This is a genomic window from Marinobacterium sp. NO-S09 (genome assembly GCF_059179545.1).
Genome location: NZ_CP168954.1, coordinates 4,087,391 through 4,145,061 on the forward strand (window position 1 = coordinate 4,087,391; position 57,671 = coordinate 4,145,061).

At 56.6% G+C, this 57,671-nt stretch carries 47 protein-coding genes, 4 tRNA genes and 3 rRNA genes (2 of these 54 running past the window's edge); 23 read left to right on the plus strand and 31 right to left on the minus strand.

What is annotated here, in order from left to right:
• Positions 1-2,032 carry the 5' portion of a methyl-accepting chemotaxis protein gene (locus O3C79_RS18785; RefSeq protein ID WP_494384328.1) on the minus strand. The gene continues 146 nt to the left of window position 1, outside the view, so 2,032 of the gene's 2,178 nt are visible here — the first part of the coding sequence; its start codon is at positions 2,030-2,032; the stop codon falls past the left edge of the window.
• A gap of 277 nt (positions 2,033-2,309) precedes the next feature.
• Between O3C79_RS18785 and fabI the strand changes: the two genes are divergently transcribed.
• On the plus strand, positions 2,310-3,074 hold the full coding sequence (fabI, locus tag O3C79_RS18790) for an enoyl-ACP reductase FabI (RefSeq protein WP_494384329.1): 765 nt from the start codon (positions 2,310-2,312) through the stop codon (positions 3,072-3,074).
• A gap of 144 nt (positions 3,075-3,218) precedes the next feature.
• Here the strand turns inward: fabI and rrf are convergent.
• The 7 genes from rrf to tyrS all read right to left on the minus strand — a co-directional run bounded on the left by rrf (position 3,219) and on the right by tyrS (position 10,410).
• Positions 3,219-3,334 (minus strand): 5S ribosomal RNA (rrf, locus tag O3C79_RS18795).
• 130 nt (positions 3,335-3,464) lie between these two features.
• Positions 3,465-6,349, minus strand: a 23S ribosomal RNA gene (locus tag O3C79_RS18800).
• Positions 6,350-6,563: 214 nt separating this feature from the next.
• Positions 6,564-6,639, minus strand: a tRNA-Ala gene (locus O3C79_RS18805).
• 100 nt (positions 6,640-6,739) lie between these two features.
• Positions 6,740-6,816: transfer RNA gene (locus O3C79_RS18810), tRNA-Ile, on the minus strand.
• Between the two features lie 85 nt (positions 6,817-6,901).
• A 16S ribosomal RNA gene (locus tag O3C79_RS18815) occupies positions 6,902-8,441 on the minus strand.
• The 16S, 23S and 5S rRNA genes sit together here with 2 tRNA genes alongside, the layout of an rRNA operon.
• Positions 8,442-8,926: 485 nt before the next feature.
• Entirely contained in the window at positions 8,927-9,082 is a 156-nt protein-coding gene (locus O3C79_RS18820; protein WP_494384330.1) for a hypothetical protein, read from the minus strand.
• Between the two features lie 29 nt (positions 9,083-9,111).
• Entirely contained in the window at positions 9,112-10,410 is a 1,299-nt protein-coding gene (gene tyrS / locus O3C79_RS18825; protein ID WP_494384331.1) for a tyrosine--tRNA ligase, read from the minus strand.
• 191 nt (positions 10,411-10,601) lie between these two features.
• Here tyrS and O3C79_RS18830 point away from each other — a divergent pair, with 191 nt between their 5' ends.
• Complete coding sequence (locus tag O3C79_RS18830; RefSeq protein ID WP_494384332.1) at positions 10,602-12,056, plus strand: peptidoglycan DD-metalloendopeptidase family protein; 1,455 nt, start codon at positions 10,602-10,604, stop codon at positions 12,054-12,056.
• A complete protein-coding gene (locus O3C79_RS18835; RefSeq protein WP_494384333.1) occupies positions 12,053-13,156 on the plus strand; it encodes an anhydro-N-acetylmuramic acid kinase in 1,104 nt (367 codons plus the stop codon). Before O3C79_RS18830 ends, O3C79_RS18835 begins: the two co-directional genes overlap by 4 nt.
• A gap of 59 nt (positions 13,157-13,215) precedes the next feature.
• Here the strand turns inward: O3C79_RS18835 and O3C79_RS18840 are convergent, their stop codons facing one another.
• The 3 genes from O3C79_RS18840 to argC form a co-directional block, all read right to left on the minus strand.
• Positions 13,216-14,454 carry a DUF4214 domain-containing protein gene (locus tag O3C79_RS18840; RefSeq protein ID WP_494384334.1) on the minus strand — a complete coding sequence of 413 codons (1,239 nt, stop codon included), beginning with the start codon at positions 14,452-14,454 and terminating at the stop codon, positions 13,216-13,218.
• Positions 14,455-14,794: 340 nt separating this feature from the next.
• A complete protein-coding gene (erpA, locus tag O3C79_RS18845; RefSeq protein WP_010322486.1) occupies positions 14,795-15,142 on the minus strand; it encodes an iron-sulfur cluster insertion protein ErpA in 348 nt (115 codons plus the stop codon).
• 70 nt (positions 15,143-15,212) lie between these two features.
• Positions 15,213-16,247: an N-acetyl-gamma-glutamyl-phosphate reductase gene (gene argC, locus O3C79_RS18850; RefSeq protein ID WP_494384335.1), complete on the minus strand. Its 1,035-nt coding sequence runs from the start codon at positions 16,245-16,247 to the stop codon at positions 15,213-15,215.
• Positions 16,248-16,333: 86 nt separating this feature from the next.
• Here argC and O3C79_RS18855 point away from each other — a divergent pair, with 86 nt between their 5' ends.
• The 4 genes from O3C79_RS18855 to O3C79_RS18870 are packed head-to-tail and all read left to right on the plus strand — an operon-like array spanning position 16,334 to position 20,618.
• On the plus strand, positions 16,334-18,061 hold the full coding sequence (locus O3C79_RS18855; RefSeq protein WP_494384336.1) for a chloride channel protein: 1,728 nt from the start codon (positions 16,334-16,336) through the stop codon (positions 18,059-18,061).
• Positions 18,058-18,687, plus strand: a complete 630-nt coding sequence (gene thiE / locus O3C79_RS18860; RefSeq protein WP_494384337.1) for a thiamine phosphate synthase — start codon at positions 18,058-18,060, stop codon at positions 18,685-18,687. Before O3C79_RS18855 ends, thiE begins: the two co-directional genes overlap by 4 nt.
• A gap of 32 nt (positions 18,688-18,719) precedes the next feature.
• Entirely contained in the window at positions 18,720-20,006 is a 1,287-nt protein-coding gene (hemL, locus tag O3C79_RS18865; RefSeq protein WP_494384338.1) for a glutamate-1-semialdehyde 2,1-aminomutase, read from the plus strand.
• A gap of 3 nt (positions 20,007-20,009) precedes the next feature.
• Positions 20,010-20,618 (plus strand): hypothetical protein, encoded by a 609-nt coding sequence (locus tag O3C79_RS18870; protein ID WP_010325134.1) that lies wholly within the window; start codon positions 20,010-20,012, stop codon positions 20,616-20,618.
• A gap of 14 nt (positions 20,619-20,632) precedes the next feature.
• On the opposite strand, the gene O3C79_RS18875 is transcribed toward O3C79_RS18870, so the two are convergent.
• Together O3C79_RS18875 and mrcB are read right to left on the minus strand one after the other, a co-directional pair.
• Positions 20,633-21,229: a tetratricopeptide repeat protein gene (locus tag O3C79_RS18875; RefSeq protein WP_010325135.1), complete on the minus strand. Its 597-nt coding sequence runs from the start codon at positions 21,227-21,229 to the stop codon at positions 20,633-20,635.
• Between the two features lie 15 nt (positions 21,230-21,244).
• Positions 21,245-23,578 (minus strand): penicillin-binding protein 1B, encoded by a 2,334-nt coding sequence (mrcB, locus tag O3C79_RS18880; protein ID WP_494384339.1) that lies wholly within the window; start codon positions 23,576-23,578, stop codon positions 21,245-21,247.
• 46 nt (positions 23,579-23,624) lie between these two features.
• Between mrcB and O3C79_RS18885 the strand changes: the two genes are divergently transcribed.
• Positions 23,625-25,163, plus strand: a complete 1,539-nt coding sequence (locus O3C79_RS18885; protein WP_494384340.1) for a bifunctional aminoglycoside phosphotransferase/ATP-binding protein — start codon at positions 23,625-23,627, stop codon at positions 25,161-25,163.
• On the plus strand, positions 25,156-25,485 hold the full coding sequence (locus tag O3C79_RS18890) for a Rieske (2Fe-2S) protein (protein WP_494384341.1): 330 nt from the start codon (positions 25,156-25,158) through the stop codon (positions 25,483-25,485). The genes O3C79_RS18885 and O3C79_RS18890 overlap by 8 nt, the downstream gene beginning before the upstream one ends.
• On the opposite strand, the gene O3C79_RS18895 is transcribed toward O3C79_RS18890, so the two are convergent.
• Positions 25,472-26,638, minus strand: coding sequence for a pyridoxal phosphate-dependent aminotransferase (locus O3C79_RS18895; protein ID WP_494384342.1), 1,167 nt, complete (start codon positions 26,636-26,638; stop codon positions 25,472-25,474). The two genes, O3C79_RS18890 and O3C79_RS18895, sit on opposite strands and share 14 nt — an antisense overlap.
• A 241-nt stretch (positions 26,639-26,879) precedes the next feature.
• Between O3C79_RS18895 and dksA the strand changes: the two genes are divergently transcribed.
• The 10 genes from dksA to O3C79_RS18945 all read left to right on the plus strand — a co-directional run bounded on the left by dksA (position 26,880) and on the right by O3C79_RS18945 (position 38,325).
• Positions 26,880-27,311, plus strand: coding sequence for an RNA polymerase-binding protein DksA (gene dksA / locus O3C79_RS18900; protein ID WP_010325140.1), 432 nt, complete (start codon positions 26,880-26,882; stop codon positions 27,309-27,311).
• 42 nt (positions 27,312-27,353) lie between these two features.
• Positions 27,354-28,235, plus strand: a complete 882-nt coding sequence (gluQRS, locus tag O3C79_RS18905) for a tRNA glutamyl-Q(34) synthetase GluQRS (RefSeq protein ID WP_494384343.1) — start codon at positions 27,354-27,356, stop codon at positions 28,233-28,235.
• A 1-nt stretch (position 28,236) separates the two neighbouring features.
• Complete coding sequence (locus O3C79_RS18910) at positions 28,237-28,413, plus strand: hypothetical protein (protein ID WP_494384344.1); 177 nt, start codon at positions 28,237-28,239, stop codon at positions 28,411-28,413.
• Positions 28,403-31,357: an ATP-binding protein gene (locus O3C79_RS18915; protein WP_494384345.1), complete on the plus strand. Its 2,955-nt coding sequence runs from the start codon at positions 28,403-28,405 to the stop codon at positions 31,355-31,357. The genes O3C79_RS18910 and O3C79_RS18915 overlap by 11 nt, the downstream gene beginning before the upstream one ends.
• On the plus strand, positions 31,354-32,736 hold the full coding sequence (locus tag O3C79_RS18920; protein WP_010325144.1) for a sigma-54-dependent transcriptional regulator: 1,383 nt from the start codon (positions 31,354-31,356) through the stop codon (positions 32,734-32,736). The genes O3C79_RS18915 and O3C79_RS18920 overlap by 4 nt, the downstream gene beginning before the upstream one ends.
• 520 nt (positions 32,737-33,256) lie before the next feature.
• Positions 33,257-34,735 carry a polynucleotide adenylyltransferase PcnB gene (gene pcnB / locus O3C79_RS18925; RefSeq protein WP_494384346.1) on the plus strand — a complete coding sequence of 493 codons (1,479 nt, stop codon included), beginning with the start codon at positions 33,257-33,259 and terminating at the stop codon, positions 34,733-34,735.
• 3 nt (positions 34,736-34,738) lie between these two features.
• Positions 34,739-35,218 carry a 2-amino-4-hydroxy-6-hydroxymethyldihydropteridine diphosphokinase gene (folK, locus tag O3C79_RS18930; RefSeq protein ID WP_494384347.1) on the plus strand — a complete coding sequence of 160 codons (480 nt, stop codon included), beginning with the start codon at positions 34,739-34,741 and terminating at the stop codon, positions 35,216-35,218.
• Positions 35,219-35,267: 49 nt separating this feature from the next.
• Positions 35,268-36,062 carry a 3-methyl-2-oxobutanoate hydroxymethyltransferase gene (gene panB / locus O3C79_RS18935; protein ID WP_494384348.1) on the plus strand — a complete coding sequence of 265 codons (795 nt, stop codon included), beginning with the start codon at positions 35,268-35,270 and terminating at the stop codon, positions 36,060-36,062.
• A 2-nt stretch (positions 36,063-36,064) separates the two neighbouring features.
• Positions 36,065-36,904 (plus strand): pantoate--beta-alanine ligase, encoded by an 840-nt coding sequence (gene panC / locus O3C79_RS18940; protein WP_494384349.1) that lies wholly within the window; start codon positions 36,065-36,067, stop codon positions 36,902-36,904.
• Between the two features lie 239 nt (positions 36,905-37,143).
• Complete coding sequence (locus O3C79_RS18945; RefSeq protein ID WP_494384350.1) at positions 37,144-38,325, plus strand: acetyl-CoA C-acetyltransferase; 1,182 nt, start codon at positions 37,144-37,146, stop codon at positions 38,323-38,325.
• Positions 38,326-38,396: 71 nt separating this feature from the next.
• On the opposite strand, the gene O3C79_RS18950 is transcribed toward O3C79_RS18945, so the two are convergent.
• Positions 38,397-39,239 (minus strand): 6-carboxytetrahydropterin synthase, encoded by an 843-nt coding sequence (locus tag O3C79_RS18950; protein WP_494384351.1) that lies wholly within the window; start codon positions 39,237-39,239, stop codon positions 38,397-38,399.
• Positions 39,240-39,362: 123 nt separating this feature from the next.
• Between O3C79_RS18950 and rsuA the strand changes: the two genes are divergently transcribed.
• From rsuA to O3C79_RS18965, 3 genes are read left to right on the plus strand one after another with little or no spacing between them, the layout of a single operon-like run.
• On the plus strand, positions 39,363-40,052 hold the full coding sequence (gene rsuA, locus O3C79_RS18955) for a 16S rRNA pseudouridine(516) synthase RsuA (RefSeq protein WP_494384352.1): 690 nt from the start codon (positions 39,363-39,365) through the stop codon (positions 40,050-40,052).
• 1 nt (position 40,053) lies between these two features.
• Positions 40,054-41,094, plus strand: coding sequence for a class I SAM-dependent methyltransferase (locus O3C79_RS18960; RefSeq protein WP_494384353.1), 1,041 nt, complete (start codon positions 40,054-40,056; stop codon positions 41,092-41,094).
• A gap of 14 nt (positions 41,095-41,108) precedes the next feature.
• Complete coding sequence (locus tag O3C79_RS18965) at positions 41,109-41,777, plus strand: YciC family protein (protein WP_010325153.1); 669 nt, start codon at positions 41,109-41,111, stop codon at positions 41,775-41,777.
• Between the two features lie 225 nt (positions 41,778-42,002).
• Here O3C79_RS18965 and pnp read toward each other — a convergent pair whose 3' ends face one another.
• The 14 genes from pnp to ftsH form a co-directional block, all read right to left on the minus strand.
• Positions 42,003-44,105, minus strand: a complete 2,103-nt coding sequence (gene pnp / locus O3C79_RS18970; protein ID WP_010325154.1) for a polyribonucleotide nucleotidyltransferase — start codon at positions 44,103-44,105, stop codon at positions 42,003-42,005.
• A gap of 193 nt (positions 44,106-44,298) precedes the next feature.
• Positions 44,299-44,568 carry a 30S ribosomal protein S15 gene (gene rpsO / locus O3C79_RS18975; RefSeq protein ID WP_010325155.1) on the minus strand — a complete coding sequence of 90 codons (270 nt, stop codon included), beginning with the start codon at positions 44,566-44,568 and terminating at the stop codon, positions 44,299-44,301.
• 109 nt (positions 44,569-44,677) lie between these two features.
• Complete coding sequence (truB, locus tag O3C79_RS18980) at positions 44,678-45,628, minus strand: tRNA pseudouridine(55) synthase TruB (RefSeq protein WP_494384354.1); 951 nt, start codon at positions 45,626-45,628, stop codon at positions 44,678-44,680.
• A 5-nt stretch (positions 45,629-45,633) separates the two neighbouring features.
• On the minus strand, positions 45,634-46,050 hold the full coding sequence (rbfA, locus tag O3C79_RS18985) for a 30S ribosome-binding factor RbfA (protein ID WP_010325157.1): 417 nt from the start codon (positions 46,048-46,050) through the stop codon (positions 45,634-45,636).
• Between the two features lie 10 nt (positions 46,051-46,060).
• Positions 46,061-48,571 (minus strand): translation initiation factor IF-2, encoded by a 2,511-nt coding sequence (infB, locus tag O3C79_RS18990; protein ID WP_494384355.1) that lies wholly within the window; start codon positions 48,569-48,571, stop codon positions 46,061-46,063.
• A gap of 27 nt (positions 48,572-48,598) precedes the next feature.
• Positions 48,599-50,089, minus strand: coding sequence for a transcription termination factor NusA (nusA, locus tag O3C79_RS18995; RefSeq protein ID WP_010325159.1), 1,491 nt, complete (start codon positions 50,087-50,089; stop codon positions 48,599-48,601).
• 30 nt (positions 50,090-50,119) lie between these two features.
• Positions 50,120-50,575, minus strand: coding sequence for a ribosome maturation factor RimP (rimP, locus tag O3C79_RS19000; RefSeq protein WP_010325160.1), 456 nt, complete (start codon positions 50,573-50,575; stop codon positions 50,120-50,122).
• Positions 50,576-50,700: 125 nt separating this feature from the next.
• A tRNA-Met gene (locus O3C79_RS19005) sits at positions 50,701-50,777 on the minus strand.
• A gap of 46 nt (positions 50,778-50,823) precedes the next feature.
• Positions 50,824-50,909: transfer RNA gene (locus tag O3C79_RS19010), tRNA-Leu, on the minus strand.
• A gap of 7 nt (positions 50,910-50,916) precedes the next feature.
• Positions 50,917-51,291 carry a preprotein translocase subunit SecG gene (gene secG, locus O3C79_RS19015; protein WP_010325161.1) on the minus strand — a complete coding sequence of 125 codons (375 nt, stop codon included), beginning with the start codon at positions 51,289-51,291 and terminating at the stop codon, positions 50,917-50,919.
• Between the two features lie 12 nt (positions 51,292-51,303).
• A complete protein-coding gene (tpiA, locus tag O3C79_RS19020; RefSeq protein WP_494384356.1) occupies positions 51,304-52,068 on the minus strand; it encodes a triose-phosphate isomerase in 765 nt (254 codons plus the stop codon).
• A 45-nt stretch (positions 52,069-52,113) separates the two neighbouring features.
• Positions 52,114-53,463: a phosphoglucosamine mutase gene (glmM, locus tag O3C79_RS19025; protein ID WP_494384357.1), complete on the minus strand. Its 1,350-nt coding sequence runs from the start codon at positions 53,461-53,463 to the stop codon at positions 52,114-52,116.
• A complete protein-coding gene (folP, locus tag O3C79_RS19030; protein WP_494384358.1) occupies positions 53,460-54,332 on the minus strand; it encodes a dihydropteroate synthase in 873 nt (290 codons plus the stop codon). The genes glmM and folP overlap by 4 nt, the downstream gene beginning before the upstream one ends.
• A gap of 98 nt (positions 54,333-54,430) precedes the next feature.
• Positions 54,431-56,446 carry an ATP-dependent zinc metalloprotease FtsH gene (gene ftsH / locus O3C79_RS19035; RefSeq protein WP_494384359.1) on the minus strand — a complete coding sequence of 672 codons (2,016 nt, stop codon included), beginning with the start codon at positions 56,444-56,446 and terminating at the stop codon, positions 54,431-54,433.
• A 303-nt stretch (positions 56,447-56,749) separates the two neighbouring features.
• Here ftsH and O3C79_RS19040 point away from each other — a divergent pair, with 303 nt between their 5' ends.
• Positions 56,750-57,052: a YhbY family RNA-binding protein gene (locus tag O3C79_RS19040; RefSeq protein WP_010325166.1), complete on the plus strand. Its 303-nt coding sequence runs from the start codon at positions 56,750-56,752 to the stop codon at positions 57,050-57,052.
• A gap of 68 nt (positions 57,053-57,120) precedes the next feature.
• On the opposite strand, the gene greA is transcribed toward O3C79_RS19040, so the two are convergent.
• Both greA and carB read right to left on the minus strand, forming a co-directional pair.
• A complete protein-coding gene (gene greA / locus O3C79_RS19045) occupies positions 57,121-57,597 on the minus strand; it encodes a transcription elongation factor GreA (RefSeq protein WP_010325167.1) in 477 nt (158 codons plus the stop codon).
• A protein-coding gene (carB, locus tag O3C79_RS19050) for a carbamoyl-phosphate synthase large subunit (protein ID WP_494384360.1) crosses the window boundary here: on the minus strand, positions 57,594-57,671 show its 3' portion. Its footprint extends 3,147 nt past the window's final position; 78 of the gene's 3,225 nt are visible here — the last part of the coding sequence; the start codon falls outside the window, past its right edge; its stop codon occupies positions 57,594-57,596. The genes greA and carB overlap by 4 nt, the downstream gene beginning before the upstream one ends.

Genomic DNA, 57,671 nt, shown 5'->3' on the forward strand with positions numbered 1-57,671 from the left:
CATGCGGACGCTCGATGGACGCCATGGCACCGGCACGACCGAAATGCTCCAAACCACGGCCGTAATACCAGCGGCCGAAATCACAGTCGTGTGAAGAGACCGCCTGTTCATGGGGGATCTCCGCATTGCCATCCAGAAACGCGCGCAAGCGCAGCTTCCAGGCCTGATGTGCAGCACGTGCGACTTCCAGCTCAACCACATCATCCTGTTGCACCTTAAACTTGCGAATCAGGCGCATCAGCTGGGACAAATCAGTACCGATGGTTGCGGTAGAGTTCAGAATCTCACCGGCCCCGCTTGAAGTTTCCTCTGATCCGCTGCTGATACGCACAATAGACTGGTTGATAGTCTCACTAACCTGAGTTTGCTCCTCCGCTGCTGAAGCGATTTGAGCAGTCATATCACGGATCTCATCCATCGCACGGGTAATGGCCTGCAGTGCTTCACCTGCCTTCGCCGCTGTCTCAACCGTGCGTTCAGACTGCGCCTGGCTCTGCTCGATCACACTGACTGTTCGCCCTGTACCTTCTTTGAGGGCGTTAATCATTTCATTTACTTCGGCGGTAGAGTTCTGTGTCCGATGTGCCAAAGCACGTACCTCATCGGCCACTACCGCAAAACCACGGCCCTGCTCACCCGCTCGCGCCGCTTCAATGGCCGCATTCAGAGCCAGCAGGTTGGTTTGATCGGCAATCTCTCGAATGACATCCAGAATAGAGTTGATGCGCTCACTGCGACTCTCGACATCACGTATAACCGACATCATGGCTGTCACATCATCGGCCAAGGCATGGATAGACGTAATGGCTTCTTCCACTACCTCACGTCCCAGCAAAGCCTGTTCATCGGCTCTCTGCGTGACTTCTGCTGAACCTGTCGCACTGCGCGCCACTTCCTGCGCAGTAGCTGTCATCTCATTCATAGCCGTAGCGATTTCGGTGGTCTCCTGACGCTGACGGTTGGTCAGCTCCAGTGTCTGATCACTGATATCAAACAGATGTGAGCCCGACGAGGATACCGATGCCACGGAGCGCATCAGTTCCTGAATCAGCTTTTCAACCTGCTCAATGAAGTAATTGAACTCCCTGGCAATCGCAGTGAGTTCATTATTCCCTTTCACAGGCAAACGTTGTGTCAGGTCACCTTCACCACAAGAGATATCCTGCATGGCACGTTCCACGTTTTTCAGAGGGCGTGCCACACTTTGGCTGATCAACCAGGCCACAAGAGCCCCCACCACAAGGAAACCGACAATGATCATTACCAGTTCCAACAAGGCATGCTCGTAGCGCTCAATGTAATCTGTGCGGTCCATCGCCAAGGTCACAACGCCTATAGGCTTTCCCGAAAAGTCCGTCAACGCACGACTGTACAAGGCGACCGGTCGCCCCTTTAAATCAGCTGTACCGACCTGTACCTCGCCATCCATTGCAGATTTGAGCAACGAGGTATCGATTCCGATGTCGCCAGACCAGGTAGACGCCAGAGATTCGAAACGGCTACTGCGCCATAACATTAAGGCCACATCAACACCGGTATCTGCTTTCAACTGTTCCACAAATGGCTGACCAAGCGAGAAGCCAAACTCTACAGTGCCCCAGTGCTCTCCCTGCAGGTTGATGGGAACCACACCACGAATGCCCAACCCGGCAACGCCCTGCTCAACACCACTAACGGCCGAGCGTGAAGCATTGGCATTTGTCACAGTCTGGCGGAAGCCGGAAAGGTCATCACCAAATTTTTCCGGTTTATGTACCCTCAACCAGGACGTTGCCGGCGGCGTGTGGAATTGAAGCTGACGCAGGCCGAAGTTATCCCTTAGCGATGCAAAACCCTGTCTGAGCTCAGACTCCACCGCCTTGCGATCACCCGCCTTCAATAGTGCCTGCACATGTGGCTGCGAGGCCATCATGGTTGCCATTGAAGTCGCCAGGCGTTGTTCTGCCTGAATGCGCCCGATCAACTCCTCAAAGCGCACCTGCAGTTCACGGCGCTCAGCTGACTCAATCAAGACTTCCAGATCGCGGTTCACTCCTGGCAGTACAAATGCTGCAACTGACGCCAGTAATATACAAAAGCCCCCAATAACCCGCATTCTAATGCTCAAGCGGTCCAGCATCATTCTCACCCTTGATTCGTTCCCACACTCCAGCCCTAGAATAGCGCCACAAATGAAAATTAATAACAGCTAATTTAATAAATATTGATTTAACCAGGATATTCTGGATGAAGACCTCAACTGGACATTCATTTGCCTGTCATCGCCTCTATCTAATGTAAGACACAACACTCTCACGGGGTTTATGACGATGATTGATCTGAGCGGAAAGAAAGGTATTGTCTTCGGCGTTGCCAATGATAAAAGTATCGCCTACGGCTGTGCTGATGTGCTCCGCCAATTGGGTGCAGAGATTTGCCTTACCTACCTTAATGAGAAGGCAAAGCCCTATGTGGCACCTTTGGCAGACCAGTTGGATGCAAGACTGTTTCTGCCTTGCAATGTGTCGGAACCAGGCGAAATGGAAGCGGTATTTGAAACAGTGCAGGAACAATGGAGGGAAATTGACTTTCTCATTCACTCCATCGCCTGGTCACCTCTGGATGAGCTGCACGGCCAACTGCTGGACTCCACCGCAGAGGGCTTCTGCAAGGCTGTGGATATCTCCTGCCATTCATTCATCCGTATGGCCAAGCTGGCAAAGCCACTGATGCCAAATGGCGGAACACTGCTGACCATGAGCTATCATGGCGCCGAACGCGTGGTTGAGAACTACAACATGATGGGGCCGATCAAGGCAGCGCTGGATAGCTCTGTCCGCTACCTGGCATCAGAATTGGGGCCGCATCAGGTACGTGTGCATTCACTGTCACCGGGCCCTATGCCGACCCGTGCTGCCAGTGGCATCCAGGCATTCGACAAACTGATGGACGATGCTATCGAACGCTCCCCACTGCACCGGTTGGGCACTCCTGAAGATGTGGGAAACATGGCTGCGTTTCTGGTCAGCGATCAGGCCGCATCACTAACCGGTAACCTGATCCATATTGATGCAGGCCATCATTTGATGGCCTGAAAACTGGTCCCGCGTCGACGTAACAGGTTTGATGCGGGGACTTTTAATACCCGTGAGGGACGGGTATTTGGCAAGACGGGTTTCCCGGCCACATAACGCAAAAACCCCGATCTCGACGAGACCGGGGTTTTCACTTAATTAAATGCTTGGCGATGACCTACTCTCACATGGGGAAGCCCCACACTACCATCGGCGATGACGCGTTTCACTGCTGAGTTCGGTATGGGATCAGGTGGTTCCACGGCTCTATGGTCGCCAAGCAAAACTGGAACAAACTGGATCTGAAATTCTTTCGACTGTCTGTTTTGTCGCTACAAGCGCTCAACCGGTGCTCTTGCGAGCCGATAATCTTTAACGTCTAACCATTCATCCAAACGCCTTGGGCGTTATATGGTCAAGCCTCACGAGCCATTAGTACAGGTTAGCTCAATGCCTTACAGCACTTACACACCCTGCCTATCAACGTCCTGGTCTCGGACGGCTCTACAGGGACCTCAAGGGTCCAGTGAGATCTCATCTTGAAGGGGGCTTCCCGCTTAGATGCTTTCAGCGGTTATCCCGTCCGAACGTAGCTACCCGGCAATGCCACTGGCGTGACAACCGGAACACCAGAGGTTCGTTCACTCCGGTCCTCTCGTACTAGGAGCAACTCTTCTCAAATCTCAAACGCCCACGGCAGATAGGGACCGAACTGTCTCACGACGTTCTAAACCCAGCTCGCGTACCACTTTAAATGGCGAACAGCCATACCCTTGGGACCGGCTTCAGCCCCAGGATGTGATGAGCCGACATCGAGGTGCCAAACACCGCCGTCGATGTGAACTCTTGGGCGGTATCAGCCTGTTATCCCCGGAGTACCTTTTATCCGTTGAGCGATGGCCCTTCCATACAGAACCACCGGATCACTAGAACCTACTTTCGTACCTGCTCGACGTGTCTGTCTCGCAGTCAAGCACCCTTCTACTCTTGCGCTCATTGGCTGATTTCCGACCAGCCTGAGGGTACCTTCGTGCTCCTCCGTTACACTTTGGGAGGAGACCGCCCCAGTCAAACTACCCACCACACAATGTCCTCGATCCCGATCAGGGACCTGAGTTAGAACCTCAACAGTACCAGGCTGGTATTTCAAGGACGGCTCCACACTGGCTAGCGCCAATGCTTCAAAGCCTCCCAGCTATCCTACACAAATAATGTCAAAGTCCACTGTGAAGCTATAGTAAAGGTTCACGGGGTCTTTCCGTCTAGCCGCGGGGACGCTGCATCTTCACAGCGAGTTCAATTTCACTGAGTCTCGGGTGGAGACAGTGTGGCCATCGTTACGCCATTCGTGCAGGTCGGAACTTACCCGACAAGGAATTTCGCTACCTTAGGACCGTTATAGTTACGGCCGCCGTTTACCGGGGCTTCGATCAAGAGCTTCGCCGAAGCTAACCCCATCAATTAACCTTCCGGCACCGGGCAGGCGTCACACCCTATACGTCCACTTTCGTGTTTGCAGAGTGCTGTGTTTTTAATAAACAGTCGCAGCCACCTGGTATCTTCGACCGACATCAGCTTAGGACGTAAAGTCCATCACCAACATCGGCGTGCCTTCTCCCGAAGTTACGGCACCATTTTGCCTAGTTCCTTCACCCGAGTTCTCTCAAGCGCCTTGGTATTCTCAACCTGACCACCTGTGTCGGTTTGGGGTACGGTCACACATAACCTGAAGCTTAGAGGATTTTCCTGGAAGCATGGCATCAACCACTTCACTCCATAAAGGAGCTCGTCATCAGGTCTCAGTCTTAAGAAGCCGGATTTGCCTAACTTCTCAACCTACACCCTTAAACACGGACAACCAACGCCGTGCTGGCCTAGCCTTCTCCGTCCCCCCGTCGCAGTTATGCGCGGTACAGGAATATTAACCTGTCTCCCATCGACTACGCTTTTCAGCCTCGCCTTAGGGGCCGACTCACCCTACCCTGATTAGCATTGGATAGGAACCCTTGGTCTTCCGGCGAGGGGGTTTTTCACCCCCTTTATCGTTACTCATGTCAGCATTCGCACTTCTGATACCTCCACGGTGCCTCCCGGCTTCCGCTTCAACGGCTTACAGAACGCTCCTCTACCATGCCCTAAGGCATCCGCAGCTTCGGTGTCTAGTTTGAGCCCCGTTATATCTTCCGCGCAGGCCGACTCGACTAGTGAGCTATTACGCTTTCTTTAAAGGATGGCTGCTTCTAAGCCAACCTCCTAGCTGTCTGAGCCTTCCCACATCGTTTCCCACTTAACTAGAACTTTGGGACCTTAGCTGGCGGTCTGGGTTGTTTCCCTTTCCACGACGGACGTTAGCACCCGCCGTGTGTCTCCCATGATTGCACTCTTGGGTATTCGGAGTTTGCATCGGGTTGGTAAGTCGGGATGACCCCCTAGCCGAAACAGTGCTCTACCCCCCAAGGTGAGACATGAGGCGCTACCTAAATAGCTTTCGAGGAGAACCAGCTATCTCCGGGCTTGATTAGCCTTTCACTCCGATCCACAGGTCATCCGCTGGCTTTTCAACGACAGTCGGTTCGGTCCTCCAATTGATGTTACTCAATCTTCAACCTGCCCATGGATAGATCGCCCGGTTTCGGGTCTACTCCCAGCGACTAAACGCCCTATTAAGACTCGGTTTCCCTACGCCTCCCCTAAACGGTTAAGCTTGCCACTGAAAGTAAGTCGCTGACCCATTATACAAAAGGTACGCAGTCACCGTCCGAAAACGGCTCCCACTGCTTGTACGTACACGGTTTCAGGGTCTATTTCACTCCCCTCACAGGGGTTCTTTTCGCCTTTCCCTCACGGTACTGGTTCACTATCGGTCAGTCAGGAGTATTTAGCCTTGGAGGATGGTCCCCCCATATTCAGACAGAATATCACGTGTTCCGTCCTACTCGATTTCACTGCGTATAGGTTTTCGTGTACGGGGCTATCACCCACTATGGCCACACTTTCCAGAGTGTTCCACTAACCACAACACAGCTTAAGGGCTGGTCCCCGTTCGCTCGCCGCTACTAAGGGAATCTCAATTGATTTCTTTTCCTCCGGGTACTTAGATGTTTCAGTTCCCCGGGTTCGCCTCTCAAAGCCTATGTATTCAGCTAAGAGATACCCGCAAGCGGGTGGGTTTCCCCATTCGGAAATGTTCGGATCAAAGCTCGTTTACCAGCTCCCCGAACCTTATCGCAGGTTACAACGTCCTTCATCGCCTCTGACTGCCAAGGCATCCACCGTGCACGCTTATTCACTTGACCATATAACCCGAAGGCGTCTGGCAAATGAATGGTTCGTAACGATTATCGCCGGTTGGCGCTTGTATCAAACAATACAAGACAATCTTTCAGATCCAATTTGTTAAAGAGCGTTTAAAGCGTTGAAGCTTTAAAAGATGGACTCAAAAACTTCACATCAAGTGTGAAGTGAGTGCATGTTTTAAAACTTTCTTGACCATTCCAGGCATTTGAGGAATGGTGGAGCTATGCGGGATCGAACCGCAGACCTCCTGCGTGCAAAGCAGGCGCTCTCCCAGCTGAGCTATAGCCCCATAAGGGTTGTCGCGTTGTCATTTTGTGTCAATCAAGGCCAATCCCGAGGCCGCATAGCCTGCTAAGCAACGAAGGATTTAACGCTGAGTGGCGCAAAATTGGTAGGCCTGAGTGGATTTGAACCACCGACCTCACCCTTATCAGGGGTGCGCTCTAACCAACTGAGCTACAAGCCTACATATTCGGCATCTGCCGATTACGCTCTCTTTAACTTTCGATCAGGTAATATGTGTGAACGCTTGCCAGAACTTCGCAATCGTTTAAGGAGGTGATCCAGCCCCAGGTTCCCCTAGGGCTACCTTGTTACGACTTCACCCCAGTCATGAATCACACCGTGGTAACCGTCCTCCCGAAGGTTAGACTAGCTACTTCTGGTGCAACCCACTCCCATGGTGTGACGGGCGGTGTGTACAAGGCCCGGGAACGTATTCACCGCGACATTCTGATTCGCGATTACTAGCGATTCCGACTTCACGCAGTCGAGTTGCAGACTGCGATCCGGACTACGACCGGTTTTCTGAGATTTGCTTACCCTCGCGAGTTCGCGGCCCTCTGTACCGGCCATTGTAGCACGTGTGTAGCCCTACTCGTAAGGGCCATGATGACTTGACGTCATCCCCACCTTCCTCCGGTTTGTCACCGGCAGTCTCCTTAGAGTTCCCACCCGAAGTGCTGGCAAATAAGGATAGGGGTTGCGCTCGTTACGGGACTTAACCCAACATTTCACAACACGAGCTGACGACAGCCATGCAGCACCTGTCACTGCGTTCCCGAAGGCACCAAGCTATCTCTAGCAAGTTCGCAGGATGTCAAGAGTAGGTAAGGTTCTTCGCGTTGCTTCGAATTAAACCACATGCTCCACCGCTTGTGCGGGCCCCCGTCAATTCATTTGAGTTTTAACCTTGCGGCCGTACTCCCCAGGCGGTCAACTTATCGCGTTAGCTGCGCCACTAAAGGATCAAGTCCCCCAACGGCTAGTTGACATCGTTTACGGCGTGGACTACCAGGGTATCTAATCCTGTTTGCTACCCACGCTTTCGCACCTCAGTGTCAGTATCGGTCCAGGCAGTCGCCTTCGCCACTGGTGTTCCTTCCGATCTCTACGCATTTCACCGCTACACCGGAAATTCCACTACCCTCTACCGTACTCTAGTCTGGCAGTATCAGGTGCAGTTCCCAGGTTGAGCCCGGGGCTTTCACATCTGACTGACCAAACCACCTACGTGCGCTTTACGCCCAGTAATTCCGATTAACGCTTGCACCCTCCGTATTACCGCGGCTGCTGGCACGGAGTTAGCCGGTGCTTCTTCTGATGTTAACGTCACAGTATGCGGGTATTAACCACACACCTTTCCTCACATCTGAAAGTGCTTTACAACCCGAAGGCCTTCTTCACACACGCGGCATGGCTGGATCAGGGTTGCCCCCATTGTCCAATATTCCCCACTGCTGCCTCCCGTAGGAGTCTGGGCCGTGTCTCAGTCCCAGTGTGGCTGATCATCCTCTCAGACCAGCTACGGATCATCGCCTTGGTGAGCTTTTACCTCACCAACAAGCTAATCCGACGCGGGCTCATCTGATAGCGTAAGGTCCGAAGATCCCCTACTTTCCCCCGAAGGGCGTATGCGGTATTAGCAGTCGTTTCCAACTGTTGTCCCCCACTACCAGGCAGATTCCCACGCGTTACTCACCCGTCCGCCGCTCGTCAGCAACTAGCAAGCTAGTTCTGTTACCGCTCGACTTGCATGTGTTAGGCCTGCCGCCAGCGTTCAATCTGAGCCATGATCAAACTCTTCAGTTCAAATCTTTGTGAGTCATATTAAGAGGGAGGAATGATCCCTCAGACTCGGCTCAAGGTATTACACAACGCTAAATGAATATTCAGTTAGGTTGCTTGCCTTGATTAAGCTTTGTGTGCTCAATCCTGACAAGCGCCCACACATATTACCTGATCAATTTGTTAAAGAGCGGGCTTGATCAACCTGCCGTGTGGCAGAACATGTTGTCTCAAGCGAGGCGCGTATCTTACCGCATCCTCATTCGGTGTCAACCGTTTTTTTCGTTTTTTGTTTCAGTGCCGAAGCACTCAAACAACGAAGCGGTTAAAACCAAGGAGGCAAATTCTACATCAGAAATCTAAGTGATTTCAAGAGCTTATCTCCTTCTCTCCCGAGCCGTTCAGTGTTGCGTGAACCCCGTCGTCTCAAGCGAGGAGGCGAATTCTACAGACATGAGATGGGGCGTCAACTGTTTTGTGTAAAATAATTTCAAAAAGGTGAAACAGCGTCACTTTCGACCAATACCCTGCCAGTAGAGGTAGAGGTAGAGGTAGAGGTAGAGGTAGAGGTAGAGGTAGAGGTAGAGGTAGAGGTAGAGGTAGAGGTAGAGGTAGAGGTATTCAGCATAGCCACGTAAAAGGCAGAAACGACAACGGGCACCCAAGGGTGCCCGTTGTTACATAACAGGGACTGTTAGTCAGCCAGGTAGAAGAGATGGTGCTTCTTCTTGCCCAGTTTCACCAGGAAGTATTTGTCGAAGCGAGCATTGGCAGAGCTGAACAGTGCAGCGGCGCTCATATTCTGATCCATGCCACATGCCTGATCATTAATGATCACAGCGTTGCGCTGCAGAGCATCCTTAACCTGCTTACCGGAGTTTGCCATCCCCGCATCCACCAGCAGAGTCGTCAGAGGCTGCTCGCTCAGCTCGGCCGGAACTGCGGAGGCCGGCAGGCCATCCAGCTGCAGCTGGGCATAATCATCAGCACTCAAGCTGGACACGTCACCGGAGAACAGCGCCTCGGTAATACGACGAGCCGCCTGTAACGCATCTTCACCATGCACCAATCGCGTCATTTCTTCAGCCAGAACCTGCTGACCCTGAGGACGGCCTTCACGCTCCTTGTCTTCCGCTTCAATGGCATCGATCTTATCCACCGACAGGAAGGTAAAGAATTTCATGAAACGGTATACGTCCGCATCAGGCGTCTGCAGCCAGAACTGGTAGAAAGCATAGGGCGAGGTTTTCTTCTCATCCAACCAGACGGCGCCACCTTCGGTTTTACCGAACTTGGTACCATCAGATTTGGTGATCAAGGGTAGTGTCAACGCGTGGGTCGCAGCGCCATTTACACGGCGAGTCAGATCGATACCACCAACGATGTTGCCCCACTGGTCGGAGCCACCGATCTGCATGGTGCAGCCGTACTTACTGTTAAGCTGCTGGAAATCGTATGACTGCAAAATCTGATAAGTGAACTCGGTAAACGAAAGGCCTGAACCTTCACGCTCTATACGCTGTTTCACCGATTCCTTGGCAATCATCTTGTTAACGGTGAAGTGCTTGCCAATATCACGCAGGAAGCTGAGCACATCGACATTAGCCGTCCAGTCGTAGTTATTGGCCAGGATGGCACCGTCTTCATCATTAAATTCGATGAAACGGCTGATCTGTCCTTTCAGGCAGTCACTCCATTGCTTCACAACGTCTTCGGAGTTCAGCTGGCGTTCCTGATCCTTAAAACTGGGATCACCAATCAGACCGGTTGCACCACCGACCAGAGCGATAGGACGATGGCCGGCATCCTGGAAGCGCTTAAGCATCAGCAGTGGCACCAGGTGACCCAGATGGAGGCTATCGGCAGTCGGATCGAAGCCGCAATAAAGCGTCACCGGTCCCTGAGCCATATGCTCAACCAGCTCCTCTTCACTGGTCATCTGTGCGATGAGACCACGGGCCTTGAGATCTTCGATCAAACTGTTTGCGTTCATAACCGCCGAAATCCCTCTATTGGATTGAAAATTAGCAGAGACGGCATTCTACAGCTGTTTCGGACAGGATGGCCAGAAATGCGCTTTATACTGTTAGTTTGCCGGTAGATGACCTGTATTCAGCCCCGAGCCGTGTTATTTGGTTATACTGATGCTTTAACGTTCTAACTTAATATATTCAGGGGATTTTCGTGGCTCCAATACCCCATTACCTGCGCGCCCTGCCCAAACTGCACCTTTATCTACTGGCAGGCGTTCTGGCCGTTATCACCCTGGCAGCTATGTTTCTGCCGGAAGAGCAATCAACCCCCAGTCCCAACCTTCCCCCGCTTGCAGTAAACGAAGTCGACGATTCCACTAATGACACACCTGCTCGGGATGATATTGAACGGGTCAGCCTGCCGTTGTCATTATCTGATCCAGACAAGGCCACACGACCTGAAGACAATTCGGGAGCCGCCAACACTGACGTGCCCGTCGAACCGACTCAAACAGATAACGTCAGCTCCCCTGCCACTATTCCCGAAGCGGTTGAAAACTGGACAGAATACACTGTCCGTTCCGGCGATAACCTCACCACACTTTTCAAACGCGCAGGTCTGGGGCCTCGTGATGTATACCAGGTATCACAGGCAGCCAGCAGCCAGGATGCCCTCAAATACCTGAAGCCGGGGCAAACCCTGGCTTTTCTCATTGAAGGCGGGGAACTGCGTAAACTGAAACATGTGCGCAGCCGCCTGCAAAGCACTTTGATAGAACGCACACCCGACGGATATGTCATCAGTGAACAGGAACGTACCCCTGAAGCTCAAAGCGCCTATGCGGAAGCCGACATCCGTCGCTCACTGTTCCTTGATGCGGCTGATGCCGGACTACCTCAGCGCACCATCATGCAATTGGCGCAGATTTTTGGCTGGGACATCGATTTTGCGCTGGATATCCGGGAAGGCGACCACTTCCGGGTACTCTACGAACAGGATTATCTCGATGGCGAACCCCTGAACAGCACGCGCATTCTGGCCGCTCAATTCATGAACCGCGGCAACACTTACACGGCAATCCGCTTTACCGACAGCCAGGGAAACAGCAATTACTTCAGCCCTGACGGACACAGCATGCGCAAGGCGTTCCTGCGTTCACCGGTCGATTTCCGTCGTATCAGCTCCCGCTTCAAGCCCGAACGCTACCATCCGGTGCTGGGTCGTAAACGCCCCCACCGTGGCGTTGACTATGCCGCTGCTACAGGCACGCCCATCAAGGCTGCCGGTGACGGCAAAGTAATCTGGCGTGGCACCAAGGGTGGCTACGGTCGCACCGTTATCCTGCAACACGGTGGCAACATCACCACACTCTACGCACATATGAGCCGATACCAGAAAGGTGTCAGCAACGGCACGCGCGTAAAACAGGGCCAGACTATCGGCTATGTCGGCGCTTCCGGCCTGGCCACCGGCCCTCACCTGCATTATGAGTTCCGCAGCAACGGCGTTCACCGTAACCCGCTCACCGTCGACCTCCCGGCCGCCGACCCTGTACCGGCCAATGAACGCGATGCCTTTCTGGCTGAAGCCAACCGGCTGGTCGCCGAACTGGAACGCCACTCCGACACTCGCCTGGCCATGAACGATGAGAGCGGCCAGCCATGAGCCAGTACTATATTGGCTTAATGTCAGGCACAAGCCTGGACAGCGTGGACACCGTTCTGGTGCGTTTCGAGCCGGAATTCGAGTTACTGGCCTGGCATGAGCACTCCTTGCCGGAACCCCAGCGCCAATCGATTCTGCAACTGACGCAACCCGGTGATAACGAGATTGAGCATCTGGGGTTGCTGGACCGCCAGCTTGGAGAACTGTTTGCAGACGCCGTGAACACACTGCTGGAGCGCTCAGGCACCGACGCGGCTGACATCATTGCCATCGGCAGCCATGGGCAAACCATCCGCCACCGTCCCGAAAAGGGGTTCAGTCTGCAGATTGGCGACCCTGCCAGTATTGCCGAGCACACAGGCATCACAACCCTGGCCGATTTCCGCCGCCGCGACCTGGCTGCCGGAGGACAGGGCGCCCCGCTGGTTCCACCTTTCCATGAGCACCTGTTTCGCAGTCACAAGCAGGATCGCGTGCTGGTTAATCTCGGCGGCATGGCCAATATCACCCTGCTTCCGGCCGACCCACAGCAGGATGTCAGTGGCTATGATACCGGTCCGGGCAATGTGCTTATGGATACCTGGATTCAGCGCCACCAGGGCAAGGCGTTTGATCGCCATGGCAACTGGGCCAGAAGCGGCCAGGTGATGGAAGAGCTTTTGGACGTCATGCTGAGCGACGCCTACTTTCACCAGCCACCGCCCAAAAGCACAGGACGGGAAACGTTCAATTCCGAATGGCTGGAGCGAGCAATCAGCTGCCTTGCAGAAGCGCCCAAGGCCGAGGATGTACAGGCAACACTGTTGGAGCTGACGGCCCGTTCATTGGCAGACGCCATACAAACCCACAGCCTGCACCAGCCCGAGCTCTACCTTTGCGGCGGCGGCAGCCATAACCAGGGATTGCAGCAACGTCTGCAACAGCTGTTACCTGACAGCCAAATCAGTACTACTGAAGCACTGGGGCTGCACCCTGATTGGATGGAAGCGACCGCTTTTGCCTGGTTTGCCATGCGGACGTTGAACCGAAAAACGGCCAGCAAGGCCAGCGTCACCGGCGCACGTGGCGATCGCATACTGGGAGCCATTCATCTGCCTTGAGCAGATGAACAACTTCCCAGGCAATAGGTAAACAGAGGCATTCTCTCCCGCAACGCAGGTCAAGCAATCATATCGGTTGTGATTGATGTTTGCCCCACCAGCTCAAGGTAATCATCGAGCGCCTGCTGCGTATTGTTCTTGAACTCGCCGGAATCACTGAAGCGTGCCAACACGTCTCCACGATCCCAGCGACCATCTTCAAGATTTCCGACCCAATATCGCAACCCCTCCTCATCAGGTTCGCGCTCCAGTACATGATTGTACAGTTTGCTGACGTACCCCTGATCATCAGCGTCGGCATACAGCGTTTTGAACTCACCACTATCGATGAACCGGTCGATGATCTGCTCAAAATTCAATTCGTGATCCAGTCGATCGGCCCAATATTTGAAACCAGCCTCATCAGGATCCCGATCAAAAACAGCCCGATATAGTCGGTACACGGCACCATCTTCGCTATAGGCTTCAGCCGCATCTTCGACTTCCACTCGGCTGCCATCGGACCGCTTGGCATAGACCGCCTCAGCTTCGTCAGATGCACTCAGGCTGGAGTGGTAAAACTCGATTTCATGACGCTCGCCTTCAAACATGACGACACTGCCATCTTTCTGATAGAAGCCATCATCTTCAAGCTCATAAATCACCCCGTCACGTACCAGGTAAAGATCATCGTCAATACGGTATTCCGCATTCTGACTGAGGTCGAAGGAGTATTCATTTTCGTCTTCCCGCTCAAACAGCTGGCCATCAATATATACATCCGAGGAGGGGATACCCGACTGACTGCCATTCAGCTGCGTTTCGCTGGAGGTTTCGACATAGCTGCCATTGCCCAGATGGGTATATACCTTCGTTTCGGTGTAGCCATGCTCAACTTCAACTTCGATGACGTTATCACCCTGCAGGGTGTAAGTAGTATTGGCATCAATCTGTTCGCGCTCCCAGAAGCCATCGTCCCATTCAAACACAGCGACCACCTGGTTGTTCTGGATCTCGAACCGCATCAAGTCATCGCCGTACCCGGAGCCGTTGCTATCTTCCTCGCTGCCTGAAGAGCTGTCATCAATCACCTGTGACTGGCTGGAGGTTTCAATGTAAGTACCGTCTTCCCGTGCGGTATAGACGGTCGTTTCCGTAACCCCATGCTCCACTTCCGTCTCGATGACGTTGTCACCCTCAACGCTGTAAGTTGTGTTGGCATCCGGACTCTCAAGCTCCCAGACACCATCGTCATATTCGTAAACCGCAATTACTTCGTTGTTCTGAATATCAAATTTCATCACGTCTGAACCGGACATACTTCCCCCTCACTTACGCCTTGTTTGCGACTTCAATTACGGATGTGAACTCATGGAAGCAGCCTCACCGAACCATCACCTGTGAAGTTGAGAAACACCCATAGAGCTATCAGGCACACAATGCACGAACAAGTTAAATTGAAACTTAAAACAACATGTCCCGTAGCATGAAGCAGAAGTAAGCTTCAGGACCGGATTCAGTATAGAAGGGAGGGAGCAAGGAAGCGCAACTCGGGTCAGCAGGCACCAGAAACGCAAAAACCCCGCAAGCATTAATGCCTACGGGGCTTTTAATCAATCGTCAGGGCCTTACAGCCTTAGCTGCTATCCCGAGACAGGATCAGATCGAGAAGGACGAACCGCAGCCGCAAGTCGTGGTCGCATTGGGGTTGTTGATCACGAACTGAGAGCCTTGCAGGCCCTCCTTGTAATCAACCTCCGAGCCGGCCAGGTACTGGTAGCTCATCGGGTCCACTACCAGCGTTACACCGTCACGCTCAACCGCTGCATCATCGTCCGCCATGTTTTCATCGAACGTGAAGCCATAAGAGAAGCCCGCACAACCGCCACCGGTGATGTACACACGCAGTTTCAGCTTGTCGTTCTGCTCTTCTTCCAGCAATGATTTGACCTTGTTGGCCGCCGCATTGGTAAATACCAGGTCGGCCGCTTGTGCAGTATCGCTCATAGTTACACTAAACCCTCTTAGATACGGCGCATTCTGCCTAAACCGACTAATTCAGTCAAGTATTGGCAGATCAGGGCATCAGTGCAACCTGTTCCAGGCCCGCTGTTTCCGGCAGGTCAAACATGATGTTCATGATCTGAATCGCCTGGCCAGACGCGCCTTTCATCAGGTTATCGATGGCTGACAAAACGACCACCGTATCTTCGCCCTGAGGCTGGTGTACGCTGATGCGGCACATGTTGGAACCTTTGACACTACGTGTTTCCGGGTGGGCGCCGGCAGGCATCACATCCACGAAAGGTTCATCACGATAGAAGTCTTCAAACAGGGTCTGCAGGTCCGGGCCGACCGGGTCTTTCAGAACCGAGTACAGGGTCGCGTGAATACCACGAATCATCGGCATCAAGTGCGGACTGAAGGTCAACCCTACCGGACGACCAGCCATATCGCTCAGTCCCTGCTTGATCTCCGGCAGATGACGGTGACCCGGCACGCCGTAGGCTTTAACGCTTTCACTGGCTTCTGCCAGCAAAGTGCCGACATTGGCACCACGGCCAGCACCGGTAACACCGGATTTACAATCGGCAATCAAGCGACGGTGGTCAATCAGGCCTGCTTTCAACAGCGGCTGATAACCCAGCTGCACCGCGGTGGGATAGCAGCCGGCACAACCGATCATCTGACCTTCACGGATGGCATCACGGTTCAGCTCGGGCAAGCCGTATACCGCTTTTTCCACCAGATCCGGACAGGTGTGCTCCAGGTTGTACCATTTTTCCCACAGCGGAATATCCTTGATGCGGAAATCAGCACCCAGATCGATCACTTTAACGCCACGATCAATCAGTTCGGGAGACATGCTCATGGCCACACCGTGCGGTGTCGCGAAGAACACCACATCACAGGCTGCCAGACGGTCTACATCCGGTACCGTGAAAGCAAGATCCAGATGGCCTCGCAGGTTCGGGAACATGTCCGCCACCTTGACGCCCTCCTCTGAGCGCGAGGTAATCACTTCCACCTGCGCCTGGGGGTGGTTTGCCAAAAGACGCAACAATTCAACACCGGTGTAGCCGGTGCCTCCGACGATACCTACCTTGACCACATCAACCTCTCATCAGTACGTAAAAACTGTTAGGGTATAGTACTTAGCTGCACAGCAGATGACCATGATCCTCTGAACGAATCATCATGCCACACCAACTGCTCTCACTGGAACACTTCCGCCATCGACTGGCTCATGCCGATGCCCTGCCGCAACTGGTCATACTGGGCATTCTCTCCGGCCTGGCTGCCGGCGGTCTGATCAGCCTGTTCAGATCAGCCGACACCCTGCTGCAGGCCTGGCTGCTGAGCGGCGGTGCCGAACGCTTTGAAGAGCTGCCCGATGTATACCGGCTGCTACTGCCCGTGGCCGGCAGCCTTCTATTGATTGCCCTGTTTGCCTGTATTCCGCCCCAGGCCCGAGCGGTCGGTATTGTGCACCTGCTAGAGAGACTGAGTAACCATCAGGGCCGCCTGCCTGCCTTTAACCTGTTGATTCAATGGCTGGCCGCCGTTATTGCGCTGGCCAGCGGCCACTCGGTGGGCCGAGAAGGCCCGGCCGTTCATCTAGGGGCCGGGGCCGGCAGCTGGCTGGGACAGAAACTGAACCTGCCCAATAATTCCTTACGCCTGCTGGTTGGCTGCGGCGCAGCGGCAGGTATTGCCGCCACCTTCAACACCCCCCTGGCCGGCGTGATTTTCGCCATGGAAATTATCCTGCTGGAGTACACCATGGTCGGCTTCCTGCCCGTCATGGTCGCGGCGCTGGTGGGGGATGTGGTGTCGCGTGCCTTGATCGGCGAGGCCATCGTCTTCACGGCACCCGATCTGGCCATTGGCGAACTGACACAGTTGCCGCTGGTTGCCCTGCTGGGCCTTCTGTGCGGATTGCTGGCGGCCGGCTTCCACCTGCTGCAGATGCAGACATTTCGTTTGCTGCACTGGCACTTCTCCATCCGCTTTCTGCTGGCCGGTTTGCTGACAGGGCTGGTCGCACTCTACTGGCCGGAAGTCATGGGTGGCGGCTATGACACCATTGAATCCCTGTTCCATGAGCCCGCCCCCATTCTGTTTCTGTGCGGCCTGTTGATCGCCAAGTGCCTGCTGACACCGGTGGTGATAGGCTTGGGGATTCCGGCGGGCCTGATCGGTCCGACCCTGTTTATCGGCGCCGTTGCCGGTGCCCTCTTGGGTGCGGTCGACAGTCTGTTGACCGGTACTGCCCACACCGGCATGTACGCTATGATCGGCATGGGCGCGATGATGGCCGCTTTGCTCAACGCGCCCCTGGCTGCCTTGCTGGCCATGCTGGAACTGACCCAAAATGCCGGTATCGTGCTGCCTGGCATGCTGGCACTATTAATTGCCAGCCTGACCACCCGCTACGGGTTCAAACTGCCCTCCATTTTCCATGCATCCCTGCTGCGCCAGGGACTTGATGTACGCCAGGCACCTTTGGCGCAAATTCTCTCCCGTGCCGCCGTCGGCAGCTTGATGCGACGAGATATTTGCCAGGCCTCCAGCGACATCCACTTGAGTACTGCACGCACACTACTGGAAGCCGCCCCCTACCGCATTCTGGTGGAAAGCGACAAACGTCATTTTCTGTTGCCGCCAGCGGACCTGCGACATTACATCGACAGTCTGCCGGATCAGGCACCGGATGACTTGAATATCAACCTGCTGTCGATCCCGGCACACCGTATCGACACCAGTTACCTGCTCTATCGTGCCACCCTCAAGGAGGCCCTGGATTTGCTGCGCGAAAAGGAACTGGAATCGCTGGTTGTGGTCAGCAACCAGGAAGAGCCGATGGGCATGATCAGCCGTCAGCAGATTGAAGAGTACTATCACCAGAAACAGAGTCTTTCATGACCCGATTACACGGCCTTTATGGCCTTACCGACGCCGGCCTGATGCCGACAGATGACGCTATGCTGGAACAGGTAGAAGCCGCCTTGCGTGGTGGCATGCGCCTGCTGCAATACCGCGACAAGTCCATAGATGGGGCCAAACGCCTGCGCCAGGCCTTGGCGTTACGAGACCTGTGCCACCAATACGACTGTCCGCTGCTGATCAACGATGATGTCAAACTGGCCCGCGCATCTCAGGCGGATGGCGTCCACCTGGGCCAGGGCGATGGCAGCGTTGCCGGCGCCCGTGATTACCTGGGCAGCAAGGCGCTGATCGGCCAGACCTGCCACGACAGCCTCGACCTGGCACGCAACGCCATTGCCGCCGGCGCCGACCATGTCGCTTTCGGCGCGTTCTTCCCGTCGAACACCAAGCCCGGCGCCAGCCCGGCACCACTGAGCCTGCTGCAGGCAGCGAAAACAGAATTCCAGGTTCCGGTGGTGGCGATTGGCGGGATCAGCGTGGATAATGCGAGCCAGGTAATCGAAGCCGGTGCCGACCTTGTCGCCGTCGTGCATGCCCTCTTTGCTGCCGATGATGTAGAGCAACAGGCACACCGCTTCACGCAACAGTTTACGACGGTATAACCCACTTATTTACAGTTAATAGGAAGTGTCCCATGTCACGTTCAGAATCCCTGTTTCAGGCCGCACAGGCTCACATCCCGGGTGGCGTAAACTCGCCGGTCCGCGCTTTCAAGGGCGTGGGTGGCACGCCGGTGTTCTTCAAGCGTGGCGAAGGTCCTTTCCTGTTTGACGAAGACGACCGTCAGTACATCGACTATGTCGGCTCCTGGGGCCCAATGCTGCTGGGCCACTCTTATCCGCCGGTCATGAATGCCGTGCGCGAGATGCTGGATAACGGTCTGGGCTTCGGCGCACCGACCGCCATCGAAACCGAGATGGCCGATCTGGTGTGCGAACTGGTGCCGTCCATGGATATGGTGCGTATGGTCAGCTCCGGTACCGAAGCGACCATGAGTGCCATTCGCCTGGCCCGCGGCTTTACCGGCCGCGACAAGATCGTCAAGTTTGAGGGCTGCTACCACGGCCACTCCGACTCCCTGCTGGTGAAAGCCGGCTCCGGTGCCCTGACTCTGGGTGAACCCAACTCTCCGGGGGTTCCTGCCGCACTGGCCGAACACACCATTACCCTGACGTACAACGATATCGACAACGTGCGCAAAGCCTTTGCCGAAATTGGCGACCAGGTTGCCTGCATCATTGTTGAGCCGGTTGCCGGCAACATGAACTGCATCCCGCCCAAGGAAGGTTTCCTGGAGTGCCTGCGCGAAGTCTGTGACCAGCACGGCAGCGTACTGATTTTTGATGAAGTCATGACCGGCTTCCGTGTCGCACTGGGCGGTGCCCAGGAGCTGTACGGCATCAAACCTGACCTGACCACTCTGGGTAAGGTTATCGGTGGTGGCCTGCCGGTTGGCGCCTTCGGCGGCAAACGTGAAATCATGGAACACATCGCGCCGCTGGGCCCGGTGTATCAGGCCGGCACTCTGTCCGGAAACCCGCTGGCCATGTCCGCCGGACTGGCCATGCTGACCGCGCTCAAGCAGGAAGGCATTCATGAAGCTCTGGCCGCCAAGGCGGAATACCTGACTCAGGGTCTGGAAGCCATGGCTGCACGTCACGCCATCGCCTTCACTACCAGCTGCGTTGGCGGCATGTTCGGTCTGTTCTTTACCGATCAGGACAGCGTTACCAGCTTCGCCGAAGCCACCGCCTGCGATGCCGAGCTGTTCGGCAGGTTCTTCCACGGCATGCTGGACGAAGGCGTCTACCTGGCGCCGTCCGCGTTTGAAGCCGGCTTCGTCTCCAACGCCCACACCGAAGCGGAGCTGGATGCGACCCTGGCGGCCGCTGACCGTGTATTTGCCAAACTGGCCGCTTAAGCAATGCTGGGAAGTAGCCTGATTCTGGTTGCTGCTCTCGCCAGTGCCGTGCTGCTGTTTCGCCGCAGCGAGGCGCTGGCCGAAGCACCTCAGTCGCAACTTCAGGTGAGTAGCCTGAGCCTGGTATTTATCGCCCTGGCGGCTATGGGTCAGCTGTTACTGACACCCGATAATCAGGATGTCGCCACACTGCAGCGACTGCTGGGCAACCTGGCCCTGTACGCGGGACTGCCCCTGCTGGTGACAGCGGTGTTGGCATTATCGATGGGCTGGTTCTGGTCTAAAGCAGGCTGGGGCCGCTGGCTGCTGGCTCTGTTTGCCCTGTTTGAACTGCTGCGTCGCATGGGACTGGGAGAAAGCTACACTCTCTGGCTCAGCGTGGCTTTGGCAGCAGCCCTGTTGGTTGCCGCATTCAAACTGCCCGTACTGACAGGCCGGATTGCACTGGCGCTGGCAGCCCCACTGATACTGCTGGGTATCAGTGCCGGCACGCTCATGACGGCAACACCTCCGGCACTGCTGCCACCGCTGGCACAAGCCGCAGGGCTGGGACTCATCAGCTTCGCATTGCTGCAGCACACCGGCAAGCGCCAGCCTGAACAAACAGGCTGACGCCTTTCAGGGTGTCAGTAAGCGGCGGCCTTGTCGCGCGCTTCCTTGGCACCCTGAGCATTTCCCCCTTCCTGACGAATCTCGGCAATCAACTGCCACAACCGCTTGAGCGCACCGGACTGGCCGGCGGCAACGCTGACACCTTTCAGCGCCACCTGCTCTGCCTGCAGGAACTGCCCCTGGCGACGCTGCACATCGGCCAGCTGGATATACACTTCCGGGTCACGCGGCGCGATTCGCAGAGCGCGCTCCAGCCGGCTTTGCGCCATGCGCAGATCGCCCTTGCCACTATCGGTACGTGCCGTTTCCAGCAAGGCAATCACGGCCGGGCTCTGTGGCTGGCTGACTACCGGCTGGCTGGACTGAATTTCCACCGGCTGCGAGGCGGCTTCCGGGTCACGCTGTTCACGCACCACAGGTACACGGGTTACCGGTTGTACGGTCACACCGGGGGAGGTTTCGGCCGGCACCACGGTACCCGGCTGGGTCACGGGCTCTTTGGCCGGCTCATAGTCCTGACCGCGATCTTCCACCGGCGCGCGGTAGGGGTTGGGACCGGCACAGCCAGTCACCAGCGCGGCCGCGGCCAGCATCAGACAGATTTTTTTCATCGCATCCTTCTCACATCAGTCAAACCAGTTGCGGAACCAGTCCAGCGAACGTCGAACAGGGTTATCCAGACCACAGTCCACTTTTTCACTGGGCGCCGTGCCCGTCAGGAACGGCAGCTGTCGGGACCCTTCACAGCGACGATCAGATCGAAGACCTGTCGCCTCGTCTATCCATACATACTCAACCCCGGCAGGGCGAGTCGCCAGGAAGGGCTCCGGAGATTCACGCCGCATGAACTCGGTCCACACGCGCAGTGCCCCGCCGGAACCGGTAAAGGGCAGCTGACTGTTGTCATCACGTCCCAACCAGACCACCGCCAGGCGGTTGCCGGCAAAACCGGCAAACCAGCTGTCCCGCTGATCATTGGAGGTGCCTGTCTTGCCACCCACATTGAGGTTATCCGGCAATACCGAATACACACTGCGAGCCGTACCCTCACGCGCCACTTCCTGCAGCGCGTACTGTAACAGATGCACCAGCTCGGGTTTTACCTGTTGTTTCAGGGTAAAGGGGTAACGTGACAATTCTTCACCTTCGGCATCAGTTACCCGGCGGATAACTCGCAACGGCATACGGAAACCATTGGCCGCAATGGTCTGATAGACACTGGCCAATTCCAGAGGTGACAACGCCTGAGCCCCTAATAACAGTGACGGATACGCCTTGAGATCACGCTCGGCACCCAGGCGGTGGAGCATGTCGATGACATTATCCAGACCAACGTTCATTCCCAAACGCGCCGTGGACTGGTTATAGGACAGCGCCAGCGAACGGTGCAGCGGGATCACGCCATGGCTGCGACGATCAAAGTTCTGCGGCTGCCATACCGAGCCATCCGGCATTTTTACACTCAGCGGCTCATCTTCCAGCGCCGTTGCCAGGGTATAGCCCTGCTCCAGTGCAGCCAAATAGATCGCCGGCTTCACCAGTGAACCGATGGGGCGCAAGGCATCCAGAGCGCGGTTAAAACCGGTATAGCGATTATCCCGCCCACCGATCAGCGCCATCACCTCCCCGGTTTGCGGGTCGGTCACCACCATACTGGCTTCCAGCTCCTTGGCCCGCTTGCCGTAGCGTTTCTCAAGGCGGCCAATACCGGTTTCCAGTGCCGCTTCCGCACGGGTCTGCACCATCGGATCCAGTGATGTAAATACACGCAAACCTTCACTGCTCAGATCCTCATCACGGTATTCCTCGCGCAGTTTGCGCTTCACCAGATCCAGATAGGCGGGGAAAGCCCCTTTATGCAAACTGCGCTGTTTCACCACGCCAAGGGTCTGACGACGTGCCTGATCATATTCATCGCGGCTGATATGCCCCTGTTCGAACAACATCTTCAGCACCAGGTTACGGCGCTCCATGGCTCGGTCGGGGTTGCGGCGGGGGTCATACCAGGACGGGCCTTTCACCATGCCGGCCAGCAGGGCCACCTGATGCAGCTCCAGTTCCTGTACCGGCCGGGCAAAGTAATACTGGCTGGCCAGGCCAAAGCCGTGAATGGAGCGACTGCCGGACTGCCCCAGATACACCTCATTCAGATAGGCTTCGAGGATTTCATCCTTGTCATAATGCAGCTCCAGCAACATCGCCATCGGCAGTTCCAACAGCTTGCGGCTCAGCGTGCGGTCGGACGTGAGGTAGAAGTTCTTGATCAGCTGCTGGGTCAGGGTACTGCCGCCCTGCACGAAACGGCCTTCACGGATATTGACCCACATGGCACGGGCAATACCCTTGGGTGACACCCCCCAGTGATCATAGAAAGCCCGATCCTCCACGGTGACCAGCGCCTGCGCCAGATGAAGCGGTGCCTCCTCCAGCTTGATCAGATCGCGATCCTCATTGGATTTGGGGTAGATCCCCCCGATCAGCATGGGCTCCAGTCGTACCAGGGGCAGTGAGCGCCCGTCACTGCTTTTGATCGACTGAAGGCGCCCGCCTGAGAAGGACAGCAGCATATTGCGTGAAGGCTCAACCTCATCCGGAAAATCAAAGCCACGGCTGTAGATACGCGCCCGGCTGCTGGCCCATTCCACCGCCCCGGGTTGATCAGCACGGCGCACAAAACGATAATTAAGCGTCTTGAGTTCCTGCTTCAGCTCATCCATGGCGATGGACTGACCGGGATACAGCTCCAGCGGGCGGGCATAAACCTTGGCCGGGACAGCCCAGCGTTTGCCCTCGAATTTGCTACGCACCTGAGCGTCCAGATACACCAGACCGGCCGCCGCAATAACCGTCAGCACCAGCCCCAGCTTGAACAGCCAGCGCAGGAAACGACCGAGACGAGAAGGTTTGGATTTCTGACGCGAACGGCGTCCTTTGGCGGAAGGTGTTCTCTTTTTACTCATCGGATCAGTATAATCCTATGCCGTCGCCGACAACAGCAGGAACCCCATGTTACCCACATTGATCGAATCCCTGCGCGATCCCGCCTGTTTCCCGCACCCCGTGGAGCAGATAGAGGTGATCGAGACGCACATCTCCTGGATTCTTCTTACCGGTGAATATGCCTACAAGGTCAAGAAACCGGTCAATTTCGGCTTTCTGGACTTCACTACCCTTGCCCAGCGACGACATTGCTGTGAAGAGGAAGTTCGCCTGAACCAACGCCTGGCACCGGATATCTATATTGGTCTGGTGGCCATTGGCGGCAGCACCGAGAAGCCGGAGCTGGATACAGCAGGCGAAGCGATCGAATATGCCGTCAAAATGTATCAGTTTGATCCTGAACTGCGCCTTGACCGCCTGCTGCAGCGTCACCTGTTTGAAGCCCACTGGATCGACCTGCTGGCCGAACAGATTGCCGACTTCCATTCACGTATTCCGATCGTGGCCCAGGATAGTCCTTGGGGTGAACCGGAGACACTCTGGGAAGTCGTGGCCGACAACTATCGCCACATTCATCCCGAGCACCTTGAGGCTGACGACCTGACCCTGCTGCAGCAGTTGTCGACGCACACGGCGCAAAGTTTCCGCAGCCTCAGTGGACTGATCAAGCAGCGCAAGCAGAAAGGCCATGTCCGCGAGTGCCACGGCGATTTGCACCTTGCCAACGTCAACCTGTTCCACGATCACCTGCGCCTGTTCGATTGTATCGAGTTCAATCTGGAATTCCGCTGGATTGACACCATGTCGGACCTGGCCTTCCTGTTGATGGACCTGGAAGCCAACCAGCAGTTCCGCTGGGCCAATCGCTGCCTCAACCTCTACCTGGAGTTGAGCGGCGACTACGAAGCCCTGCCCCTGCTTAACTTCTTCAAGGCCTACCGCTCCATGGTACGCGCCAAGGTCGCCATGCTGGGCGCTGAGCCAGATGTTCCGAGTTGCCGCCAGTACCTCAAGCTGACCGAGCATTACTACCGCGAGCGCAGCCCCGCCATTTTCCTGATGCACGGTGTCAGCGGCAGCGGCAAAAGCTACCTCAGCGAACGCCTGGCCGAAGCCGTAGGCGTGATTCGCATCCGCTCAGACGTGGAGCGCAAACGCATCTATCGTGAGCTGAGTTTGCAGGGGCAGTCGGTAGAACTCTATGGTGCCGAGATGAACAGTCGCACCTTCCAGCACCTGCTGGATACCACCAGACTGATGCTCAAAGCCGGATACTCGGTGGTAGTGGATGCCACCTTTATTCAGCAACGCACCCGCAACGCCTACTTAGAACTGGCCAAAAACCTCGACCTGCCGCTGCGTATCATCAGCTGTCATTGCGAGCAGAGTCTGATTGAGGCGCGTCTGAAGCGCCGTCAGGAAGAGGGTCGCGATCCGTCAGATGCGGATGTTGCAGTGATGCGTGAACAGATGAACATGATGCAGCCACTGACCAGCGATGAGCAGTTGCTCTCATTGCAGGTTGATACCCGTGATGACGAGGCCATCGAGCAGTTGATGGCACACCTGCGTGCACAGCGCCTGCTGGGAGATGGTGATGACTGAGATCTATGTCTGCCAGCTGGATGCGCTGGACCCGGTGGAAGGCCGTGGATTTGATCTGGACGACGGCACGGCCGTCCTGTTATTCCAGCGTGATGGCGAAGTCATCGCCTGGCGCAACAGCTGCCCTCACCGTGGCATCCGTCTGGAGTGGCAGCCGGACCAGTTCCTCGACTACGAGAAGCAGTTTATCCAATGTGCCACCCACGGCGCGCTGTTCGGCGTCAAGGATGGCACCTGTATTGCCGGACCCTGCCCCGGTGAGCAGCTGGAACCTCTGAGCTGCATCATCAGGGACGGGGCTGTTTACCTTAGCCGCGATTGATCCGGGCGCGCAGACGCTCCAGCGCCAGCTCGATACGATCCATACCCGTAGTGTAGGCAAAGCGGATAAAACGCTCAGGGTGGTTACAGCCAAAGTCTGCCCCGGGCGTCACCGCCAACAGGTCGTCCTCCAACAGCGACCAGCAGAACGCAAAGCTGTCATCGGTCAGATGGGAAGCATCGGCGTACACGTAGAAAGCCCCCTCCGGCATCAACGGAATGCCAAAGCCCAGTTCACGCAAACCTTCCACCAGACGGTCCCGGCGCAGCGCAAAGGCTTCACGGCGCTGCTCCAGCAACGCCAGTGTGTCCGGCTCGAAAGCCGCCAGCGCCGCATGCTGTGACAGGGTAGCCGGTGAAATAAACAGGTTCTGGGCGATTTTTTCCATCTCCGCCACTTCATCCGGCTGCGCCACCAACCAGCCAAGGCGCCAACCGGTCATGCCGAAATATTTGGAGAAGCTGTTCAGCACAATGGCATCCGGCGCCACGGACAGTACCGTTTCGGCATCAAACCCATAGGTCAGACCGTGGTAGATCTCGTCCACAATCAGACGCCCCTGCAGGCGCGCAACCGTTTCGGCAATCGCAGCCAGCTGTTCGGAAGGCACCACCGAGCCTGTCGGGTTGGAGGGTGAAGCCAGCAACACACCGGCAGTATCCGGCTGCCAGTGCTCTTCGATCAGCTCCGGTGTCAGCTGATAATTGGTCTCCGGCCCCACCGGCACCAGCTGACCGCGTGATTCCAGCAAACGCAGGAACTGACGGTTACAGGGGTAGCCGGGATCGGCCAGCATGAAGCGGCTGCCCGGTGCCGCCAGCAGAGAGAAAGCCAACAGGAGTGCGCCGGAAGCCCCCGCCGTCACCAGCACATGCTCGGGCGCCAGGTCGACGCCGTAACGCTGCTGATAAAAACCGGCAATGGCTTCACGCAGCGGCATGATGCCGCCCGCCGGGGTATAGCGGGTCTGACCTGCTTCCAGCGCGGCATGCGCCGCCTGTACGATAGGCGCGGCAGTCGGAAAGTCCGGTTCCCCCGCCTCCATGTGCACCACATCCATACCGGCACTATCCAGTTCCGCCGCCCGTTTCAACAGATCCATTACCTTGAAGGAATCAATCTCGCGCGCACGCTCGGTCCAGCCCCTTGTCATTTCCATCTCCTGGCAGGTTGTTTCAGCGCCAGTATATCGACATTGGTCGAAACTGTACCCACCCCGCCGCTGTCCAACATCAATCGAGATGGCAAAATGCCAAAGCGGGTCTAGCCTAAAGGGTGGGGTTCTGGTACTTTCACCCGCTTTCAATGCACCAGTGTTCCTTATCAGGGGCGCCGGACCCGAGGCAGTCGGGCTTCGACTGGTCTGGACCCCCAATGACGTGAGGCTGCGCCAAATGCCTAAAACAACTGATACACAGTTCATGCACTTTGAACCTTACCCGCTGGATACCGGCGAGGAGTACATGAACGAAGCGCAGAAAGAGCATTTCCGCAAAATCCTGCTGGGATGGAAACGCGAGCTGATGGAAGAGGTCGACAGCACCATCACCCATCTCAAAGAGGAAGCTTCCAACTTTGCCGATCCCAGTGACCGTGCAAGCCAGGAAGAAGAATTCAGCCTCGAACTGCGCACCCGTGACCGTGAACGCAAGCTGATCCGCAAGATCGACGAAGCGCTCGAAAGCATCGATGAAGATGACTACGGCTTCTGCGAAGCCTGTGGTGTAGAGATCGGCATCCGCCGTCTGGAAGCACGTCCCACTGCTACCCTCTGCATCGACTGCAAGACCCTGGCCGAAATCAAGGAAAAGCAGATCGGTCGCTAAGACCGGCCGGGGCGTGCAAACGCCCCTCTGCTCTCCCGCCTCGTGCAACCTGTCGGACGTTTCGCGCCTTCGCCAACCGGTCCTCTTCATTTCGGCTCGCTGCTGGCAGCACTGGCCAGCTATCTCGATATTCGCGCCCGCAAGGGTCGCTGGCTGGTTCGTATCGAAGACCTGGACCCACCCCGGGAACAACCCGGCGCTTCCACGCATATCCTGAAAACGCTTGAAGCCTTCGGCCTGTGTTGGGACGGTAGCGTCGTCTATCAAAGCCAGCGCCACACTCTCTATCAGGAAGCACTGGGACAATTACGCCAGCTGAACCTCACCTACCCCTGTAACTGCAGTCGCAAGCAGCTGCGCACCCGTGGCGCCCAGGGCTATGATGGTTACTGCCTGCAACATCCGCCAGCATCACTGGACAACTGCGCCTTCCGGGTAACACACCCCGAAGGGGCACAGTTTTTTGAAGACCGTATCCAGGGACGACGTGAATATCAGTGGCAGGGGCACCAGGGCGACTTTGTGATTTTTCGCCGCGACGGCCTCTTTGCCTACCAGTTGGCTGTAGTAGTAGACGATGCGGAACAGGGCATCACCGATATCCTGCGCGGCAGCGACCTGATAGACGAGACACCGCATCAATTGTTGCTGCAGTCTCATCTGGGCTATGCCCAACCGAGCTATGCGCATATTCCGGTAATCACCAACTCCGAAGGCCAAAAGCTGAGCAAACAGAATCTGGCACCGGCGATTGCCGGCCACGAACGCCAACACCTGCTCTTAAGGGCCCTGAGGCTACTGGGACAGACCCCTCCGGCGGAGCTGGAAGCTGCCACCACCGAGGAACTCTTGCAATGGGCCATCGCACACTGGCACATTGCCAGGGTACCGGCTGTGCTCAGCCTGCCACAGGGAGAGGAATGAAATGCACCGACACCGCCTGCTGTTGCTGGTTGCACTGGGCACCTTGCTGCTATTTCCCGGCCTGATGGACTGGTGGCTGTTTGGCAACCATCATTGGCTGACACCTTTTATTATCTGGGGCCTGTTGATCGCCCTGGTCGCACTGGCTGAATGGCGCCAACGTCACCATGAACTTTGAACTCTCGGCTTTATTAGTACTGGGCTGCGGCTACCTGCTGACCCTGTTCGGGGTCGCCTGGCTGACGGAACGCCGTTTGCTGCCCGACCGTCTGACCCGCCATCCGGCCGTACACGTACTGGCTCTGTGCGTATTTGCCAGCGCCTGGACCTTCTATGGCATTTTTGGCCTGGCCCACAATGCCGGCTTTGCCTATCTATCGTCCTATCTAGGTGCGTCGGCCGCATTCCTGCTGGCACCGGTTGTACTGATACCGATTATGCGTATCACCCGGCGGCACCAGCTAAGTTCGCTGGCCGACCTGTTTTCCTTCCGTTTCCGCAGCGGCAGGGTGGGGACACTCACCACCCTGCTGACACTGTTTATCAGTCTGCCGCTGATCTCGATTCAGATTCAGGCACTGGCCGACTCCCTGCCCATGCTCAACCCACAGGTATCTTCGTCGCATGCAGCGGCGGTGTTCTGTGTGGTCATCGCCCTGTTCAGCATCCTGTTCGGCGCCCGCCACGCCTCATTGCGCAACAGTCATAACGGCCTGGTATTTGCTATCGCTCTGGCGTCGCTGATCAAACTGGTCGCTCTGGTGGCCATTGCGGTTTATGCCCTCTTCTTTGTATTGGGCGGCCCCGCCGAATTAGCTGACTGGTTACAGAGCAATCCCGCACAATTGGAAACGCTGCAACAACAGCAACAAAGCGATCACTGGCAGGTTCTGCTGCTGGCCTTTTTTGCCTGTGCCTTTGTCATGCCCCACATGTTCCAGATCGCCTTTACCGAGAACCTGCCACCGGAAAGCCTGTATCGCGCCAGCTGGGGTGTGCCACTGTTTCTACTGGTGCTGGCACTGGCGGTACTGCCGATTCTGTGGGCAGCCGTCAAAACCCAGGCGCTGATCAACCCGGAATACCTGGTGCTTCAGCTGGGACAGGCGCTGGAACTGCCCTGGCTCAGTACCCTTGCGTTCATTGGCGGGCTATCCGCCGCCAGCGGCATTATCATCGTCGCCACCGTCGCCCTGGCTTCCATGTTGCAGAACCACGTAGTGCTGCCGCTGGTTCGCGTGCCCAATAATGTGCGCTTTTATGCCTGGCTGCTGTGGATTCGTCGCCTGATTATTCTCGGTCTGGTGCTGGGCAGTTATCTGTTCTTCCAGTTCATTGGCCACCGCTTCAGTCTCAACCAGCTGGGCCTGCTGGCCTTTATCGGTTTTCTCCAGTTCCTGCCCGGCGTACTGGCCACGCTGTATTGGCCACGCGCCAGCCGCAATGGCTTCCTGCTTGGCCTGACTGCAGGCTTTGTTGTCTGGGCACAGGGCCTGCTGCTGCCGATGATGGGGTTGAGTTTGCTGGGGGATACCCCCGAAAGCCCATTGGCAGGTGATAGCCATAGCGCTGCCTTGCTGTCATTAACGGCCAATATTGCCATGCTGGTGTTGGGCTCGCTGATTTTTCCCGGCAGCCGCCAGGAACGTGCCGCCGCCGATGCCTGCATGCTGAACGCCCTGCCCGGCCCCACCGAACGCCAGATCCGGGTCGAAAGCGACAATGATTTTATTGTCCGCCTGAGTCCACGCCTGGGAGATAAGCCGGCTCGACGCGAGGTACGCCGTGCCTTGCGAGAATTGCAGTTGCCAGCAGGACAGCTAAAGCCTCTGGACACCCTGCGCCTGCGTACCCAACTGGAGCAGAACCTGTCAGGCCTGCTGGGCCCGGTAGAAGCCGCTACCCTGTTGCAGCCGCTGGATGAAAGCCTGGATTCGGGCTTCAAGGCCCGCAATGTACACCTGCTGGAGCAGCAACTGGAAACCTACGACCAGCGTCTGTCAGGTCTGGCGGCAGAGCTGGATCAGCTAAGGCGCTATCATCGCGCTACCCTGCAACGCCTGCCGATTGGGGCCTGCACAATCGACGCCCAGCATCGCATCCTGTTCTGGAATGCCGAGATGGAACAATACACGGGCCTGAGCACCGAGGCGGCACTGGGCATCGACTTGGCACAGCTGCCTGCACCCTGGGATGAGTTATTAAATGACTTTGCTGATGCCAGCGAACTGCATCTGGAGGGCAAGGAAATTGAACTCCAGGGTGCACAGCGCTGGTTCAGCCTGCACAAGGCACCTCTGGATGACGCCCCCGATCCGGGCATGGTACTGCTGATCGAAGACGAGACTCAGACCCAGCTACTGGCACGCAAGCTGGCTCACAGTGAACGCCTGGCCTCCATCGGTCGCTTTGCCGCGGGCGTTGCTCACGAGATCGGCAATCCGGTCACCGGCATCGCCTGCCTGGCCCAGAACCTGAAACTGGAAACCGAAGAGCCCGAGATTCTGGCCACCGGCGACCAGATTGTGGACCAAACCCGCCGCATTACCCGCATCGTACAGTCACTGGTGCGCTTCGCCCATACCGGGCGGCAGGAAGGCCCCGAGCACTTTGAGCCGGTCAACCTGCACGATTGCCTGGCTGAAGCCATTCACCTGGTGTCGCTGGACCGCCGCGGCCGCCAACAGCAATTCCATAACCGCGTGCAGGCCGACCTGCTGATCCCCGGTGACCTTCAACTGCTGTTGCAGGTATTCGTTAACCTGCTCAACAACGCCAGCGATGCCTCCGAGGAGAACGGCCAGATCCACATCGAGGCGGATTTGAATACCCATAGTGTGCGTGTGCTGATCACCGATGAAGGCTCCGGGATACCACCAGAACTGCAAGGACAGCTGTTTGAACCCTTCTTTACCACCAAGGAGCCGGGCAAAGGAACAGGGTTGGGTCTACCTTTGGTCTACAACATCATTACCCAGCACTATGGTAATATCGAAATCTTGAGTCCGGCCAACAAGAAACAGAACAAAGGCACACGGGTTGTTATCACCTTACCCCGGCTGCAGAGCGACAACCTTGCTCAGCAGGCACCGGCGGCAGATGAGGAAGGTTTGTCCGGATGAATCGAATTCTGATTGTCGAAGACGAAAATATTATTCGCTCGGCGTTAAAACGACTGCTGGAAAAAAACGGCTATGACATCAGCGATGCCGAATCCGTCAGTGACGCCACCGAACGTTTCAGTCTGGACAACTTTGACCTGATCATTTCCGACTTGCGTCTACCCGGCGCACCCGGCACCGACCTGATCGGTATGGCCAGCAATGTACCTGTCCTGATCATGACCAGCTATGCCAGCCTTAAATCCGCCGTGGACGCCATGAAGCTGGGCGCTGTGGATTATATTGCCAAGCCGTTCGACCATGACGAGATGCTCAAGACAGTGGCAGCGATTCTGCAGCAGAAAGAGATTGCCGATGCCGATCCGTCTGCACCACCTCCTGCTGACAGCGGGGATGGCAAGACCCAGATCATCGGCTCCTGCCGTGCCATGCAGGAACTGGATCGCCGCATCCAGAAGGTCGCACGTACTGATGCTACTGTTTTAATTCTGGGCGAGTCCGGTACCGGCAAGGAGCTCGCCGCCCGCGCCATTCATGAACAAAGCGGCCGTGCCAACAAGCCGATGGTGTGCGTCAACTGTGCCGCCATTCCTGAAACACTGATCGAATCCGAACTCTTTGGTCACGAGAAAGGTGCCTTTACCGGCGCAACCAGTGCCCGCAGCGGTCTGATTGAGGCGGCTGACGGCGGTACCCTGTTCCTGGACGAGATTGGCGAATTGCCCCTGGAAGCCCAGGCCCGCCTGCTGCGTTTTCTGCAGGAAGGTGAAATTCGCCGCGTGGGTGCCGTCCAGCCGGTTACCGTGGATGTACGCCTGATTGCCGCCACCCACCGTGACCTGAAAAACCGGGCCCGCAATGGCGAGTTTCGTGAAGACCTTTATTACCGTCTTTATGTCATGGAACTGCGCATGCCACCCCTGCGCGACCGTGAGGCCGATATTCTGGAACTGGCCCGCGCATTTCTGGCCAAGCAGGGCGAAAAGCTGGGCTGCGAGCAATTGAGTTTCACGCCGGATGCTCTTGAGCTGATGCGCCGCTACCCCTGGCCCGGCAATGTCCGTGAGCTGGAAAATGCCATCGAGCGTGCGGTCATTCTGGCAGAATGCGACCGCATTACTCCCGACCTGCTCGGTATAGAAGTGGAGCCACAGAGCCTGTCTGAGCTGGAAGCGCACTATACGCCTCAGCCTGAGGTCCAGGCTCCGCGCGAACAGTCGCGCACTGATCTGTCTCTGGATGATTATTTTCAGCGCTTTGTGCTGGAGAACCAGGACACCATGAGTGAAACCGAGCTGGCCAAGACGCTGGGTATCAGCCGTAAAAGTCTGTGGGAACGCCGCCAGAAACTTGGCATCCCACGCAAGCCCAAGGGCTAAGATTGGCCCCGAGTGTGCGGGTGGGGGTAACACTCCCACAGCTTGTTACCTTACTACCCAGGCGCAGCACAAAAGTCGTAGATTTAGGTAACACTCTTGTGCGTTTTTAGGCCAAAAGGACTAGACCAAAAAACCGATATCCTTTAAAAACAGATAGTTACAAAAGTTGGCACGTGCCATGCTTTATATGAAGTAGAACAACAACAACGACACCCAAAAATCTGGTCATCAATAAAAATAAAAATAGATCAGGTGGATGAGTGACTTGCCTCGAATAAAAATAACAATGAGGCTTAGTCGGTCGTAGAAGTGACAAGCAGCGCTCCCCAAACAGTGCTCTTAGGAACAAAAACAACAAGCTAAGTTTTACGTTGTCACTTCGCGACCGACACCCCCCAATCTCCCCCTCCTGCCCTGTTTCAAATTTCATACCCCAATTGAACGACCTTATGCGAGCACCGACCCAGGTGGTATGATGCGTCATCCGTGACCAGTTAAAGACAGGGACACAACATTACTCATGTCGAACACCGTTGTAATTTCGATCGCGTTGCTGGCTGCAGCCGTGATCATCGTGCTGTTGCTGCGCCGCACCAAAAAGGCCGACAGCAACCCAGCTGCTGCTGAACAGCCTGCCGCCGATTCCGCCATTCAGGAAGACGAAGTCCTGCCATTGGGCACACGTCGTGTCATCCCGGAAAGCGAGCATCAGATCCCTCGCCGTCGCCTGGACGATAACGCCATGAAGGTTGTGTATCGCCTGGAAGACGCCGGCTACGAAGGCTATCTGGTCGGCGGCTGTATCCGCGACCTGCTGATGCAGAAGCAACCCAAGGACTTTGATATTGCTACCTCTGCGCACCCGGAACAGGCTGTAGAACTGTTTCGCCGTGGCCGCTTGATCGGCCGACGCTTCAAGTTGCTGCATGTGCGTTTTGGGCGTGAAATTATTGAAGTAGCCACCTTCCGTGCCTCGCACAACCATGACATGGCAGGCAAGGACAATGCCCGCACCGCCGATACCGGCATGATTGTGCGGGATAATGTCTATGGCACCATCGAAGAAGATGCACTGCGCCGTGACTTTACCGTCAATGCACTCTACTACGACGCCAAGGACCACAGCCTGATCGATTTTGCCAACGGCTATCGTGATATTCAGGACCGTTGCCTGCGCATGATCGGTGATGCCTCCGAGCGCTACCGCGAAGACCCCGTCCGCATGATCCGTGCCGCCCGCTTCGCGGCCAAACTCGGCTTTGAAATTGAACCCGACACGGCCCGCCCCATTCACGAACTGGCACCACTGATGCGCAATGTCGCCCCTGCCCGCCTGTTTGATGAAGTCCTCAAGCTGCTGCAAAGCGGCCATGGCGAAGCGTCCTTTCGCCAGCTGAGACGCTTCGGTCTGTTCCAGTACCTGTTCCCGCTCACCGACGAAGCCCTGGATGATGAAGACTATCCGGTCGAAACGTTGGTGGTGAACGCGCTGTGTAATACCGACCGCCGCCTGGCCCAGGGCAAAAGCGTCACACCTGCCTTCCTGTTTGCAGCTCTGCTCTGGTACCCGCTGCAACGCCGCATGCAGGAACTGGAAGATGAAACCGATCTGCCGCCGGTGCCGCGCCTGCATGAAGCCGCGAACCAGGTACTGGCAGAACAGGTGAAACACACCGCCATTCCGCGCCGCTTCTCCACACCGGTACGTGAGATTTGGGAACTTCAGTTGCGCCTGCCGCGCCGTCATGGCAAGAAAGCCGATCAGTTAATGGAGCAGCCGCGCTTCCGGGCTGCCTACGATCTGTTGCTGCTGCGTGAAAACAGCGGCGAAGACCTGGATGGCCTGAGCCAATGGTGGACCGACTACCAGGCGGCCAATCCCGTTTCGCGTCGCGAGATGACGCCTCAGGAGCGGGATGAAGGCCCTCGTCGCAAACGCCGTCGCCGTCCGCGCCGCCGCAAGCCTGCGGCTGACAATGCGCCGAAACAGGACGACTGATTCATGCGTGCTTTTATAGGACTGGGCAGCAATCTGGACAACCCCTTGCGGCAGGTTCAGGATGCGCTAAAAGAGCTGCAGCAGCTGCCACAGACCGAACTGATTGCCCAGTCATCGGTATATCGCTCCGACCCCGTAGGCCCGGCCGGACAACCGGACTACATCAATGCGGTTGCGGCACTGGAAACCGAACTGGCACCCGAGCCGCTGCTGGATGCCCTGCAGGCCATTGAGCAGGCACATCAGCGGGTACGCAAGATCCACTGGGGGCCACGCACCCTGGATCTGGATATCCTGCTGTACAACAACCAGGTAATCGAGACCGAACGCCTCATCGTGCCTCATGCCTGGATGCTGGGACGTAACTTTGTGCTCTGGCCTTTGGCCGAGATCGCACCGGAGCTGAAGCTCCCGGATGGTTCCGCACTGCAACAACATCTGGACCTTTGTCCTCTGGGCACACTGGAAAAGATATCGCTATAATCGCGCAAGCCGAGCTGATCGGCATCTCAACGATAAAAAAGAGAAGGCTATGAGTAACATCACGCTGCATACCCTCAGCGCCCGTAAACAGGCGGGTGAAAAATTTGCCGTCCTGACCGCGTACGACGCAACTTTCGCGCACCAGGTCAGCAGCGCCGGAATCGAGATGATCCTCGTGGGCGACTCCCTCGGCATGGTACTGCAGGGACAGGACAGCACCCTGCCCGTCTCCGTTGAAGAGATGGCCTACCACACCGCCTGCGTTGCCCGCGGCAACCAGGGCGCCATGATCATGGCCGACCTGCCTTTCATGAGCTATGCCACACCGGAACAGGCAATGGACAGCGCAGCTGCCCTGATGCAGGCTGGTGCCCAGATTGTCAAACTGGAAGGCGATGCCTGGCTGTGCGAAAGCGTCAGCCTGCTGGCCGAACGCGGCGTGCCCGTCTGTGCCCACCTGGGTCTGACCCCGCAAGCCGTTAACAAGCTGGGTGGCTATCGTGTCCAGGGCCGTGACAAGCACAGTGCCCTTAAAATGCTGGAAGATGCCAAAGCGCTGGAAGATGCCGGCGCCAGCATGCTGTTACTGGAATGCGTGCCTTCATTGCTGGCCGAAGAGATCACCCGCAATGTGGATATTCCGGTAATTGGTATTGGTGCCGGTCCGCATACCGATGCACAGGTACTGGTGATGCACGATATGCTCGGTATTACCGCCGGCCGCACACCCAAGTTCGTAAAGAACTTCATGGCCGACGCCGACAGCATTCAGGATGCCCTGCAACAGTATGGTGATCAGGTTCGCGACGGCCGTTTCCCGGCCGAGGAACACGGATTCGATTAATCATGCAGACGTTACATACCATCAAGGAGCTGCGCGCCGCTGTTGCGCAGCACCGCAGTGCCGGCAAGCGCATCGCGCTGGTCCCGACCATGGGCAACCTGCATCAGGGCCACCTGAAGCTGGTTGAAACTGCCCTGCAGCAGGCTGATATTGTCATCACCAGTATCTTCGTCAACCCGCTGCAGTTTGGCGCCAACGAAGATCTGGACAGCTATCCGCGCACCCTGGAGCAGGACCAGCAGCAGCTGCAGAAAGTTGGCTGTCATCTGGTCTTCGCGCCCTCGGTATCGGAAGTTTACCCTGACAGCCAGGAACAACAGACGCTGGTTGAAGTCCAGGTTCTGTCAGATCTGCACTGCGGCGCCAGCCGTCCGGGTCACTTCCGTGGCGTCACTACCGTCGTGTGCAAGCTGTTCAACATGGTGCAACCGGATATCGCCGTATTCGGCCTCAAGGACTACCAGCAGGTGGCGGTTATCCGCCGCATGGTTGCTGACCTTTGCATGCCGGTGGAGATCTTGGGTGTCGCCACTGTACGGGCCGATACCGGCCTGGCACTGAGCTCGCGCAATGGCTACCTGACCGACGACGAGCTTCGGGTTGCGCCTCTGCTGCAGCAAACATTGCAACAAACTGCAGCCGCTATCCAGAGCGGTGATCGGGGCTTCGCGTCACTGGAAGAATCCGCCCAGGCCGCACTGGAAGCCGCCGGTTTCCGCCGCGACTACTACCGCATTCTCAATCGCCATAGCCTGCAGCCGGCTCAGCCCGGTGACGAACTGGTGATTCTGGCCGCCGCACACCTTGGCAAGGCTCGCCTGATCGACAATATCGAAGTCTGATCAAACACACGCCCTGCCACTTCAGGAGGCCAGCCGTTCCGCTGGCCTCCATTATCCCCAGCCTCTATAGGTCTTATTGACATTCTGCGCCCTGTTCGCGCAGACTCGAAAGGACCCCGCGGCCATTCAGGGCCCGGTCACCTGTGTGCAGTACATGTCATGCAACAGTGCGGTCACGTTCCGGCGCTAGCATGACCACAGGAATTAATCTCGAGAAGAATGAAAGAGGCACACTTACTATGCGCGATGTTGTAATCGTTGCCGCTGGTCGTACAGCGGTGGGTGCGTTCAATGGTTCACTTTCCTCCCTTACCGCTGCAACTCTGGGTACCACCGTCCTGAAAGGGCTGCTGGAGCAAACAGGTCTGAACCCGGCCGAAGTCGATGAAGTTATTCTGGGTCAGGTACTGACCGCTGGCTGCGGCCAGAACCCGGCGCGCCAGGCGCTGATCAATGCCGGCATTCCTCAGGAAGTTCCCGCGCTGACCATCAACAAGGTGTGCGGCTCCGGTCTCAAGGCCCTGCAGCTGGCCACTCAGGCGATTCGCTGCGGCGATGCCGATGTAATCATTGCCGGTGGACAGGAAAGCATGTCCCAGTCTCCCCACCTGCTGCCGAACTCGCGCAACGGTGCGCGCATGGGCGACTGGAAAATGATCGATTCCATGATCACCGATGGTCTTTGGGATGCCTTCAACAACTACCATATGGGCATCACCACCGAGAACATTGTTGAAAAATACGGTTTCACCCGTGAAGAGCAGGACGCTTTTGCCAGTGCCTCCCAGAACAAGGCAGAAGCCGCTGTCACCTCCGGCCGTTTCAAGGACGAGATCATTCCGGTGAGCATCCCGCAGCGCAAGGGCGACCCGGTTGTATTCGATACCGACGAGCAGCCACGCTTCGGTTGCACCCCTGATGCGCTGGCCAAGCTGCGTCCGGCATTCAAAAAAGACGGTACTGTTACCGCAGGTAACAGCTCCACCATCAACGACGGTGCTGCCGCTGTGATTCTCTGCTCGGCTGAGAAAGCCGAAGCACTGGGCCTCAAGCCGCTGGCTCGCATCAAGGCCTACGCCTCTGCCGGTGTTGATCCGGCCATCATGGGTACCGGCCCGATCTGCGCCACCACCAAGGCTCTGGAAAAAGCGGGCTGGGGCATCAACGATCTGGAACTGGTTGAAGCCAACGAAGCCTTCGCAGCTCAGGCCATGTCCGTTAACAAGGACCTGGGCTGGAACACCGACCTGGTCAATGTGAACGGTGGCGCCATCGCACTGGGCCACCCGATCGGCGCGTCCGGCTGCCGTATCCTGGTCAGCCTGGTGCATGAGATGATCAAGCGTGACGCCAAGAAAGGCCTCGCCACTCTGTGTATCGGTGGTGGCATGGGTACTGCTCTGGCAATTGAGCGCGACTGATATAGTCTGCGCCGTAAAACAAAACAGCCGCCCAAGGGCGGCTGTTTGCGTTTCTGAGCCTGGGGTTTAACTCAGGCAATATCGCCGGCAATTGCGCCTTTGCCAATTCCTTCAAATGCCCGCACGATAATACGGTCATGCGGATACTCGGACTGAAGCTGCGCCGCCAGGTGCGCAGCGATCTGCTCCACCGTACTCTCGGTATCGATCAGGTAACACACCGATGCCGGCAGGATCAGCTCAAAGTCACCCTGAGGCGCGGTATACGCGTAGTGATGCTCCTCGGCTGATTCAGCCTGCAGGTGGCTGCGGGTACCGATATAGATATCACGGAATCGCTCCGCCCAGATCCCTTCCAGCGCTTCATCACGCTGGTCATTGCGGTAGATCTCGATGCGAGAGCGATGGCCATGGGCAATACGCTGGCAGTTGCCATCATGCTGCTGCAGGCCATGGCTGTAGTGGTAGAAGTGGCCATCAATTGATTCCGGCACGAACGCCAGATCGACACCGCGCACCTGATCCGGGAACAGCGCCAGCAACTGGTCACGACACCACTGGGCCAGCCCCAGCTCATCAATCTCCGCCAACGGCACGGCTGCAATGGCCTGTTCCGGGGCGTCGCAGATAAAACGCTCGCCACTGGGGTAACGCCACTCTACTCGGGTACGGCCCTGATCCTGCTCAAGCGTCAGGCGCTCCATCTGCGCCGGTACCACCAGACGGTGGTCAACCTGGTCATCCAGCCATTGCTTTACACGCCGCTTGACCACGCCGAAGTCACAGATCATGCCCTGAGTGTCCAGACTGCCATCCAGCACCAGATTCACGGCCCAGGACTCACCCAGCAACCCGCGCTCGGGGTGCAGGTAGGAAAAATCCACATGGGTCAGGTTATCGACAAAAAGCTTCACAGCCACCTCATCTGTTGGTTTCGAAGGAGTATTTTAGCGGATCCCTTGCGGGCTTTCATGACGGCCTGTGGTCAATCCGGCAGCTACTATATACTAGACGTTTTGAATGACGTTCAGGTTCACATGCGACTCGATAAATATATTGCCAGCGTCACCGACTACTCGCGCAAGGAAGTAAAACGCTTTCTGCACGCCGGTGAAATCAGTGTCAACGACGAACACGAACGCAACCCTGCGCGCAAGATAGCTGAAGATGACCAGGTTTGCCTCCAGGGCATGCCACTGGAAGCGCCTCGTACCCGTTATCTGATGCTGTACAAGCCCGAAGGACTGGTCTGCTCCACCGAAGACCCGACCCATCCAACCGTACTGGAGTTGCTGGAGATGCCACGGGTTGAACGTCTGCATATCTGCGGGCGCCTGGATGTGGATACCACCGGTCTGGTCCTGCTGACCGACGATGGCCAATGGGCACACCGTGTCACCTCGCCCAATCACAAGACCGGCAAGGTTTACCATGTCACTACCGTCGACCCCATTGCCCAATCAGCCGTCCGCAAGTTTGCCGACGGCCTGATGCTTAATGGCGAGAAGGAACGCACCAAACCGGCCGAGCTGGAGATCCTGTCCGAATTCGAAGCCCGCGTATGTCTGCATGAAGGGCGCTACCATCAGGTGAAGCGCATGTTTGCGGCTCTGGGTAACAAGGTCGAAGCGCTGCATCGCGAGCGTATCGGCGCAATTGAACTGGACGAGATGCTGGAACCCGGTGAATACCGTGAACTGACCGAGGCCGAGGTAGCCAGTATCTGATATGGACCCGATCTCAAGCGAACTCAACCAGTGCCTGCGTCAGGCCAGTGGCAAAACCCTCTGGCTAGTGGATGAGAATATCCAGCTGAGCCTGAGTGCCCGGCAGGATATCGACGTGATTGGTAATCGCTTTGACGTCATCGAGCGGCTTAAAGCCATCGGCTGGCAGGCACAGTTCAGTGACTTTGACCTGTCTGGCTGTCCAGCTGGCGAGTACGACCAGGTTTTGTATCGCGTATCCAAGGAAAAACCGGTGGTGCATTACTTGATCAGCGGTGCCAGCCGCCTGCTCAAACCCGGTGGTACCCTTACCCTGCTGGGTGAAAAAGGCGAAGGCATTCGCACCTATGTTCGCAAGGCCGCAACCTGCCTGGCCAGTGAGCGACAGGAGCAGAAACTCGGTGGTGACAGCTGGCGGGCCGACCTTGTGCGCGCGGAGCAAACCGGCGAGTGCCCTCCCGACCAGGATTACACCGAGCTGCGCCCTGCCTGTGAAGACACTCGACAGCCGTATTTTTCCAAACCCGGCCTGTTTGGCTGGAACAAGATCGACCGCGGCAGTGCCTTTCTCATTGAGCAGCTGCCCGAAATGCTGGGCCAGTCACTTCCGCTGACAGGTTCGGTACTGGACCTGGGCTGTGGCTTTGGTTACCTCGCACTCAATGCCTGTGGCGCCGACAGCACGCTGGTCTGCACTGACAACAATGCAGCAGCACTGAAGGCCTGCCGCTACAACCTGGACCAGGCAGGGCTGAACGCTCAGGTTCTGGCTTCCGATGCCGGTGACCAGGTGAGCGGGACGTTTAACACTCTGCTGTGCAATCCGCCGTTCCACAGTGGCTTCGCCGTTGATGGCGATTTGACCGACCGCTTCCTCAAGGCCGCACAAAGACTACTCGACCGGAACGGAACCGCCTTCTTTGTGGTCAACCAGCATATCCCGCTGGAGCGCAAGGCACAGGGACTCTTCCGTGATATTCAGCTGCATGCCGATAACGGCCAGTTCAAACTGGTCCGGCTGCGCCACCCACTCACCCCTTGAACACCGAGAGACACATGACTTTAGACTATCTCCGTCAGAGCCTGTTTTTCTTTCGTAACCATGCCAACAAGCTGGCTCTGATACAGATTCCCTTTCTGGCTCTGGTCAGCATTGTGCAGTACCAGCTGCTGCAAGGTATCGATACGGACACCGACCAGATCCGACACAGTATATTCATCAGCTCCTCTCTCGACCTGGCACTGATGCCGGTCTATTGGGGTGCGACCCTGCTTTACCTGCGCTCAGTGCTGCAGGGAGAGCCGCTCGGTGTCGGTCAGGCACTGGTGATGGGGCTGGCATGCTGGGGACGCCTGCTGTTGACCTATATCCTCACCGCCCTGGCCATTTCCAGCGGCCTGCTGCTGTTTATCGTGCCCGGTATCTATATCGGCATCCGCCTGGCATTTGCCGAGTTTTATTGCGTGATGGAGGGCAAGGGCCCGCTTCAGTCCATCAGCGCCAGCTGGAATACCACCAAGGAGTTTTTCTGGCCGCTGTTCCAGGGCCTGGCCCTGATCATCGGCCTGCTGCTGGCCATCGAACTGACCCTGGGCCAGATGCTGAACGAACAGCAGGACCTGATGATGCTGGTATCCCTGGTGATCCAGTTCCTGGGCGTGGTGCCCACCATTTTCGCCTACCGCCTCTACTGCGTGATGAAAGAAGGCGATCGTCCCGCCTGATTCTCCTTCTGCGCGGCTGCCACGGGTGGCTGCGCTTTTCTCCCCCAGAATTCCCGCCAGCCTTTAATCATGGTTGCCCTGAGGCCAACTCTGGCCCATACGCGACATAATTACGCCCATGTACAGCGCCGCTCCTGCGCATCCATGCGCCCGCGGCATACAAAAAAGCCCCTGGCGGCGAACCGTCAGGGGCTGGATGTAGCGTGTAGACTTACTGCATCAGAATCAGGAAACGGCGTCGTCCGCTTCCAGGTCCTTCATGGACAGCTTGATGCGGCCACGCATATCAACGTCGAGGACTTTAACCTTGATCACGTCGTCCATGTTGACGAAGTCAGTGACCTTGTTGACACGCTCTTTGGCGATCTGGGAGATGTGAACCAGACCATCTTTACCCGGCAGAATGTTCACGAAGGCACCGAACTCTTCGATGCGAACAACCTTGCCTTCGTAGATCTTGCCGATCTCGGCTTCAGCGGTGATCGCAGTCACGCGATCCAGTGCAGCCTTGCCCTTGGCCTTGTCGTCAGCGTAGATACGGACAGTACCGTCATCTTCGATGTCGATCATGGCGCCGGTTTCTTCGGTCAGCGCACGGATAGTCGCGCCGCCTTTACCGATCAGGTCACGGATTTTTTCCGGGTTGATCTTCAGCAGCTGCATCGCCGGTGCGTTATCCGGCAGTTCCGGACGCGCGTAACCGATGACCTTGGCCATCTCTTTGAGGATGTGCTTACGCGCTTCGTGCGCCTGCTCCAGCGCGATTTCCATGATCTCTTCGGTGATACCGGTGATCTTGATATCCATCTGCAGCGCAGTTACGCCTGCTTCGGTACCGGCAACCTTGAAGTCCATGTCGCCCAGGTGATCTTCGTCACCCAGAATGTCGGTCAGGACGGCAAAGCGATCGTTTTCTTTCACCAGACCCATGGCGATACCGGCAACCGGCGCCTTCAGCGGTACACCCGCGTCCATCATGGACAGGGACGCGCCACAGACAGAGGCCATGGAGCTGGAGCCGTTGGATTCAGTGATCTCGGATACGATACGGATGGTGTACGGGAACTCTTCCTGCGTCGGCAGAACCGCGGCAACACCACGACGCGCCAGACGGCCGTGACCGATTTCACGACGACCGGTCGCACCCATACGGCCAGCTTCACCGACGGAGTACGGCGGGAAGTTGTAGTGCAGCATGAACGGATCTTTACGCTCGCCTTCCAGCGCATCGATGATCTGCTGGTCGCGGCTGGTACCCAGGGTACAGGTGGCGATGGACTGGGTTTCACCACGGGTGAACAGGGCAGAACCGTGCACGCCTTTCAGAATATCGATCTCAACATCGATACCACGGACAGTCTTGTTGTCGCGACCGTCGATACGCGGCTGGCCGTCGATGATACGGTTGCGTACGATCTCTTTTTCCAGTGAGCTGAAGATACCGGCCACTTCCTTATCGGACGGCTGGCCTTCTTCAGAACCGGACAGCGCTTCAACAGCCTTGCTGCGCAGGTCAGACAGGGCGCCCTGACGCTGCATCTTGTCAGCAACCTGGTAAGCAGCGGCAATGCCTTCACCCACCAGCTCACGAACCTGGGCAATCAGGGTTTCGTTCTTGGCGGCCGGCTGCCAGTCCCACTTCGGTTTGCCAGCTTCAGCAACCAGTTCGTTGATAGCGTTGATGGCTACCTGCATTTCCTGGTGTGCGAACAGGACAGCGCCCAGCATTTCGTCTTCTGTCAGTTCCTGAGCTTCGGACTCAACCATCAGCACGGCGTCGTTGGTGCCCGCCACAACCATGTCCAGCTCGGAGGTTGCAAGCTCTTCAAAGGTCGGGTTCAGGATGTAGCCCTGATCTTCGGTGAAACCGACACGTGCAGCGCCGATCGGACCCAGGAACGGGATACCGGAGATGGCCAGTGCAGCAGAGGTACCGATCATCGCAGCGATGTCCGGATCGTTGACTTTGTCAGCAGACATGACAGTACAGATCACCTGTACTTCGTTCATGTAACCTTTCGGGAACAGCGGACGGATCGGACGGTCGATCAGACGAGAGGTCAGTGTTTCCTTCTCGGACGGACGCGCTTCACGCTTGAAGAAACCACCCGGGATACGGCCAACCGCGTAGTACTTTTCCTGGTAGTGAACAGACAGCGGGAAGAAATCCTGACCTTCACGTGCTTCCTTGGCACCGACAACGGTACACAGAACCTGCACGCCAGCCATGGAAACCATGACAGAACCTGTCGCCTGACGGGCAACCTTGCCGGTTTCGATAGTGACTTCGTGTTTACCGAACTGGAATGTTTTGCTAATCGCTTGCACGATAAAAACTCCTTGGTTTGAGTCTATCCCGCCTGCTGACCAACCATTCCTCTTTGTAAGCCGGTACTCAGTTATTCACTGTGGCAGTGGATAAGTGAGTACAGGCTGGATGATTGTGTCGGCGCTTGCGGGGTTTGGATAAAGAGCTGATAAAACTGAGGCCATACAGTGTATGGCCTCAGAGGGGTACTGCTTAGCGACGCAGACCGAGACGACCGATCAGGTCCAGGTAACGGTCGGCATCTTTGCCTTTCAGGTAGTCCAGCAGCTTACGACGCTGGTTTACCATGCGGATCAGACCACGACGAGAGTGGTGATCCTGCTTGTGCGATTTGAAGTGACCCTGCAGGCCTTCAATGTTCGCAGTCAGCAGCGCAACCTGTACTTCGGTAGAACCGGTGTCGCCAGCGCCACGACCGAATTCAGCTACGATTGCTGCTTTTTGTTCGTTAGAAAGAGCCATGTTTATCTCCTGGTTAATATGCACACAATCCAGAGGACTGCGGATTGATAGTCGCGCTGCACCGAGCATATTTTCAGTACAGCGTCAGTCGGCCCTTGAGCCGAACAATTCAGTTGGTGCTGACCAGACGCTTGGCCCGCAGCACCCCATCGGTACCGATCTCGCCGATACCCATAAATTCGGTTTGCCCCTCATTGAAGAGACGCAGTTCACCACTGAGTGAACCCGCGTTGGCCGCGCGGAAACGCTGCCCCACACGCATGCGGTCCATTTCCTCTGCGGTCAACTCCAGAGCCGGCAACTGAGCCACCGGACTCCAAGCCGGTAATAATAACGCATCCAGGCGCTGATGTATGCTGTTTTCAGCCTCATCCGCACGGGGTTCAGCCAAACTTTGCAGCTGTTCCAGCGTCATCATCTGATCGGCATGAAACGGCCCAGTCTGCAGACGTCGAAGTACAGTGACATGAGCGCCACAGCCCAGCAGCAAGCCGAGATCTTCAACGATGCTGCGGATGTAAGTGCCCTTGGAACAGAAAATTTCCAGGTCCACTTCATCTTCGCGCAGCGCCAGCAGTTTGATCTCGTGAATGCGTACCTGGCGCGGCTTCACCTCGACCTCAATACCCTGGCGTGCCAGCTTGTACAACGGCTGGCCATTAAGCTTGAGCGCCGAGTACACCGGCGGCACCTGCTCGATCTCGCCACTGAAGTGTTCCAGCAACAAGGCTTCAACCTGCTCAGGCGTCAGGTCATGAGGAACAGGCTTTTCCTCGGTGATTTCGCCTTCAGCATCACAGGTATCGGTACGCTGCCCCAGTTTAGCCGTGGTCAGATAGCGCTTATCCGAGTCCAGCAGATACTGGGAGAACTTGGTCGCCTCGCCCAGACACACCGGCAGCAAGCCGGTCGCCAATGGGTCCAGCGCACCTGTGTGCCCCGCCTTGGCAGCACCGTACAGGCGCTTGACCCGCTGCAGTGCCGAGTTGGATGACAGCCCCTGGGGTTTGTCCAAAAGAAAAAGGCCGCTGATTGAGCGGCCTTTCGGTTTACGGGCCATAGTGGTCAGTTCCCGTTAGTGTCTTCATCTTCATCCGCACGCTGAGCTTCCTGCTGCCAGGCCTTTTCGATCAGGCCATGCAGGTGACGGCCACGCTCCACACTTTCATCGAAGTGGAAGCGCAGCTGAGGCATGATCCGCAGCTTGATGCCACGGGCCAGCTCGGTGCGCAGAAAACCGGACGCGTTGTTCAGAACCTGAGTGGCGTTTTTAATCGCCTCTGCCTGCGTCTCATCGGTCTGTTCACCAAAGGCCATCACGGTGAAGTAGACATCGGCATAGCCGAGATCCTTGCTCACCTTGACGTGGCTGATGGTGACCATGCCCAGACGCGGGTCCTTGATTTCGCGTTGGATGAGGGAGGCCAGATCACGCTGGATCTGGTCCCCTACCCGGTCAGTTCGTTTGAAATCGCGTGCCATAGTGCTCCGATTACAGCGTACGCTGTACTTCAACAGTGTCGAACACTTCGATCTGGTCGCCGACCTTCACGTCGTTGTAGTTCTTCACGCCGATACCACATTCCATGCCCTGACGGACATCGCTGACGGCATCCTTGAAGCGACGCAGGGATTCCAGCTCGCCTTCGTAGATAACCACGTTGTCACGCAGTACACGGATACGCTTGTTACGGTATACGGTACCTTCGGTAACCATACAACCGGCAATCGCGCCCAGCTTCGGTGAACGGAAGACGTCACGTACCTGAGCAATACCAACGATCTCTTCGCGGTATTCCGGAGACAGCAGACCGGTCATTGCCTGTTTTACATCATCGATGATGTCATAGATGACGCTATAGTAACGCAGCTCCAGCTCTTCGCGCTCAACCACGGCCTTGGCCTGATTGTCCGCACGAACGTTGAAGCCGACCAGGATAGCAGAAGATGCCAGCGCCAGGTTGGCATCGGTCTCGGCGATACCGCCAACACCGCTGGAGACAATGTTCACCTTCACTTCGTCGGTGGACAGGTCTTCCAGAGACTGGATGATCGCTTCCAGAGAACCACGCACGTCCGCTTTCAGGACGATGTTCAGCGACTTCACATCGCCGGCCTGCATGTTTTCGAACAGGTTCTCCAGCTTGGACTTCTGCTGACGCGCCAGTTTCACTTCGCGGTATTTACCCTGACGGAAGAGCGCCACTTCACGAGCTTTCTTCTCGCTGGATACCACGGTGAACTCGTCACCTGCATCCGGTGTACCGTCCAGGCCGAGGATCTCGACCGGGATAGCCGGGCCGGCGGAATCGATCGGCTGACCGTTCTCATCCAGCATGGCACGAACACGGCCATAATGCAGACCTGCCAGTACGATATCGCCTTTTTTCAGGGTACCGTTCTGAACCAGCAGCGTGGAGACGGAGCCGCGCCCCTTGTCGACGCGAGACTCAACCACAACGCCCTGTCCCGGTGCGTCTTTAACCGCTTTCAGTTCCAGTACTTCAGACTGCAGCAGGATCGCTTCCAGCAGTTCGTCGATACCCTCGCCGCTCTTGGCGGACACGTGGGTAAACTGAACGTCACCGCCCCAGTCTTCCGGAATAACGTCACGCTGCGCCAGTTCGTTCTTGACGCGATCGGGATCCGCTTCTTCCTTATCGATCTTGTTGACCGCAACGACCAGCGGAACGCCCGCTGCCTTGGCATGCTGAACAGCTTCTTCAGTCTGTGGCATCACGCCATCGTCAGCCGCAACTACCAGTACCACGATATCGGTCAGCTGAGCACCACGTGCACGCATGGCGGTAAAGGCCGCGTGCCCCGGAGTATCCAGGAAAGTGACCATGCCGTTTTCGGTTTCCACGTGGTAAGCACCGATGTGCTGGGTGATACCACCCGCTTCGCCAGTGGCAACCTTGGTACGACGGATGTAGTCGAGCAGGGATGTTTTACCATGGTCAACGTGACCCATAACGGTAACAACCGGAGCGCGCTCTTCCTGGTCGCCCTGAACCGCCTGTACGCTTTCGAGCAGTTCGTCCTCGATTGCGTTCTCCTGCATCGCCTTGGCCTTGTGGCCCATTTCCTCAACGACCAGTACGGCAGTATCCTGATCCAGGACCTGGTTGATGGTTGCCATGGCGCCCATCTTGAACATCACCTTGATCACTTCAGCCGCTTTCACGGACATCTTCTTGGCCAGATCGGCCACGGTGATGCTCTCCGGAACGCTGACTTCATGAACAACCGGTGCTGTCGGCTTCTCGAAACCATGCTGGTTAGGTGTGTTGCGACCACCACGACCGGCGCCGGCACGCTTGTTCAGCTTGCCACGACGGTTGTCATCACGACCACCCTTGCCCTTGGCACCCTTGCCGCGACGCGGACGATCATCATCCTGGTCCTTGCGACGAGTGCGTTCCTTGTCCTTGTTCTTACGACGCGGGTTATCGCCCGCCGGTTCTGCAGCAGGTGCCGGAGCCGGAGCCGGAGCCGGTGCAGCCTCAGGCTGAGCGGCCGGTGCAGCAGCTGCCTTAGCCTTGGCTTCTACCGGTGCAGCTTCAGTGGCTGCCGGTTTAGCCGCTGCTTCAGTCGCAGCAGGTGTTTCTGCCTTCGCGACCGGTTCAGCTGCCGGTGTTTCAGCTACCTGCGGTTTTGCTTCCACTTCAGCCGGCTTGGCTTCGTCTTCCAGAACAGAACGTTTCACATAAGTACGCTTTTTACGTACTTCAACGCTGACCGTCTTGCGCTGGCCGGACGCGCCGGAAATTTTCAGCTGTGAGCGCGTTTTGCGCTTCAGGGTAATCTTGCTCGGTTCAGCAGAGTCAGACTGTTCGCCATGACTGCGCTTCAAGTGGCTGAGCAGCTTAAGACGCTCGTCTTCAGACACTTTGGAATCGATTTTCTTGCCGTTGATGCCGGCTTCCTGCATTTGCGTCAGCAGACGCTCAGCGGATACACCAACCACATCGGCAAGTTGCTTTACGGTTACTTCTGCCATATATGTGTTCTCCTCTTCCGCTGGCGTTTACTGCTCTTCCGCGAACCAGGGCGCACGAGCGGTCATGATCAGCTCGGCTGCCTTTTCTTCGGTCAACCCGTCGATCTCCAGCAGATCCTCTACGGACTGCTCGGCGAGATCTTCCATGGTGACAATGCCACGTGCTGCCAGCTTGAATGCCAGCGTGCGCTCCATGCCATCCATGTTCATCAGGTCTTCTGCCGGTTCGGTATCGCCCAGTTGCTCTTCACTGGCGATCGCCAGGTTGATCAAAGCATCTTTGGCGCGCTCACGAAGGGCCTCGATCAGCTCTTCATCAAAATCTTCAATATCGAGCATTTCTTCGGTTGGTACATAAGCCACTTCCTCAACGGAGGTGAACCCTTCAGCGACCAGAACCTCAGCCAGCTCCTCTTCTACATCCAGGTGCTTGACGAACATGTCAACGACAGCACCCACTTCGGACTGTTGCTTATCGGCGGCTTCTTCCTCCGACATCACATTCAGATCCCATTCGGTCAGTTCGCTGGCCAGACGCACGTTCTGACCGCTTCGACCGATGGCCATGGCCAGCGCTTCTTCAGCAACGGCCACGTCCATGGAATGACTTTCTTCATCCATTACGATGGAGGCCACTTCTGCCGGCGCCATCGCATTGATGACCAGCTGAGCCGGATTGTCATCCCAGAGGATGATATCCACACGCTCGCCGCCCAGTTCATTGGATACCGCCTGTACACGTGCACCACGCATACCGACACAGGCACCCACGGGGTCAATGCGGCCATCGTTGGTTTTCACCGCAATCTTGGCACGCGCACCCGGGTCACGGGCAGCGGCGCGGATCTCGATGACTTCCTCGGCAATTTCCGGCACCTCGATGCTGAACAGCTCGATCAGCATCGCATTGGAGGTACGGCTCAGAATCAACTGAGGACCACGGCCTTCACTGCGAACTTCTTCCAGCACTGCACGAACACGGTCGCCCATGCGGAAGCTTTCACGCGGAATCAGGTTTTCACGCGGCAGCAAAGCCTCGGCGTTATTACCCAGATCCACAATAATGTTGTCACGCGTCACTTTCTTGACGGTACCCGCAACCAGCTCACCTTTACGGTCCTGGTACTGCTCAACTACCTTGGCGCGCTCGGCTTCACGTACTTTCTGCACGATAACCTGTTTTGCTGTCTGCGCAGCAATACGCCCAAAGCCAACAGACTCAACCTTCTCTTCGTAGGTATCACCCGGCTGCAGGTTGGTATCGATCTCGAGGGCTTCCTCCAGTGTCAGCTCGGTACCCAATGCAGGCACTTCTTCATTGCTGACTACCAGCCAACGGCGCCAGGTCTCATAGTCACCGGTCGTACGATCAATCTCGACACGGATGTCCGCTTCTTCGTCATAGCGTTTCTTGGTCGCCGTAGCCAGAGCTACTTCGATCGCTTCAAAAATGACACCCTTGGGCACGTCTTTTTCGTTAGAAACAGCTTCTGCAACCAGTAGAATCTCTTTATTCATATGACTGCCTCGCCAAACCTCAAACCGGTATTAAAACTGGGGAACCACATTGGCACGATCGATATAGTCGATCGGCAACAGATACTCTTCATCATCAACAACCAGCAGAACTTCGTCGCCTTCGACGCCATTCAGCAGGCCTTTGAATTTGCGGCGCCCCTCGAAAGGCACCCTCAGACGCAGCTGCACCTGATGGCCCGCATAGGCCTCAAATTGCTGCAGGGTAAACAGAGGGCGATCCACACCGGGCGATGACACCTCCAGTGTGTATTGCTCCTGAATCGGATCTTCTACATCCAGTACACCACTGACCTGGTGGCTCACACGTGCACAGTCATCGACCGTGACCCCTTCAGGACCATCGATAAAAATACGCAGAGAGCTGTGACGCCCGGCGGAGTTGAACTCCAGCCCCCAAAGTTCGAGCCCCAGGGCGCTAATCGCCGGCTCGATCAATTCTTTCAGAGCATTCAATTTGGCTGACACTGATGAAGACCTCGTGTTGGCGCTTGCCGAAACAAAAAATGGGTCACTAAGGACCCATTTCTGACGGCACTAAAGCCATTGTTTACCTACGAAAAAGCCCCTTGATAGGGGCTTTTTCGTAAAAGTGGTAGCGGGGGCTGGATTTGAACCAACGACCTTCGGGTTATGAGCCCGACGAGCTACCAGACTGCTCCACCCCGCATCAGAAACAGGTGCATATTATACACAACACCTGATCAACTTACAAATGGTGCCGAAGGCCGGACTCGAACCGGCACGAGCATAGCTCACCACCCCCTCAAGATGGCGTGTCTACCAATTTCACCACTTCGGCTTAATTCTTACTCGGCAACCGGAATATCAGTTGCCGCTTTATCACCTGCCTGTTCGCTTTCCAGCGCCGGCAGTTCCGGCTCATCCTGCGCCTGAGCAGCGGACTCGATCACTTCAGCAGCCGGGATACCGGCACCGCTGACATTTTCGGCCTTCTGCTTGGCGAAGACCGCCAGTGCAAAACTGGACGCAAAGATACCCGCAGCCACGACTGCAGTCAAACGTCCCAGAAAACTTTTTGAGCCCTGGCTGCCAAACACGGTCTGAGAAGCGCCACCACCGAAGGCTGCACCTGCTTCAGCACCCTTACCCTGCTGCAAAAGCACCAGCGCAACGACGGCTACCGCAAGCAACACATGGACAATCAGAATAACGCTTTCCATAAAAATACCGTCTTAGCTTTCGCCTGCCGCAGCGCGACAGATCGCAAGAAAATCGTCAGCCTTGAGCGATGCTCCACCAATGAGCCCGCCATCAATATCCGGCTGTGCAAAAAGTGCATCGGCATTCGCCGCGCTTACGCTACCGCCATAGAGAATACGCACTTTTTCATCCAGTTCAACCTGCTGCGCAGCCAGCGTATCGCGCAACGCACGGTGAACTTCCTGAGCCTGCTCCGGCGTTGCGGTCAGGCCTGTACCTATCGCCCATACAGGCTCGTACGCCACAACCAGCTCTGCCAGCTGCTCGACCGGCACCTCTTCCAGCACGGCGCGCAACTGCGACTGCACACGCTGAAGAGCCAGACCGGACTCACGCTCCTCCAGGGTCTCACCCACACAGACAACCGGGGTCATACCTGCATCAAGGACGCGTTTTGCTTTCTCGGCCACCTGCGCATCCGTCTCGCCATAGAGCGAACGACGTTCCGAGTGACCAATCACCACCCAGCGGCATCCAAACTCGGCCAACATGCCCGCAGACACTTCACCGGTGAACGCACCTTCGACATCTGCGCAAACATTCTGCGCACCCAGCTCGATTGAGCCAGCTTGCAACAAATACTGCGCCTGCGCCAGATATACGCTGGGCGGACATAAGGCAACATCTACACGTTCAAGCTTGTTGTCGTACCCGGATGTCAGAGCATTCAGCAGTGCTTCATTCGCATCTTGCCGACCGTTCATCTTCCAGTTTCCGATTACCAGTGCCTTCCGCATCGATATCCCCTCATGAAAGAGGCGCACATTTTATCGGAGCCCCTGTCAACTGACAAGAGCCCCCAAGGCTTTTTCAACGTTTTCCGAGAGCTGGCGACACAGGCGCTCCACCTCATCGGCAGACTCGCCCTCCACCATTACGCGAACAACAGGCTCGGTACCCGAGGGGCGCAAGAGTACACGTCCACGACTGCCCAGCTCTGCTTCTACGGCCCGCACGGCTTCCTGCACGTCGGATTGCTGCATCACATCAACCCGCACAGGCATGGCCACATTAATCATGGTCTGCGGCATCTTGTGCATGCCGGCCTTCAGCTCGACCAGCGTTTGGCCACTGTCATGCATGGCCTTGAGCACCTGCAAGGCCGCTACCAGACCATCGCCCGTCGTGGTTAGATTGCCACACACAATATGACCTGAACTTTCGCCGCCCAATACCCAATCGTGAGCTTTAAGCTGTTCAATGACATAGCGATCGCCCACCTTGGCACGCACAAACGGAAGCCCCAGACGCTCCACAGCCTGCTCCAGACCCAGGTTGGACATCAGGGTACCGACGACACCGCCCTGCATTGTGCCCTGTGCCTGCCAGGCTTTGGCAATGATGAACAGCAGCTCATCACCATCCACGACTTCGCCCCGGTGGTCGACCATCATCAGACGATCGCCATCCCCGTCCAGCGCAATACCCAGATCAGCCTGCTCACCTTTCACAACTGTTTCCAGTCGTGCCGTATCCGTGGCACCGCAGCCATCATTGATATTGATACCATCGGGTGATGAACCGATCTCGATAACATCGGCCCCCAACTCGCTGAGCACTTTGGGGGCGACGTGGTAAGTTGCGCCATTGGCACAGTCGAGCACGATGCGCATGCCTTTGAGGCTCAGATGGTTATTCAACGTGCCCTTGCAGAACTCGATATAACGACCGGCTGCATCTTCGACACGGCGCGCCTTCCCCAGCTCGGCCGAGGGCACCGTAGTCATGGCAATATCCATCTGCGCTTCAATCGCTTTTTCGACACTATCGGGCAGCTTGGTGCCATTCTCGGAGAAGAACTTGATGCCGTTGTCGGAAAACACATTGTGCGAGGCACTGATAACGATACCGGCATTGGCGCGGAAGGTACGCGTCAGATAGGCCACGGCCGGCGTCGGCATGGGGCCCGTCAACAGAACATCGACTCCGGCTGCGGACAACCCTGCTTCCAGCGCAGATTCGAACATGTAACCCGAGATACGGGTATCCTTGCCAATCAAAATTTTGCTGCGGCCTTCGCGGGCAAATACACAACCGGCCGCCCAGCCCAACTTCAATACGAAATCCGGTGTAATCGGGAACTGACCGACTTCGCCCCTGATACCATCGGTACCGAAATACTTTCTACTCACTCACTGCTCTCCCGGTCGGCACTTTCTCGCATAACCGCTTCAGTCATGCGCACGGCATCCACGGTGGCCGCAACATCATGCACGCGCATGACTTTCGCCCCCTTGGTGACAGTCAGTACCGCTGTCGCCAGGCTACCGTACAAACGCTCATCAACGTCGCGATTAAGTGCCTGGCCAATCATGGATTTGCGTGAAGTCCCTACCAGCAGCGGCAACTTCAGCGCGTTTAATTCCTGCATACGATTCAACAACTGCAGGTTATGTTCGAGAGTTTTGCCGAAACCGAACCCCGGGTCCAGCAGAATGCGATTATCCTTGATCCCGATCTGGCGACAGCGCTCAATCTGATGCTGCAGGAAGACGGCAACCTCTTCGATCACATCGGCGTAGTGCGGACTGTTTTGCATATCAATCGGGCTATTGCCCTGCATATGCATGGTACAGATCGCCAGATCAGTGGCCGCTGCAGCCTCCAATGCGCCCGGGCGGGTAAAGGCACGCACATCATTGAGCAGGTGGGCGCCCGCTTCTGCAGATGCCCGCATCACTTCCGGCGCACTGGTATCCACCGAGATCACTACATCCAGCTCACGCGCAACCGCCTCGACCACCGGCACTACACGGTCCAGCTCTTCCTGTACCGGAACCGGTGTCGCCCCGGGCCGGGTGGACTCGCCACCGATATCAATGAGGCTCGCCCCGTCACGCACCATTTTCTCTGCTTTCTGCAGTGCTCTGGACACCGACAGCGTCTGGTCATCATAGACACTGCCACCATCCGAGAAAGAATCCGGTGTGACATTCAGAATGCCCATCACCTGCGTGCGATCAAGATTCAGCCTGCGCGTGCCACATTCAAGTACTGCCATTTGTCCTACCCTCGCAAACGCTGCCGCTCTCAGCGGCGGTCAATCACAAACAAAAAAGCCGGCACGTATGCCGGCTTGATCTTCAGGCCGAATGCAACCTAGCGGTCACCGTCCGGCTTGTTCCAGGGGTTACCGTCGCTGCGCTCGGAAGTGTCCGATGCGCGACCGCTTTCCTGGCTGTCATCCTCATCGTCCGTATCCTGCTCCGCCTGCGGAGCCTCTTCTGCACGGGGTGAAGACTGCTTCATTTCCTCAACATCACGCTCGGCCTTGTCGGCACGTTCCTGAGCTTCTTCCCAGCCATCCGGCGGTGAAACTTCGGTGCGCGCCATCAGCTCATCCAGCTGGTCGGAGCCGATGGTTTCGTACTTCATCAGCGCCTCGGCCATGGCATCGAGAATATCACGATTGTCATGCAGGATCTGTGAGGCTTTCTGGTAGCACTCGTCGATAATCCGCTTCACTTCGGTATCGATGCGCTTCTGTGTCTCTTCAGACATCGGCTTGGAGCCCTGCCCCATGCCTCGGCCAAAGGGATCATCATCCTCTTCGCCGTACAGCAACGGCCCCAGGTCATCGCTCAAGCCCCATTTGGTCACCATGTTACGCGCCAGTGATGTCGCTTTCTGGATATCGTTAGAGGCACCGGTTGTCACGCCCTCCTTACCCAGCGTCATTTCCTCGGCAAGACGACCACCATACAGTGAACAGATCTGAGAAATGATCCACTGACGGCTATGGCTATAGCGATCCTCTTCCGGCAGGAACATGGTCACACCCAGGGCGCGACCACGCGGAATAATGGAGACCTTGTACACAGGGTCATGCTCAGGCATGACACGACCAATGATGGCGTGACCGGCTTCATGGTAAGCCGTATTCAGGCGCTCCTTATAGGACATGACCATGGACTTGCGTTCAGCGCCCATCATGATCTTGTCCTTGGCCTGCTCGAACTGCTCCATGCTCACGGTTCGACGATTGTTGCGTGCTGCAAACAGAGCCGCTTCGTTAACCAGGTTAGCCAGATCGGCACCGGAGAAGCCCGGAGTACCACGTGCAATCAGCTCCGGCTTGACGTCATCACCCAGCGGAACCTTGCGCATGTGTACTTTCAGGATCTGCTCACGACCGCGAATATCCGGCAGGCCCACATGTACCTGACGGTCGAAACGACCAGGGCGCAACAGCGCCGGGTCCAGTACGTCCGGACGGTTGGTTGCCGCAATTACGATGATACCCTCGGTACCTTCAAAACCATCCATCTCAACCAGCAGCTGGTTAAGCGTCTGTTCGCGCTCATCATTACCGCCGCCCATGCCGACACCACGGTGACGACCTACAGCATCGATCTCATCAATGAAGATGATGCAGGGCGCATGTTTCTTTGCCTGGTCGAACATGTCACGGACACGGGACGCACCCACACCGACAAACATTTCGACAAAGTCGGAACCGGAAATGCTGAAGAAAGGCACGCGTGCCTCGCCTGCAATCGCTTTCGCCAGCAGGGTTTTACCCGTACCCGGAGAACCGGCCATCAACACACCACGGGGAATGTGGCCACCCAAACGCTGGAACTTGCCCGGATCACGCAGGTAATCCACCAGCTCTTTTACCTCTTCCTTGGCCTCTTCAACACCGGCCACATCATCAAAGGTGGTTTTGATCTGATCTTCCGCCATCATCCGTGCCTTGGACTTGCCGAACGACATGGGGCCACCTTTGCCGCCACCGCCGCCCTGCATCTGGCGCATGAAGAACATGAACACGGCAATAATGACCAGAATCGGGAAGGACGCTACCAGCAGCTGCGTCCAGATGCTCTGACGCTCAGGCTGCTTGCCCTCAATCACTACATTATTGTCCAGCAGATCATCGATCAGCTTGGGGTCCTGTACGGCCGGACGCACTGTCTGGAAGCTGTCTCCGTTACTGCGCTGCCCGACAATGGTATAGCCGTCGATGGTCACCTTGGACACACGACCGCTTTGCACCTCGGCTACAAAGTCGGAATAGCTTAGATTGCTACTTTCCTGTTCGGCACTGAAATTGTTGAAGACAGTGAGCAGCACCGCTGCGATCACTAGCCACAACACCAGATTTTTTGCCATATCGTTCAATGGACCACCCTCTGTTCACTCAATTCTGTCGGCCGTTACTGATTGCCACTGTTACTGAATCAGCATCACTACGCAACTTTTTCTCTTGTACGGCCCTGCGGCGTATTCCGAGCACGGCCCGGTTATTCCGACCTGCCCGTTTGATCGACAGCATGGCAATTTGTTCCTGTCCGCCGCCACACTGCCTTTGTATTCTTCGCACCCGCTACTCAGTTTTATCTGACTCAGGTAAAATAGTCGTTTAATTGTTGATCAACGGGGCTCTGCCCCCACCAAGAGGCACCATATTCTAGTATGAGCTTGACGGCTGAGCAAAAGAAGCACTTTCGCACCCTGGGCCACAACCTGAATCCGATCGTCATGGTGGCCGGTAACGGCCTGTCCGAAAACATCCAGCTTGAAGTGGATCGTGCTCTGGAAGACCACGAACTGATCAAGGTGAAATTCGCTGTTGGCGATCGCAACCTGAAGCGCCAACTGATTCGCCAGCTGTGCGAAATCGTCGAAGCCAAGCTGGTTCAGGAGATCGGCAACATTGCCTTGCTGTATCGCCCGGCACAGGAACCCAACCCCAAGCTGTCCAACCTGCTGCGCTAACTGGCAGACGTAAAACAGCCTATATAAAAAAACCGCCGGCATGCCGGCGGTTTTTTTTCATGTCAGGGTCAGATGTGCTCGACCGCGGACACTTCATACTCGATCAGGCCTGACGGGGTCTGCACTGCGGCAATATCCCCTTCTTCCTTACCCACCAGCGCACGCGCAATCGGCGAGTTCACTGAAATCTTGCCCTTTTTGATATCCGCTTCGTCATCACCCACGATCTGGTAACGTACTTCTTCATCGGTATCAATATTGAGCAGATCCACAGTGCTGCCAAAAATCACTTTACCCGTGTGCGGAATCTCGGTGATATCGATCACCTGAGACTGGGACAGCTTGTATTCAAGTTCGCGGATGCGACCTTCAATAAACCCCTGCTGTTCGCGGGCGGCGTGGTATTCGGCATTTTCTTTCAGGTCACCGTGCTCACGGGCTTCCGCAATGGCTGCAATCACTGCCGGACGCTGGACCGACTTGAGGTCGGCCAGCTCTTCCCGCAGCACTTTCTCACCATTAACAGTCATCGGGACACGTTTCATGATGCTTCTCCTGCGTGCAGGTCCTGCAGACGGCGAACCGTCTTCTCTTCACCGTACTTAAGTGCTTCGGCGGT

Bases quoted from the DNA above. Each gene is read 5' to 3' on its own strand.
- thiE (WP_494384337.1), top strand. From the start codon at position 18,058: ATGACCCGATTACACGGCCTTTATGGCCTTACCGACGCCGGCCTGATG.
- O3C79_RS18895 (WP_494384342.1), bottom strand. From the start codon at position 26,638: ATGACAAGGGGCTGGACCGAGCGTGCGCGCGAGATTGATTCCTTCAAG.
- O3C79_RS18875 (WP_010325135.1), bottom strand. From the start codon at position 21,229: ATGAAAAAAATCTGTCTGATGCTGGCCGCGGCCGCGCTGGTGACTGGC.
- O3C79_RS18870 (WP_010325134.1), top strand. From the start codon at position 20,010: ATGCTGGGAAGTAGCCTGATTCTGGTTGCTGCTCTCGCCAGTGCCGTG.
- rsuA (WP_494384352.1), top strand. From the start codon at position 39,363: ATGCGACTCGATAAATATATTGCCAGCGTCACCGACTACTCGCGCAAG.
- O3C79_RS18890 (WP_494384341.1), top strand. From the start codon at position 25,156: ATGACTGAGATCTATGTCTGCCAGCTGGATGCGCTGGACCCGGTGGAA.
- rbfA (WP_010325157.1), bottom strand. From the start codon at position 46,050: ATGGCACGCGATTTCAAACGAACTGACCGGGTAGGGGACCAGATCCAG.
- O3C79_RS18835 (WP_494384333.1), top strand. From the start codon at position 12,053: ATGAGCCAGTACTATATTGGCTTAATGTCAGGCACAAGCCTGGACAGC.
- O3C79_RS18920 (WP_010325144.1), top strand. From the start codon at position 31,354: ATGAATCGAATTCTGATTGTCGAAGACGAAAATATTATTCGCTCGGCG.
- truB (WP_494384354.1), bottom strand. From the start codon at position 45,628: ATGGCCCGTAAACCGAAAGGCCGCTCAATCAGCGGCCTTTTTCTTTTG.
- nusA (WP_010325159.1), bottom strand. From the start codon at position 50,089: ATGAATAAAGAGATTCTACTGGTTGCAGAAGCTGTTTCTAACGAAAAA.
- folK (WP_494384347.1), top strand. From the start codon at position 34,739: ATGCGTGCTTTTATAGGACTGGGCAGCAATCTGGACAACCCCTTGCGG.
- O3C79_RS18840 (WP_494384334.1), bottom strand. From the start codon at position 14,454: ATGTCCGGTTCAGACGTGATGAAATTTGATATTCAGAACAACGAAGTA.
- greA (WP_010325167.1), bottom strand. From the start codon at position 57,597: ATGAAACGTGTCCCGATGACTGTTAATGGTGAGAAAGTGCTGCGGGAA.
- O3C79_RS18915 (WP_494384345.1), top strand. From the start codon at position 28,403: ATGAACTTTGAACTCTCGGCTTTATTAGTACTGGGCTGCGGCTACCTG.
- mrcB (WP_494384339.1), bottom strand. From the start codon at position 23,578: ATGAGTAAAAAGAGAACACCTTCCGCCAAAGGACGCCGTTCGCGTCAG.
- O3C79_RS18960 (WP_494384353.1), top strand. From the start codon at position 40,054: ATGGACCCGATCTCAAGCGAACTCAACCAGTGCCTGCGTCAGGCCAGT.
- dksA (WP_010325140.1), top strand. From the start codon at position 26,880: ATGCCTAAAACAACTGATACACAGTTCATGCACTTTGAACCTTACCCG.
- erpA (WP_010322486.1), bottom strand. From the start codon at position 15,142: ATGAGCGATACTGCACAAGCGGCCGACCTGGTATTTACCAATGCGGCG.
- panC (WP_494384349.1), top strand. From the start codon at position 36,065: ATGCAGACGTTACATACCATCAAGGAGCTGCGCGCCGCTGTTGCGCAG.
- panB (WP_494384348.1), top strand. From the start codon at position 35,268: ATGAGTAACATCACGCTGCATACCCTCAGCGCCCGTAAACAGGCGGGT.
- tpiA (WP_494384356.1), bottom strand. From the start codon at position 52,068: ATGCGGAAGGCACTGGTAATCGGAAACTGGAAGATGAACGGTCGGCAA.
- O3C79_RS19040 (WP_010325166.1), top strand. From the start codon at position 56,750: ATGAGCTTGACGGCTGAGCAAAAGAAGCACTTTCGCACCCTGGGCCAC.
- O3C79_RS18965 (WP_010325153.1), top strand. From the start codon at position 41,109: ATGACTTTAGACTATCTCCGTCAGAGCCTGTTTTTCTTTCGTAACCAT.
- secG (WP_010325161.1), bottom strand. From the start codon at position 51,291: ATGGAAAGCGTTATTCTGATTGTCCATGTGTTGCTTGCGGTAGCCGTC.
- ftsH (WP_494384359.1), bottom strand. From the start codon at position 56,446: ATGGCAAAAAATCTGGTGTTGTGGCTAGTGATCGCAGCGGTGCTGCTC.
- O3C79_RS18910 (WP_494384344.1), top strand. From the start codon at position 28,237: ATGCACCGACACCGCCTGCTGTTGCTGGTTGCACTGGGCACCTTGCTG.
- O3C79_RS18855 (WP_494384336.1), top strand. From the start codon at position 16,334: ATGCCACACCAACTGCTCTCACTGGAACACTTCCGCCATCGACTGGCT.
- fabI (WP_494384329.1), top strand. From the start codon at position 2,310: ATGATTGATCTGAGCGGAAAGAAAGGTATTGTCTTCGGCGTTGCCAAT.
- hemL (WP_494384338.1), top strand. From the start codon at position 18,720: ATGTCACGTTCAGAATCCCTGTTTCAGGCCGCACAGGCTCACATCCCG.
- O3C79_RS18945 (WP_494384350.1), top strand. From the start codon at position 37,144: ATGCGCGATGTTGTAATCGTTGCCGCTGGTCGTACAGCGGTGGGTGCG.
- rpsO (WP_010325155.1), bottom strand. From the start codon at position 44,568: ATGGCTCTTTCTAACGAACAAAAAGCAGCAATCGTAGCTGAATTCGGT.
- O3C79_RS18885 (WP_494384340.1), top strand. From the start codon at position 23,625: ATGTTACCCACATTGATCGAATCCCTGCGCGATCCCGCCTGTTTCCCG.
- pcnB (WP_494384346.1), top strand. From the start codon at position 33,257: ATGTCGAACACCGTTGTAATTTCGATCGCGTTGCTGGCTGCAGCCGTG.
- folP (WP_494384358.1), bottom strand. From the start codon at position 54,332: ATGGCAGTACTTGAATGTGGCACGCGCAGGCTGAATCTTGATCGCACG.
- tyrS (WP_494384331.1), bottom strand. From the start codon at position 10,410: ATGAACGCAAACAGTTTGATCGAAGATCTCAAGGCCCGTGGTCTCATC.
- infB (WP_494384355.1), bottom strand. From the start codon at position 48,571: ATGGCAGAAGTAACCGTAAAGCAACTTGCCGATGTGGTTGGTGTATCC.